At 64.1% G+C, this 47,446-nt stretch carries 39 protein-coding genes and 1 other RNA gene; 18 read left to right on the top strand and 22 right to left on the bottom strand.

Translation table 11 applies throughout. The annotated features are described in order from the left end of the window. Nucleotides 1-271 precede the first annotated feature (271 nt). Nucleotides 272-712, top strand: coding sequence for a type II 3-dehydroquinate dehydratase (gene aroQ / locus BVH03_RS20245; RefSeq protein WP_075962851.1), 441 nt, complete (start codon nucleotides 272-274; stop codon nucleotides 710-712). A 7-nt stretch (nucleotides 713-719) separates the two neighbouring features. Next, nucleotides 720-1,574 carry a shikimate dehydrogenase gene (locus BVH03_RS20240; RefSeq protein ID WP_075962850.1) on the top strand — a complete coding sequence of 285 codons (855 nt, stop codon included), beginning with the start codon at nucleotides 720-722 and terminating at the stop codon, nucleotides 1,572-1,574. 54 nt (nucleotides 1,575-1,628) lie between these two features. Here the strand turns inward: BVH03_RS20240 and BVH03_RS20235 are convergent, their stop codons facing one another. After that, complete coding sequence (locus tag BVH03_RS20235; protein ID WP_075962993.1) at nucleotides 1,629-2,300, bottom strand: TetR/AcrR family transcriptional regulator; 672 nt, start codon at nucleotides 2,298-2,300, stop codon at nucleotides 1,629-1,631. Nucleotides 2,301-2,383: 83 nt separating this feature from the next. Next, nucleotides 2,384-4,291, bottom strand: coding sequence for a 3-dehydroshikimate dehydratase QuiC (gene quiC / locus BVH03_RS20230; protein ID WP_075962849.1), 1,908 nt, complete (start codon nucleotides 4,289-4,291; stop codon nucleotides 2,384-2,386). A 578-nt stretch (nucleotides 4,292-4,869) separates the two neighbouring features. On the opposite strand from quiC, the gene BVH03_RS20225 reads away from it, so the two are divergent. Beyond that, a complete protein-coding gene (locus BVH03_RS20225; RefSeq protein ID WP_075962848.1) occupies nucleotides 4,870-6,246 on the top strand; it encodes an MFS transporter in 1,377 nt (458 codons plus the stop codon). A 207-nt stretch (nucleotides 6,247-6,453) separates the two neighbouring features. On the opposite strand, the gene BVH03_RS20220 is transcribed toward BVH03_RS20225, so the two are convergent. The 4 genes from BVH03_RS20220 to BVH03_RS20205 form a co-directional block, all read right to left on the bottom strand. After that, on the bottom strand, nucleotides 6,454-7,335 hold the full coding sequence (locus BVH03_RS20220) for a DMT family transporter (protein WP_075962847.1): 882 nt from the start codon (nucleotides 7,333-7,335) through the stop codon (nucleotides 6,454-6,456). A gap of 84 nt (nucleotides 7,336-7,419) precedes the next feature. Continuing rightward, complete coding sequence (locus tag BVH03_RS20215; protein ID WP_075962846.1) at nucleotides 7,420-8,241, bottom strand: sugar phosphate isomerase/epimerase; 822 nt, start codon at nucleotides 8,239-8,241, stop codon at nucleotides 7,420-7,422. A 41-nt stretch (nucleotides 8,242-8,282) separates the two neighbouring features. Beyond that, nucleotides 8,283-9,329 (bottom strand): Gfo/Idh/MocA family protein, encoded by a 1,047-nt coding sequence (locus BVH03_RS20210; protein WP_075962845.1) that lies wholly within the window; start codon nucleotides 9,327-9,329, stop codon nucleotides 8,283-8,285. A gap of 121 nt (nucleotides 9,330-9,450) precedes the next feature. Continuing rightward, nucleotides 9,451-10,224 carry an IclR family transcriptional regulator gene (locus BVH03_RS20205; protein WP_075962991.1) on the bottom strand — a complete coding sequence of 258 codons (774 nt, stop codon included), beginning with the start codon at nucleotides 10,222-10,224 and terminating at the stop codon, nucleotides 9,451-9,453. Between the two features lie 314 nt (nucleotides 10,225-10,538). On the opposite strand from BVH03_RS20205, the gene BVH03_RS20200 reads away from it, so the two are divergent. The 5 genes from BVH03_RS20200 (at nucleotide 10,539) to BVH03_RS20180 (ending at nucleotide 15,255) form a co-directional block, all read left to right on the top strand. After that, nucleotides 10,539-10,724 carry a hypothetical protein gene (locus tag BVH03_RS20200; RefSeq protein WP_075962844.1) on the top strand — a complete coding sequence of 62 codons (186 nt, stop codon included), beginning with the start codon at nucleotides 10,539-10,541 and terminating at the stop codon, nucleotides 10,722-10,724. 45 nt (nucleotides 10,725-10,769) lie between these two features. After that, a complete protein-coding gene (locus BVH03_RS20195) occupies nucleotides 10,770-11,237 on the top strand; it encodes a tripartite tricarboxylate transporter TctB family protein (RefSeq protein WP_075962843.1) in 468 nt (155 codons plus the stop codon). A gap of 12 nt (nucleotides 11,238-11,249) precedes the next feature. Beyond that, on the top strand, nucleotides 11,250-12,764 hold the full coding sequence (locus tag BVH03_RS20190; protein ID WP_075962842.1) for a tripartite tricarboxylate transporter permease: 1,515 nt from the start codon (nucleotides 11,250-11,252) through the stop codon (nucleotides 12,762-12,764). Between the two features lie 62 nt (nucleotides 12,765-12,826). Beyond that, the gene (locus BVH03_RS20185) at nucleotides 12,827-13,828 is read left to right on the top strand and encodes a tripartite tricarboxylate transporter substrate binding protein (RefSeq protein WP_075962841.1); all 1,002 of its coding nucleotides are present in this window, start codon (nucleotides 12,827-12,829) and stop codon (nucleotides 13,826-13,828) included. A 221-nt stretch (nucleotides 13,829-14,049) separates the two neighbouring features. Next, a complete protein-coding gene (locus BVH03_RS20180) occupies nucleotides 14,050-15,255 on the top strand; it encodes an OprD family porin (protein WP_371915378.1) in 1,206 nt (401 codons plus the stop codon). Between the two features lie 187 nt (nucleotides 15,256-15,442). Here the strand turns inward: BVH03_RS20180 and ffs are convergent. Next, an RNA gene (gene ffs / locus BVH03_RS20175) (signal recognition particle sRNA small type) lies at nucleotides 15,443-15,539 on the bottom strand. A gap of 187 nt (nucleotides 15,540-15,726) precedes the next feature. Between ffs and BVH03_RS20170 the strand changes: the two genes are divergently transcribed. The 3 genes from BVH03_RS20170 (at nucleotide 15,727) to BVH03_RS20160 (ending at nucleotide 18,165) form a co-directional block, all read left to right on the top strand. Then, the gene (locus tag BVH03_RS20170) at nucleotides 15,727-15,918 is read left to right on the top strand and encodes a hypothetical protein (protein WP_075962839.1); all 192 of its coding nucleotides are present in this window, start codon (nucleotides 15,727-15,729) and stop codon (nucleotides 15,916-15,918) included. Between the two features lie 136 nt (nucleotides 15,919-16,054). Next, nucleotides 16,055-16,333 carry an HU family DNA-binding protein gene (locus BVH03_RS20165; protein ID WP_013791713.1) on the top strand — a complete coding sequence of 93 codons (279 nt, stop codon included), beginning with the start codon at nucleotides 16,055-16,057 and terminating at the stop codon, nucleotides 16,331-16,333. Between the two features lie 119 nt (nucleotides 16,334-16,452). Beyond that, nucleotides 16,453-18,165, top strand: coding sequence for an OPT family oligopeptide transporter (locus BVH03_RS20160; protein WP_075962838.1), 1,713 nt, complete (start codon nucleotides 16,453-16,455; stop codon nucleotides 18,163-18,165). A 260-nt stretch (nucleotides 18,166-18,425) separates the two neighbouring features. On the opposite strand, the gene ligA is transcribed toward BVH03_RS20160, so the two are convergent. The 3 genes from ligA to smc all read right to left on the bottom strand — a co-directional run bounded on the left by ligA (nucleotide 18,426) and on the right by smc (nucleotide 25,434). Continuing rightward, nucleotides 18,426-20,792, bottom strand: a complete 2,367-nt coding sequence (gene ligA / locus BVH03_RS20155; RefSeq protein ID WP_075962837.1) for an NAD-dependent DNA ligase LigA — start codon at nucleotides 20,790-20,792, stop codon at nucleotides 18,426-18,428. A gap of 99 nt (nucleotides 20,793-20,891) precedes the next feature. Continuing rightward, complete coding sequence (gene zipA / locus BVH03_RS20150) at nucleotides 20,892-21,719, bottom strand: cell division protein ZipA (RefSeq protein WP_075962836.1); 828 nt, start codon at nucleotides 21,717-21,719, stop codon at nucleotides 20,892-20,894. Nucleotides 21,720-21,945: 226 nt separating this feature from the next. After that, nucleotides 21,946-25,434 (bottom strand): chromosome segregation protein SMC, encoded by a 3,489-nt coding sequence (gene smc, locus BVH03_RS20145; protein ID WP_075962835.1) that lies wholly within the window; start codon nucleotides 25,432-25,434, stop codon nucleotides 21,946-21,948. A gap of 250 nt (nucleotides 25,435-25,684) precedes the next feature. On the opposite strand from smc, the gene BVH03_RS20140 reads away from it, so the two are divergent. Both BVH03_RS20140 and guaD read left to right on the top strand, forming a co-directional pair. After that, complete coding sequence (locus BVH03_RS20140) at nucleotides 25,685-26,914, top strand: MFS transporter (protein ID WP_075962989.1); 1,230 nt, start codon at nucleotides 25,685-25,687, stop codon at nucleotides 26,912-26,914. A 160-nt stretch (nucleotides 26,915-27,074) separates the two neighbouring features. Then, a complete protein-coding gene (guaD, locus tag BVH03_RS20135; protein WP_075962834.1) occupies nucleotides 27,075-28,382 on the top strand; it encodes a guanine deaminase in 1,308 nt (435 codons plus the stop codon). A gap of 308 nt (nucleotides 28,383-28,690) precedes the next feature. On the opposite strand, the gene BVH03_RS20130 is transcribed toward guaD, so the two are convergent. The 5 genes from BVH03_RS20130 to moaA all read right to left on the bottom strand — a co-directional run bounded on the left by BVH03_RS20130 (nucleotide 28,691) and on the right by moaA (nucleotide 33,588). Continuing rightward, nucleotides 28,691-29,473, bottom strand: a complete 783-nt coding sequence (locus BVH03_RS20130) for an ABC transporter ATP-binding protein (protein ID WP_075962833.1) — start codon at nucleotides 29,471-29,473, stop codon at nucleotides 28,691-28,693. Next, nucleotides 29,470-30,555: an iron ABC transporter permease gene (locus BVH03_RS20125; protein WP_075962832.1), complete on the bottom strand. Its 1,086-nt coding sequence runs from the start codon at nucleotides 30,553-30,555 to the stop codon at nucleotides 29,470-29,472. Before BVH03_RS20125 ends, BVH03_RS20130 begins: the two co-directional genes overlap by 4 nt. Continuing rightward, nucleotides 30,548-31,693, bottom strand: coding sequence for an ABC transporter substrate-binding protein (locus BVH03_RS20120; RefSeq protein ID WP_083640128.1), 1,146 nt, complete (start codon nucleotides 31,691-31,693; stop codon nucleotides 30,548-30,550). Before BVH03_RS20120 ends, BVH03_RS20125 begins: the two co-directional genes overlap by 8 nt. Nucleotides 31,694-31,945: 252 nt before the next feature. Continuing rightward, nucleotides 31,946-32,395 carry a PA2169 family four-helix-bundle protein gene (locus BVH03_RS20115; protein ID WP_075962831.1) on the bottom strand — a complete coding sequence of 150 codons (450 nt, stop codon included), beginning with the start codon at nucleotides 32,393-32,395 and terminating at the stop codon, nucleotides 31,946-31,948. Nucleotides 32,396-32,592: 197 nt separating this feature from the next. Further along, nucleotides 32,593-33,588 carry a GTP 3',8-cyclase MoaA gene (moaA, locus tag BVH03_RS20110; protein WP_075962830.1) on the bottom strand — a complete coding sequence of 332 codons (996 nt, stop codon included), beginning with the start codon at nucleotides 33,586-33,588 and terminating at the stop codon, nucleotides 32,593-32,595. A 374-nt stretch (nucleotides 33,589-33,962) separates the two neighbouring features. On the opposite strand from moaA, the gene BVH03_RS20105 reads away from it, so the two are divergent. Next, entirely contained in the window at nucleotides 33,963-34,376 is a 414-nt protein-coding gene (locus BVH03_RS20105) for a CopD family protein (RefSeq protein WP_075962829.1), read from the top strand. 45 nt (nucleotides 34,377-34,421) lie between these two features. On the opposite strand, the gene BVH03_RS20100 is transcribed toward BVH03_RS20105, so the two are convergent. Next, nucleotides 34,422-34,880, bottom strand: coding sequence for a DUF2231 domain-containing protein (locus BVH03_RS20100; protein ID WP_075934809.1), 459 nt, complete (start codon nucleotides 34,878-34,880; stop codon nucleotides 34,422-34,424). An 81-nt stretch (nucleotides 34,881-34,961) separates the two neighbouring features. On the opposite strand from BVH03_RS20100, the gene coxB reads away from it, so the two are divergent. From coxB to BVH03_RS20085, 3 genes are read left to right on the top strand one after another with little or no spacing between them, the layout of a single operon-like run. After that, the gene (gene coxB / locus BVH03_RS20095) at nucleotides 34,962-35,903 is read left to right on the top strand and encodes a cytochrome c oxidase subunit II (protein ID WP_075962986.1); all 942 of its coding nucleotides are present in this window, start codon (nucleotides 34,962-34,964) and stop codon (nucleotides 35,901-35,903) included. Continuing rightward, nucleotides 35,900-38,434 (top strand): cytochrome c oxidase subunit I, encoded by a 2,535-nt coding sequence (gene ctaD / locus BVH03_RS20090; protein WP_075962828.1) that lies wholly within the window; start codon nucleotides 35,900-35,902, stop codon nucleotides 38,432-38,434. Before coxB ends, ctaD begins: the two co-directional genes overlap by 4 nt. Further along, nucleotides 38,434-38,787, top strand: coding sequence for a hypothetical protein (locus BVH03_RS20085; protein ID WP_075962827.1), 354 nt, complete (start codon nucleotides 38,434-38,436; stop codon nucleotides 38,785-38,787). Before ctaD ends, BVH03_RS20085 begins: the two co-directional genes overlap by 1 nt. 126 nt (nucleotides 38,788-38,913) lie before the next feature. Here the strand turns inward: BVH03_RS20085 and argR are convergent, their stop codons facing one another. The 6 genes from argR to acs all read right to left on the bottom strand — a co-directional run bounded on the left by argR (nucleotide 38,914) and on the right by acs (nucleotide 45,401). Beyond that, nucleotides 38,914-39,894, bottom strand: a complete 981-nt coding sequence (gene argR / locus BVH03_RS20080; RefSeq protein ID WP_075962826.1) for a transcriptional regulator ArgR — start codon at nucleotides 39,892-39,894, stop codon at nucleotides 38,914-38,916. A 53-nt stretch (nucleotides 39,895-39,947) separates the two neighbouring features. Beyond that, nucleotides 39,948-40,712 (bottom strand): ABC transporter ATP-binding protein, encoded by a 765-nt coding sequence (locus tag BVH03_RS20075; RefSeq protein ID WP_075962825.1) that lies wholly within the window; start codon nucleotides 40,710-40,712, stop codon nucleotides 39,948-39,950. A 29-nt stretch (nucleotides 40,713-40,741) separates the two neighbouring features. Continuing rightward, nucleotides 40,742-41,440: an ABC transporter permease gene (locus BVH03_RS20070; protein WP_075962824.1), complete on the bottom strand. Its 699-nt coding sequence runs from the start codon at nucleotides 41,438-41,440 to the stop codon at nucleotides 40,742-40,744. Nucleotides 41,441-41,450: 10 nt separating this feature from the next. After that, on the bottom strand, nucleotides 41,451-42,140 hold the full coding sequence (locus BVH03_RS20065) for an ABC transporter permease (RefSeq protein WP_075934812.1): 690 nt from the start codon (nucleotides 42,138-42,140) through the stop codon (nucleotides 41,451-41,453). A gap of 195 nt (nucleotides 42,141-42,335) precedes the next feature. After that, a complete protein-coding gene (locus BVH03_RS20060; protein ID WP_075962823.1) occupies nucleotides 42,336-43,115 on the bottom strand; it encodes an ABC transporter substrate-binding protein in 780 nt (259 codons plus the stop codon). A gap of 324 nt (nucleotides 43,116-43,439) precedes the next feature. Then, entirely contained in the window at nucleotides 43,440-45,401 is a 1,962-nt protein-coding gene (acs, locus tag BVH03_RS20055; RefSeq protein ID WP_075962822.1) for an acetate--CoA ligase, read from the bottom strand. Nucleotides 45,402-45,647: 246 nt separating this feature from the next. Between acs and BVH03_RS20050 the strand changes: the two genes are divergently transcribed. After that, complete coding sequence (locus BVH03_RS20050) at nucleotides 45,648-47,192, top strand: cyclic diguanylate phosphodiesterase (protein WP_075962821.1); 1,545 nt, start codon at nucleotides 45,648-45,650, stop codon at nucleotides 47,190-47,192. Nucleotides 47,193-47,446: the final 254 nt, after the last annotated feature.

The raw sequence follows: 47,446 nt of genomic DNA, 5'->3' as shown, positions 1-47,446 counted from the left end.
GAATTCGCCGTCCGTGCAACCTTTATTTTAATCTAACTCGTTGATCTACAAGGAGTTTTCAGATCAGGCCGCGCCGGAAGTGGTGCGCATTATAGGCCCCCACGAGATCAGGTCAACCGTTTATTTCACTTTCTTGCGAAATCGGCTGTAGCGCGATAATCGAACGCTTTGCTCTGCTTTATATAGATAGCTGGATTGACCTAATTAACCAGTTAGTACATTTTTACCCGAGCCAACCCAGGCTGATTCCACAATAACAACAGGAAGCACCATGGCTCCCATCATTCTGATCCTCAACGGCCCGAACCTGAATATGCTCGGCACCCGTGAGCCGGCCACCTACGGCCATGAAACCCTCGCCGATATCTCCAGGCTCTGCGCCAACACCGCTGATGCCCTTGGCCTGACCACCGAATTCCGCCAGACCAACCACGAAGCCGAGCTGATCGACTGGATTCACAAGGCCCGCGGTCGCTGCGCCGGCATCGTGATCAACCCCGCGGCCTGGACGCATACCTCTGTCGCCATCCGTGACGCGCTGGTTGCCAGCGAGCTACCGGTCATAGAAGTGCACCTCTCCAACGTTCACAAGCGAGAGACCTTCCGCCATCACTCCTTCGTTTCCCCTGTCGCGCTTGGCGTGATCTGTGGTTTGGGCAGCGGCGGCTATCGCGCGGCACTCCAGCACTTCAGCCATCTGGTCAAGGAATAAGGCAGCCATGACTTCCAGCAAAAGCATTCTGGCCGGTCTCATCGGTGCCGGTATCCAGGCGTCCCGCACCCCCGCCATGCACGAGCATGAGGGCGATGCCCAGGGGATTCGCTACTTATATAGGCTGATCGACCTGGACCAGTTGAAACTCGACATCAGCGCCCTCCCCGATCTGCTCAGCGCCGCCGAGCGCATGAGTTTTACCGGGCTCAACATCACCTTTCCCTGCAAACAGGCGATCATTCCGCTGCTCGATGAACTCTCCGACGAAGCCAGGGGCATCGGCGCAGTCAACACGGTCGTGTTCAAGGATGGCAAACGCATCGGCCACAACACCGACTGCCTCGGTTTTTCCGAAGGCTTCAAACGCGGCCTGGGTGACGTCGCCCGCCGGCGCGTGGTGCAGATGGGCGCTGGAGGCGCCGGCGCCGCGGTCGCTCACGCCTTGTTGAGCGAGGGTGTCGAACAGCTGAGCATCTTCGACGTCGAGCTCGAACGCGCCCACGCCCTGGCAACCCGCCTCAACCAGCACTTCGATTCGCCGCGCGCCCAGGCCGGCGGCGACCTGAGTTCGACGATGGCCGCCGCCGATGGTCTGGTCAACACCACACCGATGGGCATGGCCAAACTGCCCGGCATGCCGGTACCCAAGGCGCTGCTGCGCAAAGAACTATGGGTTGCGGAGATCGTCTACTTCCCGCTGGAAACCGAACTGCTGCGCGAAGCGCGTGCCATCGGTTGCCGAACCCTGGACGGCGGCAACATGGCAGTCTTCCAGGCGGTGAAGGCATTCGAACTGTTCAGCGATGCTCAGGCCGATGCCCAGCGGATGCTCGATCACTTCCATAGCATGAGCGGTTGATGCCACCGGGCCGACTCGGCGATGAGTCGGCCCAAGCCTGGCTGGGTGACACGCTCAGCGCGTGATATAGCGCAGTACCGCTTCGCAGATCATCGTCTTGTGGCGTTGTTTGACCTGTTCGTCCGGCAGGTCGATCTGGAAGATCTCCCCGAAGGTGTGCCGGTTCGAGACGCGGTAGAAGCAGAACGAACTGATCAGCATGTGTACGTCCAGGGTATCGAGCCCCTCGCGAAACAGTCCTGCCTTCTCGCCACGTTTGAGGGTTTCGCCCAGCGTCAGCAGCACCACGTTGCTCATCCGGCGGATTTCTGGTGACTGCTTGACGTACTCGCCGTAGTGGATGTTCTCGATACTGACGATGCGCACGAAATCCGAGTTGCGATCATGGTGGTCGAAGGTGAATTCCACCAGGCGGCGAATGGCGTCGGGTGCCGGTAGTTCGTCGAGGTGCAGCCGGCGCTCGGTACTGCGGATGTCACCGTACAGTTTCGAGAGCACTTCGAGGTAAAGCTGCTCCTTGCTGCCGAAGTAGTAATAGATCATGCGCTTGGACGTCGCCGTGCGCTCGGCGATGGCATCGACCCTGGCACCCGAAAGGCCCTGGCGGACGAATTCGGTGATGGCGGCCTGCAGGATGTTTTCCCGGGTTTTCTCCGGATTGTTCTTGCGTGGCTTGCGCGGCGCTGCGGCCTGCTCGTGGCTCGCAGGCTCGAGGGTAGCGGTCATGGAATCACTCATCATGGCGTTCTTGTTATCACTGCAAACGAAAAGCGGATGCGACCTCTGGCACGCATCCGCCTGAGTACAGCTTACAGCTTCGCCTGCCGCGTCACACCACTGCGCGCCTTGGCCATGGCAGCCAGCCGTACCGCGACGTTGGCGGCACCGTAGCCAACATAGCCATTCTTGCGCTGAATGATCTCGAAGAAGAAGCGCTCCTCGAACGCCTCGGTGTACACGTGAAACAGCTCACCGCCCTGGGCATCGCGGTCGTAAAGCACGTTGTAATAAGCCAGTTCGCTGAGAAACTCGTCGTCGAAATCGAAGCGCGCGGCGAGATCGTCATAGTAATTGAGCGGGATGTCCAAAAGCGGCACGCCCGCCTCCTTGGCCCGCTCGACTTCCTTGAAGATGTCCTCGCAGGAAAACGCGATGTGATGCACGCCGGACCCCCGGTAGCTGGACAACGCATGAGCGATGGCGGTATTGCGGTTCTCCGAAATGTTCAACGGCAGGCGCACCGAGCTGCAGCGGCTGCGCAGCGCTCGGCTCTTCACCAGACCGTAGGGATCGGGCAGCACCACTTCGTCGTCGGCCTCGAAGTCCAGCAGGCTCTTGTAGAACAGCACCCAGCTGTCGAGGCTGTCCGCCGGCAGCGCCAGCGCCATGTGGTCGATACGTTGCAGGCTGCCGGTCGGCAGCGCAGCGGGGTCCAGCTTGAAGTCGCTGTCGTAGATGGTCTGCCCGGCCTCGGCCTGGTCGACCAGGTAGATGAGGCTGCCATCGGGCGCGCGCATCGCCGGAATCTCGCGCTCGTTCGGCCCGACCAGGCCACGATATGGGTGGCCACGGTAATCGAGGGCGCGCTGCAACGCCGTCGTGCCGTCCTTGACCTTCAGTGCGGTGGCGCACAGTGACGGGCCGTGAGCCTCGAAGAAGCCGTGGGCGAACGAATAGGGTTCGGCATTGAGCACGATGTTGATGTCGCCCTGACGCAGCAGGCTGACATCCTTGGAGCGGTGCTCGCCTGCCTTGGCGAAACCCAGGCGCTGCAACCAGCCGGACAGCTTGGCGCCGGCAGCCTCGTCGACGGCGAACTCGAGGAACTCGACACCGTGATAGCGACTGGCTGGCGGGGTGTCGAACAGCAGATCGAGGTTCGGTGCCTGGGCATCGGCCGCCAGCAGCTGCCGGGTCTTTTCTTCCAGATACAGAAGCGAGCGCAGCCCGTCGACCGCATTGGCGCGTGGCGGCGCGGCGCGGAAGCCATCGTTGAAGATTTCCAGCGACAGCGGGCCGGTGTAGCCGGTGCGGATGATCGGCGCCAGAAAGCCTGGCAGGTCGAACTCACCCTGCCCCGGGAAGCAACGGAAGTGTCGGCTCCACTCCAGCACATCCATGGCCAGGATCGGCGCATCGGCCATCTGCACGAAAAAGATCTTGTCGCCGGGGATCTCGGCGATGGCTGCCGGATCGCCCTTGAGCGATAAGGTATGGAAGCTGTCGAGAATCACCCCGACCGCGGGATGATCGGCCTGGCGAACCAGGTTCCAGACCTGCTGGTAGGTATTGACGTGACGGCCCCAGGCCAACGCCTCGTAACCGATACGCAGGCCCCGTGCGCCGGCACGCTCGCCCAGCAGGCGCAGGTCGTCGACGAGAATCTCTTCGTCGCCAAGCGAATCGGCAGCCACATTGCTGCATACCAGCACCAGGTCGGTGCCTAGCTCCTGCATCAGGTCGAACTTGCGCTGCGCGCGGTCCAGGTTGCGTTGCAGGCGGTCGCGGCGGCAGCCCTCGAAATCACGGAAGGGCTGAAACAGGGTGATGGCAATGCCCAGATCGGCGCACATCTTGCGCACGTCGCGCGGGCTGCCCGCGTAGTGCAGCAGGTCGTTCTCGAAGATTTCCACGCCGTCGAAGCCGGCAGCGGCGATGGCTTCGAGTTTCTCGGGCAAGGTGCCGCTCAGCGAGACGGTGGCGATCGAGCGATGCATAACTTCAGCTCCTTGTAGATAACGATCTCTGCGGATCGTGTGATGACCTGGGTCCGGCATCAGCAAGCGTAGCCGACAAGGCGTTCGAGCCTGCTACTCGCCAGGCCGTTCAACCCCTGATGCCATTTGTTGGGGCCTGCAGCGATTATTCGTGCGCCCGCGCGAGGCGGCAATTCAAAGTGTACGAACCAGTTAGTATTTAGTGCGATTATCGAACACTAGGCCGTTTATCGAATTGACGCTATTTCACGGTTTGCAACACCATGTTTCCCACTGCAGTGACGGAAACCCTTCCGCCGCGACCAGCAAACAACCCGGCTCCATCCATAACAATTTCAATAAGAGTACGCCCATGCTCACTTCCCAGCCCCTGCATACCCGCATACCATTCGCACGCTTTTTGGCACCCACCCGGCCAACTGCGTCTGCGCACGTCCAACCCTGACTCGCGACACTCCGCTCGATAATCCTGAAAGCGGGTCGACCGGCGCCATCCACAAGGCCGGTCCCCACACGCTGTGGCCAAGCCGCACCCAGTTGCCGCTTCGCTCGGCGCTCTAATAACAACGGAGACCATGATGGCTAAGCCCTCAACTTCACAAGCCAAGAAAGCCACTGCCAGCGGCTGGGTCGGTTCAGCGCTGGAGTACTACGATTTCTTCATCTACGCCCAGGCCGCGGCGTTGATCTTCCCGCAGATATTCTTTCCCAACACCGATCCGAAGATGGCCATCGTCGCCTCGCTGGCGACCTACGGCGTCGGCTACCTGGCGCGCCCGGTAGGTGCATTCGTGCTCGGCCATTGGGGCGACACCCGTGGTCGCAAGAACGTGCTGCTGCTGTGCATGTTCCTGATGGGCATCTCCACCATGGCCGTCGGCCTGCTGCCGACCTACCACGATATCGGTCTGCTGGCTCCGGCCATGCTGGTCGTGCTGCGCCTGATCCAGGGCTTCGCCGTAGCCGGTGAGATCTCCGGCGCCAGCTCGATGATTCTCGAGCATGCGCCATTCGGACGACGAGGCTTCTACGCCAGCTTCACGCTACAAGGCGTACAGGCCGGCCAGGTGCTCGCCGCTGCGGTGTTCCTGCCGCTCGCCTACTTCATGCCGAGCGAGGCGTTCAACGACTGGGGCTGGCGGATCCCGTTCCTGCTCAGCGCCTTCGTACTGCTGGCGGGTTTCATCATTCGTCGCGAGGTTCACGAAACGCCAGCCTTCGTTAACGAAGAGAACAAGCAGAAGATCGCCAAGTCGCCGATCTCCGAAGCATTCAGCACCAGCTGGCGGACCATGTTTCTAGTCATGGTCATGGCGCTGATGAACGTGATTCCGGTAGTGGCGACCATCTTCGGTGGCGCTTATGCCGTGCAACCGGCCTACGGGATCGGCTTCGACAAGAGCGTCTATCTGTGGATTCCGGTGGTGGGCAACATCGTCGCGGTCCTGGTGATTCCGTTCGTGGGCAACCTCTCCGACAAGATCGGCCGCCGCCCGACCCTGATCACCGGCGCGCTGGGCTCTGGCCTGCTGGCGTTCGGTTATCTGTATGCGATCAGCATCAGCAACGTGCCGCTGGCGTTCATCATGTCGCTGCTGATGTGGGGCGTGGTCTACCAGGGTTACAACGCGGTATTCCCGAGCTTCTACCCGGAGCTGTTCCAGACCCGCTACCGCGTGTCCGCCATGGCCATCGCCCAGAACATCGGCACCATGCTCACCGCCATGCTGCCTGCGTTGTTCGCCCTGGTCGCACCGCCCGGCTCGGACAACATTCCATGGCTGATCGGCGGCCTGGCATTCGGCATCACCTGCCTGTGCGCCCTCGCCGCTTTCATCGCGCCGGAAACCTACCGGATTCCAATGAACGAACTGGGCAAACCTGGCGCCAAGCCAATGGACAAGGCCGAATATGACGCCGCTCGCCAGAACAGCGTGAACGAAGCCAGCCACTAACCAGGCAGACGTAAAAAGAGAAGGCCCTTAACCAGGCCGTGTGAAAACGTAGCGAGCGAAGGTCAGGCAAGGCAAAAACCGGCGAAAAAGCGCAGTTTACGAGCTGTAAATGAGCATTTTGAGCCGTTTTTTAACGCCGCATGACCGAGCGCAGTAGTTTTCACATGGCCTGCAACGGGCCTTCTTGTACTTCCGGGGGCTGAAACTTCAGCGTTTTCGGCGTTGCTGATAGGCGGCCGCCAATCCGCTGAGACAGATGATGGCAATACCCACCTTGGCGCTCGCCTCGGGGTCGTGACCGAAGATGATCAGCCCCAGGAGGCCGGCAAAGACGATCTGGCAGTAGCCGAACGGCGCCAGCAGTGCCGGCGCGGCGTGGCGGAAGGCCTTGGTCAACAGCAGGTGGGCGAACATGCCGCACGCGCCGAGGGCCAGCATCAGCGGCAAATGTTGCCACTGCGGCAGTTGCCAGAAGAACGGCACCAGGCAGCTCATCAGCAATGTATTGAGCAGCCCGGTAAAGAAGTTGCTGGTAGTCGGCGTGTCGTACTGGCTGAGCAGGCGCGTGAGTATCTGGTAGGCCGCGAAGCAGCTCGCCGAACAGAGCGGCAGCAGCACGGCCGGGGTGAACAGGTCGCCGCCCGGATGCACGATGATCAGCACGCCCACGAAGCCCACCAGCACCGCCGCCCATTGCCCCCGACTGACATGCTCCTTGAGCAGCGGCACCGACAACGCGGTAACCAGCAGCGGCGCCAGGAAGTTGACCGCCGTGGCCTCGGCCAGCGGGATGTACAGCAGGCCGGTGGTGAAGAACAGGCTGCAGCCCAGCAGGCAGATCGCCCGCAGCGCCTGCAACCCCGGCCGTTTGCTGCGCAGCACGCGCAACCCCGACTGCGGCAGGAAGATGCCGGCCATCAGCAGCGTGTGCACCACATAGCGCGCCCACACCACCATGATCACCGGATAGATGCCAGACAAGTACTTCGACAGCGCGTCGTGGCTGGCGAACAGAAAGGTCGCCAGCACCACCAGGGCGATGCCCTTCAACGGATGATTGACGCCTGACAGCGAACTCGGGGTGCTCATGGGAACTCTCGTGATCCAGACGTCATTATCGGTAGCAAACTAACTATATGTGCGGTCTGCCGCCATCGCGGATTTCAGTATGGGCTATGCCGACAGGTCGAGACGCTTCAACAGTGCCCGAGTCTTGTCGATGGCCATCTGCGCCCGCTGCGTCGGATCCTCCACCTGCCGGGTGGGGATTTCCAGACTCAACGGAACATTGGCCGGTAGACAGCGCAACAGCCCTGGCAAGTCACAATCACCGTCACCGGGAAAGCGCCGCTCGTTACGCGCCTGGCGCAGAATCTCCGCCATGTCGTGCGGCCGCGGCCCGGCCACGTCGCACAGTTGGGCATAACCCAGCCATGATGGTTCCACCTGCTGCAACTCGTCGAGGCGTGACCCCGAGCGATTGAAATGGAAGGCGTCGACCAGCACGCCGCCGTTGTCACGCCCGGCCTGGCGCACGATACGCACCGCCTGTGAGAAATCGGCGACGTTGGTCCAGGGCATGAATTCCAGATGCGGCCGCAAGCCGAACGCCAGAGCGCGGTCGCACAATTCGCCGAAATTATCGGTCAGCCGCGTCTCGTCCGGGTCGTTGCCGGCGACCAGTACCTCACGCGCACCGAACTCGGCGCCAACTTCCAACACCGCCTCGAAATCGCTGCAGCGTGTATGGGGTTTGAGCCGCAGGATCTCGACGTCGAGTACGCCAATGCCGGTGTCGCGCAGCCGCCTGAGCGTCTGCCGGCGCAGAGCCGAGTCGGCCACCAGCGCGAAGTGGTGTTCCTCCTCGGTGGCGGGAATCAGGCGCAGGCCGACATGGCTGTAGCCGGTGCGGGCCGCCACCTCGACCATCTGCGGGGGCGCGAGTTCGAGGACGGTCAGGCTGGCCAGGGACATCAGGCGTTCGTGGGTGTGCATCGATCTCTCTCCGGGCCATGGCCCAATGAATGGACGTTGGCTCAGACGGTTTCGGGTACGGTGGCGCAGCCCTGCTCGGCGGCGCGGCAGATGGCGTCATACAGCGCCAGGGTGCGTCCGGCATCGGTTGCGCTGACCAGCGGCGGCGTCTCGCCCCGCGCAACCTCGATGAAGTGCCTGAGCTGCAATAACAGCGCGGGAGCTGCCTCGTACGGTTGCTCCGCGCTCTGCAAGGGCTGGTGCCAGCCAGCGCCTGGCGAGGCGTACGACCAGTAACGCAGTTGCGGGATGCTCAACGAACCTGCGGTGCCGGCCAGCAGGTAACACGGCTGATCGGGCTGCCGTGGATACACCGGGTTTTCCCCGGCACTGAGCTCCCAGCTCCACGGAGCCGCCGCCGCGTCGGAGCCGGTCAGGCTACCCAGCGCGCCGTTGACGAAGCGCAGGATGATCGCTGCGCCGTCCTCGTTGGCGAAGCCGCGCACGGCGTTGCTGGTGAGGGCGTGAACCTGGGCTACCTCGCCGCACAGGTAGCGCAGCAGATCCAGATCATGAATCAGGTTGGTCAGCAGCATGCCCGCCCCGGGCTCGCGCCGCCAGGGCACGTCGTAATAACTGTCCGGCTTCTGCAGTTGCCAGAGCGCCGTCACCGTAGCGAGTCGCCCCAGGACGCCCTGCTGCACCAACTCCCGCGCCTTGCCGATCAGCGGATTGTGACGACGATGATGACCCACGAGCACCGGCACTCTGCTGCGCTGCACGGCAGCCACCAGTTCGCGCACTTCCGCCAGGCTGACGCCGACCGGCTTTTCGAGCAGCGCCGGCAGGCCGGCCTCGATACAGCGCAACGCAGTGGGCACGTGGGCCGCATTGGGATTGGCGATGATCACCGCCTGGGCCAAATGGCTGTCGAGCAGGCCTTGCAGTTGATCGAAACACGGCACCCCGTGCTCGGCAGCGAGCTGTCGGGCCTGCTCGGTGGGGTCGACGATCGCGCAAAGAGTGGCGTGCGGCAGCTCGCGCAGATAACTGAGGTGTTGCCGGCCCATGATGCCGGCGCCGATCAGGGCGATTCGCAAAGGGTTCAAGACATGAGTCCTTTTCTGATTGTTATGGGCGCAAGGCGCCTGAGAACAATCTAGAACCCAGTTCCATATTTAATCAATAGTGGATGAAGCGCTCGGTCGTTAATCGAACGCTATCGGCCACTCAGACGAAAAGGTCGGAAGCCTGGCTCGCTGACGACAGCTCGGCAGCCGCTTCCAGCAGCAAGGGTGCAAGCTGTTCCATGCGCTCGCCGGGCATGCGCGCGCTGGGGCCGGCGATGCTCAGCACGCCAATCACGCCACCTCGCTGCGGGTGGCTGACCACCGCCGCCAGCGCGCAGGTACCCAGGGAGGAAGTTTCCACCACGGTCGCATAGCCGCGCTCGCGGGCACGCTGCAGGTAACCGAGCAGCGCTTCATCGTCATGGGGCGCGTTGGGTCCGAACTCGCTGTCGTCGGGAATGTGCTGGCGTGCCACCAGCGCCAATGCGTCGGCGTCCGCCAGGTTGGCCAGCCAGGCATGGCCGGAGGCGGTGTAGCGCAGCGGCGCGTCACGGCCCATGTCGGGGTCATAGCGCAAGCCGGAACGCGCGCCCTGGGATTTGGCGATCCAGGTCTGTCGCTCGCCTTCGATCACCCCCAGGCGCACCAGTTCGCCACTTTGCCGGGCCAGGCGATCAAGGATCGGCTGCACGATGTCGGCGCCGCTAGCCGACAGGTAGCGAAAACCCAGGGCGACCAGCTTGGTCGAGAGCCGATAGCGGCTGGTATCGACGTCCTGTCGCACGTAACCCAGGCGCACCAGCTCGGTGAGCATGCGGTGGGTGGCACTCTTGGGAATCTGCAACTGTTCGGCCAGGGTCTGCATCGGCACGTCGCCAGCGCCCGCCAGGCTTTCCAGCAGGTTGAGCGCCCGTTCTATCTGGCTTCCGGCCATGGTCATGCCCTCGAATGATTTGCCGCGATTCTAAAGGCGCAGAGGTGCCGGCGGAACCGCCACATTCTGCAATCATCGCAGTTGTCGCCCGAATCGCCGTGGGTTGGCTGCGCCCGAACATGAGGCCATAATCCAGACCGGATGTTTGTACTAACTGGTTCGTTCTTGTTCGGTTATCGAACAAGAACCGATCTGGTGAATTGAAATAGCCTGCATCACCGCACAGTATTCCCAGCACTTGGGTGAGACATGCCGGTTTTGCCAGCGCCACTCAGGAAAATATGCTTCACCTATAAATATAAGAAGGTCATGCCATGCCACCGCTCGACACTGTGTTCACCCGCGCCCGGCAGATCAGCCTGAGCGCCATTCGCACCCTGGCCAATACGCACAGCGACGCCGCGTCGTCCTTCGCGCCTACGGCCCTCGACATGCTCACTTTCCAGACGCTCCCGCGCCCTATCCACGCGCCGATTCGCCAACCCGGCACACGCGCCTGAGCGGTTTTCCAACGCGGGCAGCACAGGCTGCATCTGGAGTGAGTCATGAGCACATCGAAAAAAGTACCGGTGGGTGAGCGCACATTCTGCATCCTGCTGGTGATCTTCAGCCTGTTCGTTCTGTATCAGGCCTATCTGATTTCCGGGTTTTCCTCGATCAGCTCGCCTGGCGCCTTCCCCCTGAGTGCCGGTGCCGTGCTGCTGATCGCCGCCGTGCGAGTGCTCTGGGAGTTGCGTGGCAAGCCGACTCAAGGCGAAAGCTGGGTGGCCTCGGCCAAGCGCTTCAGCCATGAGCACTTCCCACGCCACATCGTGGTCTTCACCCTGCTCTCGGTGGCCTACCTGGCCGTCATCCAGTGGGCGAGCTTCTACGTCAGTACCTTCGCCTTCCTGATGCTCTCGATCATCTACCTGCGACGCGGCAAGGTGCTCTCGGCCCTGGTGGCCAGCGGCATCTCGGTGCTGGCCATCTACCTGCTGTTCACCCTGGCGTTCAGCGTCTACCTGCCCTGAGACGAGACTTCCATGAGCGATACCTTTTCCTACCTGCTGATGGCCTGGATGGACCCCAACCTGCTGATGCTGACGGCGCTCGGCACTTTCGCCGGCATCTACATCGGCGCCATTCCGGGTTTGTCGGTGACCATGGCGGTGTCCATCCTCGTCTCGTTCACCTTCTCCTGGGACGTCAACGACGCCCTGGCGCTGATCGTCGGTATCTTCATCGGGGGCGTGTACGGCGGCGCCCGCAGCGCCATCCTGCTGAACATTCCCGGCGGCCCCTCTTCGGTGGCTACCTCGTTCGACGGTTACCCGCTGGCCAAGCGTGGCGAGGCCGGGCGGGCCATCGGCCTGAGCACGGTGATGTCGGTGATTGGCGGGCTGGTGGGCACCCTGGTACTGGCAATGGCAGCACCGATACTTGGTGATCTGGCGCTGAAATTCGCGCCCCGCGATTACTTCCTGATCGCCGCCATCGGCCTGATGCTGGTCGGCAGCCTCGCCGAGGGCAGCCTGGCCAAGGGCATCTTCGCCGTCGCCCTGGGGGCGATCATCGGCATGGTCGGCATGGACCCGGTCACCGCCGAAGGGCGCTTCACCATGGGCCAGATGGAGCTGATGGGCGGTATTCACTACGTGGTGGTGATGATCGGCCTGTTCGGCGTCGCCGAAGCGCTCTTCCAGCTGCACAACCTCAGCACCCAGGCGGTCAAGCAGAAGGTCGACAAGATCATCCCGTCGGTGGCGATGGTGCTCAAGTTTCTGCCGCTGTCGCTGCGTACCTCGATCATCGGCGTGCTGGTCGGCGTGCTGCCTGGCGTCGGCGGCGAGATCGCCGCTCTGCTCGCCTACGACCATGCCAAGCGCACGGTCAAGAACCCGACCAGCCCGTTCGGTGAAGGCGCCTACGAAGGCCTGGTGGCACCGGAAACCGCCAACAGCGCCGCCGTCGGTAGCGCTTACGTCCCCATGCTGACGCTCGGCATGCCGGGTGACGCGGTCACCGCGGTGATCATCGGCGCGCTGGTGATCCACGGCCTCAACCCTGGCCCGATGCTGATGGTCGAGAACCCGCACATCTTCTGGTTCACCGTCGGCAACCTGGCGCTGGCCAACATCTTCCTGCTGATCTTCGGGCTGATGGGCATCAAGCTGTTCGCCAAGGTCGTCGAGCTGCCCAAGGCCGTGCTGATTCCGCTGATCTTGGTGCTCTGCACCGTCGGTTCCTACTCGCTGAACAGCAGCATGACCGAGGTGTACTGGATGCTTGGTTTCGGCCTGCTCGGCTATTTCCTGAAAGCGTTCGGCTTCCAGATGGGGCCGATCATCCTTGGCGTGATCCTCGGCCCGCTGATGGACAGCTCCTACCGCCAGGCCATGGCCTCGGTCGGCGACAACCCGGTCGAGCTGCTCGGCGAGCTGGTCAGCAGCCCGCTATCGCTGATCCTTACCAGCGCTCTGGTGCTGGTGCTCCTGAGCAATACGCCGCTATTCGGCTGGCTCAAACGCAAGCGCAAGGCCGCCTCGGTTCAACCTTGATACACCGCGTCACGCATGCCCGGAAACGGATATATAAAAACAACCAATGGAGAGTCTCCAACATGCTCAAGCAACTACTTACCGGCGTCGCATTTTCCCTTAGTGCACTGACGCTCGCCCTGCCCGCCCATGCCGACTACCCGGAGCGCAGCATCCAGGCGGTGATTCCCTGGGGCGCTGGCGGTGCCACCGACAACGTGATGCGCAGCCTGGTGCCCTATGTCGAGAAGGAGCTGGGCACCAAACTGATCCTCAACAACCGCCCCGGCGGCACCGCCGTGATCGGCAGCAGCTACGTGATGCAGCAGAAACCCAACGGCTATACCCTGCTGCTCGGCGCCGAGAACCCGCAGCTGTATCCGGTGCTCGGTCTGGCCAAGTTCGACTACAGCGACTTCTACCCGGTCAACATCATTGGCCAGAACGTGGTGGTGATCGCCACCAACGCCGACAGCCCGTTCAACTCCATGGCCGAGCTGCTGGCTGCCGCCAAGGAGAAACCCGACACCCTGCGCATGGGCTCCACCGGCGCTGGCGGTTTGCCGAGCACCGTACATGCCATGGTCAATGCCGTCGGCGAGCTGAAGGTACGCGAAGTGACTTTCGGCGGCGACGGTCCGGGCATCACCGCGCTGATGGGCAAGCACATCGACTTCATGCCGCTGAGCCTGGCTGCCGCCCAGGAACTGGTGCGCTCCGGCAAGCTCAAGGCACTGGCCGTAATGGCCGCCGAGGAAGTGCCGGAGCTGCCGGGCGTCGAGCCGATCACCAAGGCCCTGCCGGACATCGGTGAATACCTGCCATGGGGCCCGTTCTGGGGCGCTTTCGTGCACAAGGACACCCCGGACGACATCAAGCAGAAGCTGGTCGAGGCCTACTCCAAGGCCGTGGCCAATGAAGAGTTCCAGGGCTTCCTGAAGAACTACGGCGCGCAGAGCCTGAACCTCGATGGCGGCGAAGCCGAGCAATTCCTCAAGCGCTGGCAGTCGGTCACCGCCTGGTCGATGTACAAGGCCAAGGCCATCGAGATTTCGCCGGACAGCGTCGGTATCGAGCAACCCTGATAACCCGGCTGGGCAGGCAAACTGCCCAGCCTGTGCTGTAACGGAGCGCCCAGTCGGGCCAACTCCACCAATCGATGACAGAAAACGCTTCCGCCCAGGCGGCAGGACTCGTGCGTCCTGAGAAAAGGAAAATCGTCATGAAACCGATCGAAATCGCAGTTCGCAGCCGCTGCTTGCTCACTCCTTCGCTGCTCGCGCTCGGCGTTGCTCTCGCCCTGCCGATGGGCGCCCACGCCGAGGGCTTCGTCGACGACGCCAAGGTGTCGCTGAACCTGCGCAACTTCTACATCAACCGCAACTTCACCAACCCCGAAGGCCCAAGCGCGGCGGCGCCGCAGAGCAAGGCCGAGGAATGGACCCAGAGCTTCATTCTCGATACCCGCTCCGGTTACACGCCGGGCGTGGTCGGCTTCGGTGTCGATGCGCTGGGCATGCTTTCGCTCAAGCTCGACGGTGGTCGCGGCACCTACGGCACCGGTCTACTGCCGCGCCATGACGACGGCCGCCCGGCTGACGACTACGGTCGCCTGGCACTGGCTGTCAAGGCCAGGATCTCCAAGACCGAACTGAAGATTGGTGAGTGGATGCCGGTGCTGCCGATCCTGCGTGCCGACGATGGCCGCTCGCTGCCACAAACGTTCGAAGGTGCCCAGGTCACCTCCAACGAAATCGCCGGTCTGACGCTGTACGGCGGCCAGTTCCGCCAGAACAGCGAACGCAACAACGCCAGCATGGAAAACATGTTCCTGGGCGGCAACAGTGCAGCCAATGACTCCAACCGTTTCAACTTCGTCGGCGGCGAGTACAAGTTCAACGGCGACCGCACCATGATCGGCCTGTGGGGCGCCGAGCTGAGGGACGTCTACGAGCAGCAGTACCTACAACTGACCCACAGCCAGCCCATCGGCGACTGGACCCTGGGCGCCAACCTCGGCTATTTCCAGGGTGAAGACGACGGCTCCGCGCGCGCCGGCAAGCTGGACAACAAGACCTACTCGGGCCTGTTCTCCGCCAAGTACGGCAGCAATACCTTCTATGTCGGCCTGCAGAAGGTTACCGGCGACACCGGCTGGATGCGCGTCAACGGTACCAGTGGCGGCACCCTGGCCAACGACAGCTACAACTCGTCCTACGACAACGCCAAGGAGAAATCCTGGCAGGTACGCCACGACTTCAACTTCGCCGGCATCGGTATCCCGGGCCTGACCCTGATGAACCGCTACATCAGCGGCAGCAACGTGCACACCGCTGCAACCGACGATGGCAAGGAGTGGGGCCGCGAGACCGAGTTGGCCTACGTCATCCAGGACGGCGCCTTCAAGAACCTGAGCGTGCGCTGGCGTAACGCGAGCATCCGCCGCGACTACAGCAACAACGAGTTCGACGAGAACCGCCTGATCTTCAACTACCCGCTGTCGATTCTCTGAGTCAGCGCCACCTCTCCAGTGTCACCCTTTGCCCGTCCCTGCGACGGGCTTTTTCATGGCCAAAACGACAGATCGCTTACCCGGAGCAGAAACGACGGACAGCAGAAGACGCCGCTGCGGTAGACACCGAGCGCCGAGGCTGTATTTGCGAAATGATTGACCCGAACGGGTCTGGAGATGGAGGCGATCCTGCCAGCCACACCCCGGCACACAATGTTCCCGCTGTGGCTGCTTCCTTCCGGATCTGACCAGGTTCACGGGTAATCGTTGCGGGGGGACCGGCAGGACCACCATAACGCGGCTCACCATGCAGTGAGCCGGCGCCATTGTACCGGCTTGTGCCGAACTTACAACTGCTTCAAGCACTTAGCGTGCAGATGCGAGTCCAACTGCACCTTCGCATCAGGTCACGAGACGGCGCGGTTTGCCGCCATCCCCGCGTGACCTGGGCCGGGCTGCTGGAGATCGCTGATGATTGCACCGAACTCCGCTAGTGCCATCTCGTTTCGCGCAGGCATGGTGATCGACAAGCAACGCTTTTCCATGCCCGAAGCGAAGCAGCGGTTCCAAGATCGCAGTGACAGCCCGACCAACCGCCCGCAGGTTTGGCATCCCGAACGCCGTGACCGCCCGCACCAAACGGCTGTAAATGCCCGCAATTGAGCACCGTGACGGGAATTAACCGGCTACAGGTAGGTCACAATGAAGCCTGACCGATCGGGCAGAACCGCCTGGATCGATCATCTCTGAGTAGCGGCGTCATTTGGCGCCAGACTTTTCATCCCCAAGGAGCAAGCACATGGCCATTACCAAAGACCAATTGATCGGTGACATCGCAGAAGCCATCGACACGCCGAAGACCACCGTCCGTGCGGCACTCGACCAGCTGAGCGAGATCGTCAGCGACGCATTGGAAAATGGTGGTGAAATCACCCTGCCGGGTATCGGCAAACTCAAGGTCAGCGAGCGCCCAGCTCGCACCGGTCGTAACCCGCAGACCGGCAAGGCCATCGAAATCGCTGCCAAGAAGGTCGTGAAGTTCGTACCGGCCAAGGCCCTGACCGACGCGGTCAACTGATCCAACGGCGGGGCGCTGAAGCGCCCCGCTGCTCCAACCGCAGCACCTCCCCCGCTTAAGACTGAACCCCCGCCCACTGGCCGCCTCAAACGACGACATTCGTCAGATGCAGGCTCACCATGCTCGCCGACCGCGAACTCACCTTCCGCGCGCTGTTTTCCGGTGTGCTGCTCGGCGCCCTGCTGACGCCGTCGAACATCTATTCGGGCCTGAAGATCGGCTGGTCGTTCAACATGTCGATCATCGCCTTGCTGGTCAGTTACGGCATCTGGCAAAGCCTGCTGCGCTGGCGCCTGGGTACCGCCTGGAGCATGCGCGAAAGCAACATCAACCAGACCACTGCGTCGGCTGCCGCCTCGATCATTTCCGGCGGCCTGGTGGCGCCCATACCGGCCTACACCCTGCTGACCGGGCACCAGCTGCCCACCCTGCCGTTGGTGGCCTGGGTATTCTCGGTGAGCTTTCTGGGGATCTGGGTGGCCTGGTACCTGCGCCGCAGCATGGTCGAGGACACTCGCCTGCGCTTCCCCGAGGCGGTCGCCACCCTGGAAACCATGCAGCAGGTCTACAACCATGGCCGCGATGCGCTGCAGCGCCTTTGCGTGCTCGGCGCGGCCGCGTTGCTCGGCGGGCTGGTGAAATGGGCCGATACCTTCCTCTACAGCCTGCCGCGCTGGTCGCCCAGTGCGCAGCTGGAACGGCTGACCTTCAACCTCGACCCGTCGCCGCTGTTGATCGGCTTTGGCGGCATCATCGGCATCCGCGTCGGCCTGTCGCTGCTGCTCGGTGCCCTGATCGCCTGGGGCGGCCTGGCGCCGTGGTTGCTGAGCAGTGGCTTGGTCGCGCTTGCCGACGGTGCCGGCGGCCCGCAGTTCGCCCTGCTGGTGGAATGGCTGCTGTGGCCCGGCGTGACCCTGCTGGTCTGCGCCACCCTGACCTCACTGGCGATACGCTTCGCGGCGAGCCGGCGCATCGCCCGTGCTACTGGCGAAACGCACCGGCAGAGGCCTGCCAAATTGCCGCTGCTGATGCTGGTTCTGGCTTCCTTGCTGGTACTGACCCTGCAGGTGCTGCTGTTCGACATCGACCCACTGATGGCGCTGCTCAGCGTGCCGCTGGCGGTGGCCCTCGCCTGCATGGCCGCGCGGGTGGTCGGGGCGACCGGTATTCCGCCGATTGGCGCCACCGGGCAGCTGTCGCAGCTGACGTTCGGGGTGATCGCGCCAGGGCAGGTCAGCGTCAACCTGATGGCCGCCAACACCGCCGGCGGCGCCGCCGGCCAGTGCACCGACCTGCTCAACGACTTCCGAGTAGGCCACGCCATCGGCGCCAAGCCCTACAACCAATTGATCGCCCAATGCCTGGGCATTCTCGTCGGCAGCATCGTCGGCGTGCTGGTCTATCAAATCCTGATTCCAGACCCACAGGGGATGCTGATCACCCAACAATGGCCGGCGCCCGCCGTCGCCACCTGGAAAGCGGTCGCCGAAGTGCTGGGTTATGGCCTCGATTCTCTCGACGTGAGCATTCGCTGGGCCATGCTGGCGGGCGCCTTGTGCGGCATGGTGTTCGGCGTGCTGGAAGCAAGCCTGCCCGTGCAGTCGACCTTTGCCCGACTGCTGCCGAGCTCGGCGGCCTTTGGCCTGGCGTTCATCATCCCGGCGTCGATCTCGTTGATGATGGCGATCGGCGCCCTGCTCGCCTGGGTGTTTCAGTCAGGCTGGCGTAGCCTCGGCGAGCGCTTCACCATTGCCGCCGCGGCTGGGCTGGTAGCCGGGGAAAGCATCGTCGGGGTCGGGACCTCGTTCTGGATGATGGTGGCGGGCGGTTGAGAACGGATTATTGATGAGCCATGGCTGATGGGTTGTAGCCACGCTGACCTCGTAGCCTGGCGCTGAGCGCAGCGAAACCCAGGAAATCCCGGGTGTCGCGGCGCTCGACCCGGGCTACGCGCTGGACTATCCGTGGGAACGGGCCATGCCCGTGATTTCGCGCACATGCGCACTCCCACAGGCCGGGCATGACGGATCAGTTCGCATAGCGCCGTATCTGCGGTGCTTCGATCACTAAAGATACCGCGCCGGCTATGCCGTTACTCGGCAGCGATACCGTAATCGCCCAGCTTGGCGATGAACGTCTGCTCATCAAGCACCGGAATGTTCAGCTCGGTGGCTTTGGCCAGCTTCGAGCCGGCGCCGGGGCCGGCGACTACGCAGGTGGTTTTCGCCGATACCGAGCCGGCCACCTTGGCGCCCAGGCTTTCCAGCTTGTCTTTGGCGACATCACGGCTCATCACCTCCAGGCTGCCGGTCAGCACCCAGGTCTGGCCGGCCAGTGGCAGGCCTTCGACGACCTTCTTCTCACTCTCCCAGTGCATGCCGAAATCACGCAGTTGCGCCTCGATGGCTCGCGCGCGACTGGCGTTCTCAGCGCTGGCGAAGAACTCGCGCACCGACTGCCTGGCTTTCTCGTTGAGCCCTTTCATGGCGCTGAGGTCGAGCCAGTCGGCGGTGATCACCGATTCCAGCGTCTTGAAGCGCTCGGCCAGGTTCTTCGCACCAGTGACCGCCACGAACGGAATGTTCAACTTGTCGAGCAACCCACCGAGCGTGGTGCTGGCGGCGAATTCGGCCGCCAGCTCGCCCTGGTCCTGCAGCTCCAGGCCGCGTTCGAGCAGGTGCTTGATCACCGCCTGGTTGTGCGCATCCTCGAAGAAGCTGTGGATCTCGTGGGCCACTTCCAGGCCGATGTCCGGCAGGTAGGTCAGCACTTCGGGCAATGCCCGGGTCACACGCTCCAGCGAACCGAGGGAGCGCGCCAGCACCTTGGCGGTCTCTTCACCCACATCGGGAATGCCAAGGGCGTAGATGAAGCGCGCCAGGCTCGGACGCTTGCTGTCGGCGATGGCGTCGAGCAGCTTGCGGCTGGATACCTCGGCGAAGCCTTCGAGGCCGACGATCTGTTCGAACTCGAGGGTGTAGAGGTCGGCTGGCGAGCCGACCAGGCCCTCGTCCACCAACTGCTCGACGCTCTTCTCGCCGAGGCCTTCGATGTCCATGGCGCGTCGCGACACGAAATGAATGATCGCCTGCTTGAGCTGGGCGGCGCAGGCCAGGCGGCCGACGCAACGATACACGGCGCCTTCGCTGACCGTTTCGCGGCCCTTGCTGCGTTTGATCAGCTGGGTGCGCTCCACCGCCGAGCCGCACACCGGGCAATGCTCCGGCACCGCGACCGGGCGCGCGTTCTCGGGACGGCGCTCGGTGACCACCTGCATCACCTGGGGAATCACGTCACCGGCGCGGCGGATGATCACCGTGTCGCCGATCATCACCCCGAGGCGCGCCACCTCGTCCATGTTGTGCAGCGTGGCGTTGGACACCGTCACGCCTGCCACCTTCACGGGTTTGAGCCGCGCGACTGGCGTGACCGCGCCGGTGCGGCCAACCTGAAATTCTACGTCGAGCAGCTCGGTGAGCTCTTCCATGGCGGGGAACTTGTGGGCGATGGCCCAGTGCGGCGTACGGGCGCGAAAGCCAAGCTGCTGCTGGTCTTCGATGTTGTTGACCTTGAACACCACGCCATCGATGTCATAGGGCAGGCTCATGCGCCGCTCGCCGATGTCGCGGTAGTAGGCCAGGCAGTCTTCCACGCCCTTGGCCAGCTTCAGTTCGGGGCTGATGGGAATGCCCCAGGTCTTCAGGCGCTGCAGCATGCCGACCTGGGTCGGCGCTGGCTCGGCGCTGTGCTGGCCAAGGCCGTAGCAGCAGAATTCCAGCGGGCGGCTGGCGGTGATCTTCGAATCCAGCTGGCGCAGGCTGCCGGCCGCGGCATTGCGCGGGTTGGCAAAGGTCTTGCCGCCGATCTCGGCCTGGGCAGCGTTGAGACGCTCGAATCCGGCGCGGGACATGAACACCTCACCGCGCACTTCCAGCACGTCCGGCCAGCCACTGCCCTGCAGCTTGAGCGGCACGTTGCGAATGGTGCGCACATTGACACTGATGTCTTCGCCGGTGGTACCGTCGCCCCGGGTGGCGCCGCGTACCAGCTTGCCATCACGGTACAGCAGGCTAACCGCCAGGCCGTCGAGCTTGGGCTCGCAGCTGTATTCGACCTCGGCACCGCCGCCAAACAGGTCGCCGCCCTGCACGCCGAGGCCATTCTGCACGCTACGGTCGAAGGCCCGCAGGTCGTCCTCTTCGAAGGCGTTGCCAAGGCTGAGCATGGGCACTTCGTGGCGCACTTCGCCAAAGGCGCTGAGCGCCTCACCGCCAACGCGCTGGGTCGGCGAATCGGGCGTTACCAGTTCAGGGTGCTCGGCTTCGAGGGCCTGCAGTTCGCGGAACAGGCGATCGTACTCGACGTCGGGCACGCTCGGCTCGTCGAGCACGTAGTAGCGGTAGTTGTGCGCGTCCAGTTCGTTACGCAGTTCGAGGATACGTTGGGCGAAATCTTTCATGCGGGTCATTCTCGGCGGGCCACGGCCAGGGCACAGAAACGAAAAACCTCAAGCCAAGCGCTGGGCTTGTAGCTTGAGGCTCGTCGGTGCCGCTTTCTTTCAGCGTTTTTGCGTCAACAGGCGGCGTTCGTATTCGACGATGCGCTGACGGTAATGTTCGATGGTTTGCGCGGTCAGCACGCTGCGCTGATCGTCCTTGAGCTCACCATTGAGTTCGTGGGCCAGCTTGCGCGCTGCAGCGACCATCACGTCGAAGGCCTGCTTGGGGTGACGCGGGCCTGGCAGGCCGAGGAAGAAGCTTACCGCACGGGTGCTGAAGCCTTCGATGTCGTCCAGGTCGAAGGTGCCGGGTTTCAGCGCGTTGGCCATGGAAAACAGTACCTCGCCGTTGCCAGCCATGCTCTCATGACGATGGAAGATGTCCATCTCGCCGAACCGCAGGCCGCTTTCCAGGATGTTCTGCAGCAGCGCGGGGCCCTTGAAGCCTTGTTCGTCGCGGGCGATGACGTTGATCACCAGCACTTCCTCGACCGGCGGCAAATCCTTGTCGCTCTGCTTGGCGGAAACGCTGGTGCGCGCGTCGTCTTCGTCGTCCACCGGGCTGAGCAGCGTCGGCACCGGCTCGTCGGCGGTCAGGTCCAGGTCGCCCTGGCGCGGCTCGCCACGACGACGGTTGTTGACGTCACGGGCGCTCATCGACGGCAGGTCGTCTTCGTCCAGCGAGGGTTCCTGGTTGCGCTCGATCACCCTGGGCGGGCTGAGCACGTCGGGATCGCTATCGTCGTCGGGAAGATTGGGCAGGTTGCGGTCGAGCCGGAACTTGAGCTTGCCTTTGCCACCGCGCATGCGCCGCCAGCCATCGAAGAGGATGCCGGCGATGACGATGATACCGATGATGATCAGCCACTCGCGTAGACCGAATTCCATGAAATGTCCTGACCCCTAAAGCAAAAATTGATGAAAAAAAGGCGTCCTGGCCCGTCATGATGACCTTGAAACGTGGCGCCAACTCCATGTTCTGACTGGCGTTTTCCCACGTGCAACAAAAGTGGCCATTAAGCTAGCACGACGAAAGGCAACTTTACACCGGCAAAACACTGTAAAACCGCCACTGCGGCCGGTTTTTACGCGACAAAAAACGTGTTCGGCCCTCTCAGCTGTCCACCATCGCCAAAGCTTCCTCCACATCCACCGCAACCAGACGCGAACAACCGGGCTCGTGCATCGTCACGCCCATCAACTGGTCGGCCATTTCCATGGCGATCTTGTTGTGGGTGATGTAGATGAACTGCACGGTTTCCGACATCTCCTTGACCAGCCGCGCGTAACGCCCGACGTTGGCATCGTCCAGCGGAGCGTCCACTTCGTCGAGCATGCAGAACGGCGCCGGATTGAGCTGGAAGATCGAAAATACCAGCGCCAGCGCCGTCAATGCCTTCTCCCCGCCGGACAGCAAATGGATGGTGCTGTTCTTCTTGCCCGGTGGACGCGCCATGATGGTCACCCCGGTATCGAGTAGATCTTCGCCGGTGAGTTCCAAATAAGCGCTGCCACCGCCGAAAACTTTCGGGAAAAGCGCCTGCAGGCCGGCGTTGATCTGGTCGAAGGTTTCCTTGAAACGGTTGCGGGTTTCCCGGTCGATCTTGCGGATGACGTTTTCCAGGGTTTCCAGTGCTTCGACCAGGTCGGCGTTCTGGGCATCCAGGTAGCGCTTGCGCTCGGATTGCTGCTGATACTCCTCGATAGCCGCCAGGTTGATCGCACCAAGCCGCTGGATACGCCCGGCCATCTGTTCCAGGGCCTGCTCCCAGGCTGTCTCGCCGGCGTCCTCGGGCAAGGTGGCAAGCACGCCGTGCAGATCAAAACCCTCTTCCAGCAACTGGTCCTGCAGGGCCTTGCGGCGGACGTTCAGCGATTGCCATTCCAGGCGCTGCTGCTCCAGCTGGCCACGCAGCAATTGCGATTGCTGCTCGGCCTGGGTGCGGCGTTTCTCGGCGTCACGCAGCTCGCGGTCGGCATCTTCCAGCGCGAGGCGCGCCAGGCGCAACTCCTCTTCGACGCCCATGCGCCGTTCGAGCAGCTCCTCGAGTTTCAGGCGCAACTCTTCCAGCGGCGCAGCGCCCTCCTCCAGATTCAGGTCGAGCTGCTCGCGCTTTTCCGTGAGTCGCTCGGATTGCAGCTCGAGGCGTTCCAGGGCCTGGCGGGTGGAATCGTGCTGGGCGCGCAGCGAACCCAGGCGCACGGCCAACTGATGGGCGTGATCCTTGTGCTGGCGCGCCTCCTGACGGACGCGATCGAGCTGCTCGCGCAGGGCATCGCGGCTGGCCAGCAGGCTTTCGCGTTGCTCGGTATCCAGGGCCATGCTGTCGAGGGCGTCCTGCAGATACAGACGCCCCTCACCCAATTGTTCGGTTTCCATGGCCCGCTGCTCGGCCAGTTCCTGCTGCTCGGCCTCGATGCGCCGACGCCGCAGCACCAACTGCTCAGCCTTGGCCTGCCCGGCCGACAGCCGCGCCTTCAGCTCGCCCAGGCGGCGCGCCTGATCCTGCAACTGACGGCGCTGCTGCTCGCGCAATTCTTCTTCCTGGCGCTGACGCTGGCGCAGGGCCTGCAGGCTTTCCTCCAGCAGCGCCAGCGCGGCCTCGCGCTCGTCCCGCTCCAGAGCCAGGCTCTCCAGCTCCTGCGCCCGGGCCAGTACGCCGCTCTGCGCCTCGCTGGCACGCCGCACACGCAGAAAGTGCCGGCCCACCCAATAGCCATCGCGGCTGACCAGGCTTTCCCCGGATGCCAGCGTGGCGCGTTCGGCCAGGGCCTGATCGAGGTTTTCGACCGGGCGCACGCGGCCCAGCCACGGCGCCAGGTCCACGGGTGACTCGACCTTGTCCAGCAGGCTGCCGGGGATGCGCTGACCATTACCGGCCGCCGACACCAGGCGCAATTCGCCCTGTTCGAGGGCGGCGAAATCCAGCCCGCCGAAATCGTCCTGCAGCACGGCCTGCAGGTCGGCGCCGAGCACGGTTTCCACCGCCAGCTCCCAGCCGGCCTCCACCCGCAGGCCTTCGGCCAGGCGCGGGCGCTGCTCGAGGCCGTTGTCGCGCAACCATTGCGCCGTGCCCTTGTCGGGGTCCAGCGCGGCCTGCTGCAAGGCTTCCAGAGACGCGAGGCGACCATCGAGGCGTTGCAGCTCGCCCTGGGCCTGCTGTTGGGCCTGGCCGGTGTGCTGCAGTTCGTCACGCAATTGCTGCAGGCGCTCGGCCTGCTCGGTTTCCTGTTCCTGCACTTGCTCCAGGTCCAGCTCGCCGACGGCGATCTCCTCGCCCAGCTCGATGATCGCCGCATCTTCCGGGTCGGCCGCCAGCTGCTGCAGCTCATCGCCCAGGCGCCGTTGGCGTTCACCGAGGCGCTCCAGGCTCTGTTCCAGCTGCTGGATACGCGACTGCTGTACCTCGGCCTGGCGGCGCGGCTCGGCGCTGCGCTGATTGAAGGCCTCCCATTGTTCCTGCCAGCCGTGCATACCGGTCTCGGCTTCTTCCAGCGCGGCGGCGGACTCCTCGGCAGCCGCCGCGGTGACTTCCTGCTCCGGTTCGAGCATGGCCAGTTCTTCACCGAGGGTAGCCAGCAGGGTGCGGTCGTGGCCCAGGTGCGATTCGGTTTCCAGGCGCGCGCGCTCGGCTTCACGCAGGTCGTCCTGCAACTGGCGCAGGCGCTGCTGGCCGTGCTGGATGCTCTGCTCGACCCGGGCGATATCGCCGCCCACCGAATAGAAGCGGCCCTGCACCAGGTTGAACCGCTCGGACAGCTCATGGTGGCCGTCGCGCAGCCGCTCGATACTGGCGTCGGCGTTGCGCTGTTCGGCCACCAGCGCCTCGAAGGAAACCTCCTGGTTGCCGATCACCGCCTCACGCTGGCCGACCTGCTCGTTCAGCGTCTGCCAACGCAACGCGGTCAGCTGCGCCTTGAGCTGGCGCTCCTCGGCCTTGTACTCCTGATACTTCTCGGCCGCCTGGGCCTGACGGTGCAGGCGCTCGAGCTGGCGTTCCAGTTCTTCACGCAGGTCGGTCAGGCGCGCCAGGTTCTCCTGGGTGCGGCGGATACGGCTCTCGGTCTCGCGGCGGCGCTCCTTGTACTTGGAGATGCCCGCCGCCTCTTCGATGAAGTTGCGCAGCTCCTCGGGCTTGGCCTCGATCAGCTTGCTGATCATGCCCTGCTCGATGATCGAGTAACTGCGCGGGCCCAGGCCGGTGCCGAGGAAGATGTCGGTGATGTCGCGCCGTCGGCATTTCACGCCGTTGAGGAAATAGGTGTTCTGGCTGTCGCGGGTCACTCGGCGGCGAATGGAGATTTCCGCGAAAGCCGCGTACTCGCCGGTCAGGGTGTTGTCGCTGTTGTCGAAGATCAGCTCGATGCTGGCCTGGGTCACCGGTTTACGGGTGTTGGAGCCGTTGAAGATGACGTCGGTCATCGACTCGCCGCGCAGGTTCTTCGCCGAGCTCTCGCCCATCACCCAGCGCACGGCATCGATGATGTTGGACTTGCCGCAGCCGTTAGGGCCGACCACCGCCGCCATGTTGCTGGGGAAGTTAACCGTGGTGGGGTCGACGAAGGACTTGAAGCCCGCCAGCTTGATGGATTTCAGACGCATGCGCAGGCACTCGCCGAGACGGCAACCAGGATGGCAGGGAGGTCAGCGGCGCACAGCGTCATAAATGTCCTTGAGGCGCGATGCTTGGGGAGCGTGAGGCCTGGCCAATGGCCAGAAGGGCCGGGAGTTTAGCACAGCCAAGATGCCAGCAAGCCTCGCGCATGCGTACAGGGAACGCCGCCGCTTCGCCGGCATCCAATCGCCAGGCCAGCGCAATCGCCTGGCGCGTTTTCTTCGCCTGAGGTTCTCCATGCAGACGTACGCATGCGCAGCGAAACTGGATCGCCTGAATTTCTTTCTGGCTGACGTTCGCGACGGCCTCGGGCCTTATCTGGCGATCTACCTGCTCTCGGTACACAAGTGGCAGGCCGGCGACATCGGCCTGGTCATGGCCCTCGGTGGGCTGGCCGGCCTGGCCGCGCAGATTCCCGCGGGCGCGCTGGTGGACTGGGTGCGCGACAAGCGCCTGCTGGTTGCAGCTGCCTCCATTCTGGTCACCCTCGCCTGCCTGGTCACCCTGTGGCAGGCGCAATTCGCCTGGGTAGCGGTCAGCCAGATCGCCGCTGGCATGGCCTCCTCGGTGTTCGCCCCGGCGCTGGCCGGCATCACCCTGGGCATCGTCGGGCCGAAGGCGTTTACCCGCCGTATTGCCCGCAACGAATCCTTCAACCACGCCGGTAACGCCACAGCCGCGCTGCTCGCCGGTCTGCTCGCCTACCTGTGGGGGCCGGTCGCGGTGTTCTATCTGATGACCGCCATGGCCGTGCTCAGCCTGCTGTCGGCATTGAGCATTCCCGCCCGCGCCATCGACGCCGACCAGGCCCGGGGCCGTGAAAGCGGCTCGGCGATGACGCCACTGCGCCAATTGCTCACCCAACCGCCGCTGGTGCTGCTGGCGCTGTGCTGCGCGCTGTTTCACCTGGCCAATGCCGCCATGTTGCCGCTGGTGGGGCAGAAACTCGCGCTGGCCAATCCGGAGCTGGCGACCACGCTGATCTCGGCCTGTATCGTCGCCGCCCAACTGGTGATGATTCCAGCGGCCATGCTGGTCGGTGCCCGCGCCGATCGCTGGGGGCGCAAGCCGCTGCTGCTGGCCGGCTTTCTGATCCTGCCGATCCGTGGCGTGTTGTACACGCTGAGCGACGATCCGGTTTGGCTGGTATCCGTGCAATTGCTCGACGGCATCGGCGCCGGCCTGTTCGGTGCCTTGATTCCACTGATGGTGCGCGACCTGACCCACGGCAGCGGCCATTTCAACGTCAGCCTGGCCAGCGTGAGCCTGGTGTTCGGCATCGGCGCGGCGCTGAGCAACGGTCTGGCCGGTTATGTCGCCGAGGCGAACGGCTACGACAGCGCCTTCCTGGTGCTGGCAGCGGTGGCTGGCTGCGCCGTGCTCCTGCTGATGGGCATGCCGGAAACCCTCAAGGCCGACACCATGGGACCCGAACTCGACAACGCAGCGCCGCGCCCCACCACCTGACCATCAGGTCAACATTCGCGTCGGACGAGGTTGTCGCCACCGCCCTTGTCCCGCAAAATCTACGCTCAACGCAGTGCGCGTCACATCGATACGCACACGCCTGCGGCGTCGCAACCCGCGACCGCCCTGGACCGCTCTATCGGATCTGTATCGAGGCCCCATGTCCACTACGCTCCACGCCTACCGCGGCGCCATCCTGCACAGCCTGGCCGATCCGGCCGAGGTCGGTATCGAGGCGTCCTACGCCTATTTCGAGGACGGCATCCTGCTGGTCGAGGATGGCAAGGTTCGCGACGTGGGCCCGGCCGACGACCTGCTGCCGCGCCTGGCCGGCGTCGCCCTGAGCCATTACGAGAACGCGCTGATCACCCCGGGCTTCATCGACACCCATATCCATTTCCCGCAGACCGGCATGATCGGCGCCTACGGCGAGCAACTGCTCGACTGGCTGAATACCTACACCTTTCCGACCGAGATGCGTTTCGCCGACCAGGCCCATGCCCGCGAAGTGGCCGAGGTGTTCGTCAAGGAGCTGCTGCGCAACGGCACCACCACCGCGCTGGTGTTCGGCAGCGTGCACAAGCAGTCGGTGGATGCCTTCTTCGAGGTCGCCAGCGCACTGGACCTGCGCATGATCGCCGGCAAGGTGCTGATGGACCGTAACGCCCCCGAGGCGCTGACCGATACGGTGGAATCCGGCTACGCCGACAGCTGTGAACTGATCGAGCGCTGGCACGGCAAGGGCCGCCTGCATTACGCGGTGACGCCGCGCTTCGCACCGACCAGCACGCCGGAGCAGCTGGCCATGGCTGGACGCCTGCTGGGCGAGTACCCGGACCTTTATCTGCACACGCACCTGTCGGAAAACCGCCAGGAAATCGAGTGGGTCAAGGAGCTGTTCCCGGACAACGGCGGCTACCTGGACGTCTACGACAAGCACCAGCTCACCGGCCCACGCTCGGTGTTCGCCCACGCCGTACACCTGTGCGACGCCGAATGCCAGCGCCTGGCCGAGACCGGCTCGGCGGTGGCCTTCTGCCCGACCTCCAACCTGTTTCTCGGCAGTGGCCTGTTCGACCTCAAGCGCATGGAGCAGCACAAGGTACGCGTCGGCCTGGGTACCGACATCGGCGCCGGCACCAGCTTCTCGCAACTGCGCTCGCTCAGCGAGGCTTACAAGATCATGCAGTTGCAGGGCCAGAAGCTCGACCCGTTCAAGTCGCTGTACCTGGCCACCCTGGGCAGCGCCCGGGCGCTGTATCTGGACGAGCGCATCGGCAACTTCGCAGCCGGCAAGGACGCGGACTTCGTGGTACTCGACTACCAGGCCACGCCGCTGATCGACTACCGTCTCAAGCAGAGCGGCAATCTGGCCGAGCGACTGTTTGCGCTGATCACCCTGGGCGATGACCGGGTGATCAAAGAGACCTTTGCGGCGGGGAACAGCGTGCACCGCCGCGATGGCTGACGCGCAGATTGCGATAACGCTGCAGCCTTACATCGAGAGCGCGCCTTAGAGCCTGTTCATAATCTTCAAGCCCAGGTTCGTCGACTTTGGCGGCTAAGTGGCGGGAGCGGACATCGCGCAGTATTTGTGGGAACGGGCCATGCCCGCGCAGCGTTCGCGGGCATGGCCCAGGCGTCCCCACCCGCTCCCACAGGCGGGTGAAGCATCTACTGTTGCTCTTCTGCCAGCACTCTGAAACCAACCTGGGTGTCGCTGCGCTCGACTCAGGCTACGGCCTGTAGCTCGGGTTGAGCGCAGCGATACCCGGGTTAGGTGCCGATCACCGCCACCGGATAGATCGCGGTATAGGCACCACCGTCCACGCTCAGGGTGCGGCAATCGACGCCGTACACGGCGGCCAGGTGCTCGGGGGTGAGCATCTGGTCGGTGGTGCCGCAGCCGTGCACGCGGCCCCGGTCGATCATCAGCGCGTCGTCGGCATAGCGGCTGGCCAGGTTCATGTCATGGAAGATCGCCAGGGTGACGATGTTCTCGCGGCGCGTGTAGGCGCTGACCGCCTCGAGCATGTGCAACTGGTTGGCCAGGTCCAGCGCCGAGGTCGGCTCATCGAGCAGCAGCAGGCGTGGGCTGCGCACCAGCGCCAGGGCGAGGGAAATCATCTGCCGCTCACCACCGGACAGTTGCCCCGGCTGCTTTTCAGCGAAGCGTTGCAGGCCCAGCAGGTCGAGCACTTCACTGGCGCGCCGCTGGCTGTCGCGCTGGGTCGACCAGCCTCGCGCGCCACCATGCTGCGCGAGCAGGAGCAATTCGTAGGTCGACAGGCGCACGTCGAGGTGGGCCATGTCCTGAGCCACATAGCCGATCAGCCTCGCGCGCAGCGCCGGCTCCAGGCCGAGTAATTGGGTGCCGTCGATGGTCGCCGAGCCTTCGGCACGCAGCAGCCCACATAGCCCCTTCATGAACGTCGACTTACCCGCGCCATTGGCGCCGAGCAGCGCCAGGGTACGGCCCGCTTCGGCACGCACGGCGAAGTCGCGGATGATCGGCTGGCCGCCGATGGACACGCGATAATCCTCGGTGACGAAACTCATCGGGACGTCAGCCTCCGGTCGCGCAGGATCAAGATGATGAAGAACGGCAGCCCGATCAGCGAGGTGACCATGCCGATGGGCAGCACGGCGCCCGGCACGATCAGCTTGCTGGCCAGCGACGCCAGGGTGACGAAGATGACCCCGCAGGCCAGGGTCACGCCGATGGTGAAACGCTGATCCTCGCCGACCAGCAGGCGCGCCACGTGGGGCGCCACCAGGCCGACGAAACCGATGATGCCGACCACCGAAGTCACCGCCCCGGCGAGCAGCGCGGCCAGCACCAGCATGCTGGTGCGCACGCGCTTGACGCGAATACCGAACACCACCGCCTGCTCGCCGAAACTGCGCAGCGCAGTCAGCGACCAGGCCTGCATCAGCACCAGCGGCACCGCGACCAGGGCGATGGCGGCGCACAGCGCGACCTTGCTCCAGGTCACGTGCAGCAGCGAGCCCATCAGCCAGAACACGATGCTCTGCAGCTGGTCGACGCTGGACACGTACTGCACGAGGCCCAGTAGCGAGCTGAACACGAAATGCACGGCGATACCCAGCAGGGTGATGGCCTGCAGGCCGATCTGCCCACGGGTCAGCAGCAGGATGACGCCGACGGTGAGCAGCGAGAACAGGAAGGCATTGGCCGTCACCACCATCTCGGCGCCGAAACCCGGCAGCCATTGCGCCAGGGACAGGTTGAAGGTCAGCGCCAGCGCCGCGCCGAAGCCCGCCGCCGAGGAAATGCCGAGGGTGAAGGGCTCGGCCAGCGGATTGTCGAGCACCGTCTGCATGATCAGCCCGGCCAGCGCCAGGCAGGTGCCGGCCAGCACCGCCATGAGCGTCATCGGCATGCGCAGTTCCCAGAGGATGACCCGCGTCGAGTCATCCACTTGGTCCGGCATGAACAGGCCTTGCAGCGCATCGGCGAAGCTCAGGGTGCCAGAACCGACGACGAGATCCGCGACGAAGGCAAGCAGTGCCACCAGCAACAGGCCGATCAGCAGCAGGCTGCGCTGCCAGACCGCGCGGGCGTAGCGCTGTTGATAGCCGGCATCGACCGGCGCCGCAGCGGCCGCCAGGTCACTCACCGGCCGGCGCCTGGCCGAACAGAATCGCGGGCACCTCGCCAAGGCCGGTCATGCTCAGCAGTGCTCGGGTGCTGGCGGCGTGATCCAGGCCGGCAGCGGCTTGCGGGTAGAAGGCCTGGGCCAGGTACTCGACCGCCAGGATGTTCCAGGCGCTGGCATAGAACTGGTGGTACACGCCATACACGCGACCGTGCTGTACCGCGCTCAACTGCTGCATGCCGGGGCGCTGCAACAGTTGCTTCATGGCCTTGTCGATCGCCGCCTGCTGCACCGTCGGGCCAAAGCCGAAGGGTGGCGAGATCGAGGCACTGCCCGAGAACTGGGTGCCGCTCATCACGTAGACGTCGGGCTTCTTGCTGATCACCGTTTCCAGGGTGACGTCGCCGGTCACGCCGGGCAGCAGTTGGCTGCCGAGGTTATCGCCGCCGGCCGCCTGTACCAGCTTGCCCCAGTACACGTCACCATGAGTGAAGCAGCAACTGCTGGCGCCGCCCTGCCCGGCCTTGGCCTCGACGAATACCAGCGGGCGCTTGCCCTGCTCGGCGATCAGCTTGTCGACCTTCGCCAGGCGCGCCTTGTAGAAATCCAGGTACTCGCTGGCGCGGGCCTCGCGGTTGAGCACCTTGCCGAGCAGGGCCACGCTCTGCTGGCCGTTGGGCACCGGATCCAGATCGCTGTCGACGTAGATCGCCGGAATCTTCAGCGCCGCCAGCTTGCGCTCGACGCCAGCGCCTTCCAGGGATTTACGCGCGCGCAACTGAAACACCAGCAGGTCGGGCTTGCCGGCGACCACGGCTTCGAGGTTCATGTCGCCCTCGTCACCGAACTGCATGTCGGTGGCCCGCCCGGCGCTCTGCGGCCAGCGTTTCTGAAAGACCTGCCAGGTGTTCGGATCGGAGCGCTTGATGATGTTGTTCCATACCGTGATGCGCGCGAACGGGTCTTCGCGGTCGAGCAGTGCCAGGCCGAACAGATCGCGTCCATCCTGCAGGACGATGCGTTTGGGCTCGTGTTCAATAGTCACCTGGCGGCCCGCCAGGTCGGTGACGGTGAGCGGGTAGTCGGTGGCCTGGGCAGCAGCGCTGCACAGCAGGCACAGAGCGACCGTGGTACGGACGAGAAGCGCGGGGATGGTCATGGAGGATCGAGCCTTTTACTGCGCGGATGAACGGACGGCGGGCGTCGGCGGCAAAAACAGAAACATAGGGTAACAAAGACACCACGGAACGTCATTAAGAACCATTATCGACGGCTGCTTCGAATCCCTTTGCAACGTCGGCTGCGCCGGTAAAACTGGGCTTGAAGAGACCTGCCGAGGCAGGGCCTGCTCATGAATTGCGGGCATAAAAAAAGGATGCCCGCAGGCATCCTCGTTTCAACTCTGCGCCGATCAGCTGGCACGCGCGGAGTCGCGCAGTGCCTTGACCTGATCATGGTTGCGCTGCACGCCTTGCAGTTGCTTCTCGAGCACGACGCGAACGTTGCTCGGCAGGTCTTTCTGCAGGGCTTCACGATAGGCCTTCAGGGCGACGTCTTCACCACGCTCGCACTCGTTGAGAATGGCCTCTTCGCTCTTGCCGGTCAGCAGCGACTTGAGGTCCACCCAGCCGCGGTGCAGTGCCCCGGAAACGCTGGAGCTGGTTTCCGGGTCGCCGCCCAGGCCACGTACCAGTTGCTGCAGCTCGGCGGCTGCGCCGGCGCAGTCCTGCGAACGCTGCACGAAGAAGGTTTTGAGGCGCGGCTCCTTCACGTCTTCGGCACACTCGCTGAAGCCTTTCTCGCCGTCTTTGCTGGTTTCGATCAGGTCATTCAGTACCGAAATAACGTCTTTGTTATCCACTTTGAATCTCCTCGTCGCTTCAGAAAAAAGCCCGTATGGGCCGCTCCCTTAAGTGGAGTGAGCGCCGGTTGCGGAGGTTCAGGGCAAATTCTGGCGGGTCGGTCAGGTGGCGCTCAATCGGCCATGGGCAAAGGCCCGCGCCGCCTGGGCGCGAACCGCTCGTCTGGATGACGAAAAGGCGAAGAAAGTGAAACGGCTCAGCCGCCGGTCATGCTCATGAAGCGTATGACCTGCACCTGCTCATCGGTCTCGAAGTGGTGGCGTTCGGGCTTGAGCTGCAACGCACCGATCAGGGCCTCGCGCAGGCGCTCGCTGTCGCCGGGATGGGCGCGCATCAAGCCGCGCAGATCCAGGGCGTTGTCGTGGCCCAGGCAGAGCACCAGCTTGCCCTCGGCGGTGACGCGCACGCGGTTGCAGTCGCCGCAGAAGTTGTTGCTGTGCGGCGAGATGAAGCCTACGCGGGTGTCGCTGCCGCCGACCTGCCAATAACGTGACGGCCCACCGGTGACATGGCTGCTGCGCACCAGCGCATGACGCGTTTCGATGCGTTCGCGTACCACTTCGCTGGAGCAGAAGGTCTGCTCGCGCTGATGGCTGACCACGCTGCCCAGCGGCATCTCTTCGATGAAGCTGATGTCCAGGCCACGGGCCATGGCGTATTCGACCAGGCCCAGTACTTCGTCGTCGTTGCGCCCGGTCTGTACCACGCTGTTGAGCTTGATGCGTTTGAAGCCCGCTGCGGCTGCCGCGTCGATGCCAGCCAGCACCTGGTCGAGCATGTCGCGACGGGTGAAGGCGGCAAAGCGCTCGCGCTGCAGCGAATCGAGGCTGACGTTCAAGCGGGTGACGCCCGCAGCGCGCAGGTCGCTAGCCATGTGCGCAAGCTGCGAGCCGTTGGTGGTGATCGACAGATCCTCGAGTTCGGGGCGCTGGCCCAGGCGGTGCAATAGGCTCAGCAGGTTCTTGCGCACCAACGGCTCGCCGCCAGTGATGCGGATACGTTTGACGCCCAGCCCGATGAACGCATCGGCGACGTTGTACAGCTCTTCGAGGCTGAGGATCTGCGAGCGCGGCGCGAACACCATGTCTTCGCTCATGCAGTAGGTGCAGCGGAAGTCGCAGCGATCGGTCACAGAGAGTCGCAGATAGGTAATGCGTCGGCCAAAGGGATCGACCAACTGCGTCGTGTGCATCGTTCCGATCTCCCGGCCTGGTGGCCAGCTGGAAGTGGCTGCCGCCAGCGCGACAGTAAGCAGCTGCGAGGGCTGCGAGGTGAAGCCAAGTTTACCACGCCTGCCTCGGCGCCGCGCCGGTCAACGGGTCACACCCTGTCGGGTCGGACAACATTGCCCACACATTCAGTGACACAACTGCACTTACCTGCGTCGCTGCAACGGCGTCCCGCAACGCTGGCCAGGCTGCCAGCAAGCCCCAGCCGACGGGCCTCGCAGCAATTCGCCGGCAGCCCCGATACCCGCCGCGCACGCCCGGCGAAAAGGTCGAACCGGGTTTCCCGCGCCAGAGTCACACAGGCAGACCTCAGGACGACTGGCAATGGAGGGCGCCGATGCCACTGCTGAAACTGCTGCATTTCACCGCGCTGATCGCCTGGTGCGGCACCCTGCTGTACCTGCCCGCACTGGTCGCCGCGAGCTGTCGTGGCGCCGAGAGCACCGAGCGCCTGGGCCATCCTGAGCTCAACCGCACGACCTTCACCCTGGTCGCCACACCGGCTGCATTGATTGCCATCGGCAGTGGCACCGCGCTGTTCCTGCGCGACGGCACCTTTGGCGTCTGGCTGGTGGCCAAGCTCACTGCCGTGGCGGTGATGGTCATCTGCCATGCACTGTGCGGCCTGCTGATCCTGCAATGCGAGCGCCAGCCCCGCCCTGCCCTGACCGTCGCCTGCGCGGCATTGGGCGGCATCACCTTCGGCATGATTGCCGCCACCCTGTGGCTGGTGCTCGCCAAACCTTTCTGAACCAGGAGCTACCCACCCATGAATGCAGGCGGGCCTCAGCCGGACCTACTCGACGTCGACACCCACGGCATGCTCATAGACCAGACGCCCGCCCAGATACGCGGCGATGGCGATCAGCCCGGCAGTGAACAACGACAGGTAGAACGCCCAGATTTCGAAACCGTCCTCGCCGTGGCGATAGCGCAGCATCCAGTTCAGCGACGCCAGGGACAACATCATCACGGCGATGATGGCGTGGCACCAGGCGCTGATCTTCTGGCGGATGCGCCGCACGGTCAGCAGGTCGATCATCCCGGCGATGCTGGCGATCCAGCCGCCCGCCGCGCCAACGCCGGCCAGCCACAAGCTGGCGCGCGCCCAGAACGGGTCGGTCGTCCAGAAGTAGGCGAAATCGGTGGCCACCAGGCCCAGCAGCGCGGCCACCGGAAAGTGGATCATCATCGGGTGCAACGGGTGCCCGGCGATGGCGGCGCGACTGATGATGGATTCTTGTTGCTCAGCCATGGCGGCCTCCCTGTCGGTTGGAAAGAAGGTCGCGGATACCCGGCCCTAATCAAGTTGACCGCACTCGCCTCAGCAGTTCCGATTATCTCCGCGTGCAGTGGTGACCAATCGATTCTGGCTCCTGCCGGCCCGGTAGCGCGCGATATCGCCCTGCTGTGGTGGGCGATGTGCGGCTTCTTCACGCTGGTGCTGGTGGTGGTCAGCGCCTTGTGGATCTACGCCCTGTGGCGCAAGCCGCGCGACTACTCGGCGGACGAAGCCCGGCGTATCCAGCGGCGCTGGTTGATCGGCGGCGGCATCCTGCTGCCCTCTGTCACCATCGTTATGTTGCTGGCGTTCGGCATCCCGGTGGGCCAGCGCATGATGCAGCTGCCGCTTCTTGGCGAGCGACCGCTGCAGATCGAGGTGATCGGCCATCAGTGGTGGTGGGAGGTGCGCTACCCGGACAGCGGCGTGGTGACCGCCAACCAATTGCATCTGCCGGCCGGCCGGCCGGTCGACATCACCGTCAGCAGTGCCGACGTGATCCACGCCTTCTGGGTGCCGCGCCTGGGCGGCAAGATCGACATGATCCCCGGTCGCGAGAACCACATCCGCCTGCAGGCCGACAGGCCGGGCACCTTCCGCGGCCAGTGCACGGAGTTCTGCGGCACGCAGCACAGCCATATGGTGCTCGACGTGCAGGCTCATAGCGAAAAGGACTTCGCGGCCTGGATCGAGGCGCGCCGAGAGCCGCAGGTCGACGCCATACGAGGCCCGGCCGCCGACACCTTTCTCGCCCACTGCGGGATGTGCCACCGGGTGGCCGGCGTCAGTGCCGGTAACCGTGGCCCGGATCTCACCGATCTGCCCAGCCGCCGCCAACTCGGCGCTGGCGTGCTGGCCAACGAGCCCGGCGCCACGCTGACCTGGATACGTGAGCATGGCCGTCTGAAACCGGGCACCGGCATGCCGCTCACCGACGACCTCGATGCCGAGCACCTGCAGGCCATCGCCACCTGGCTGGAGGGCCTCGAACCATGAACGACAGCCGCGAAACCCAGTGCCGCGAGACGGCCGACGCCGATGCCCTGCACGACCAGTTCAACGAGGTATGGGGCAACCCGCGCGGCTGGCGGGCGCTGACCATCGTCAACCACACCACCCTGGGCCTGCGCTTCATGGTCACCGGCCTCGGATTCTTCATCTTTGGCCTGCTGCTGGCGATGCTGATCCGCACCCAGCTGGCGCTGCCGGGCAACGCGTTCATGGGCCCGGAGATGTACAACCAGGTATTCACCATGCACGGCACGGTGATGATGTTCCTGTTCGCCGTGCCGATGATGGAAGGCCTGGCGGTATACCTGCTGCCCAAGATGCTCGGCGCCCGGGACCTGGTGTTCCCGCGCCTGTCGGCGCTGGGCTACTGGTGCTACCTGTTCGGCGGGCTGATCATCTGTTCCAGCCTGCTGTTCGGCGTGGCGCCCAATGCCGGCTGGTTCATGTACACGCCACTGTCCAGCGCCGCCCACTCGCCGGGCATCAACGCCGACTTCTGGCTGTTGGGCATCACCTTCGTGGAAATTTCCGCGGTATCGGCCGGGGTCGAGTTGGTGGTGTCGATCCTGCGCACCCGTGCCGAGGGCATGGCGCTGAACAGGATGCCGATCTACGCCTGGTACATCCTGACCATGGCGATGATGATCGTCATCGGCTTTCCGCCGCTGATCCTGGGCAGCATCCTGCTGGAACTGGAGCGCGCCGCCGGCCTGCCATTCTTCGAAGTGGCACGCGGCGGCGATCCGTTGCTGTGGCAGCACCTGTTCTGGCTGTTCGGCCATCCCGAGGTGTACATCATCTTCCTGCCAGCGGCCGGTATCGTCTCCACCCTGCTGCCGGTGTTCTGCGGCCGCCCGCTGGTGGGCTACCGCGCCGTGGTGCTGGGCGTGCTGAGCACCGGCTTCATCAGCTTCGGCCTGTGGGTGCACCACATGTTCACCGTGGGCATTCCGCAACTGGCCCAGGCGTTCTTCTCGGCGGCGAGCATGCTGGTGGCGATTCCCACGGCGATTCAGGTGTTCTCGTGGATCGCCACGCTGTGGCTCGGCAAACCGCGCTACAACGTGCCGATGCTGTGGCTGGTGGGCTTTCTGATCATTTTCGTGTGCGGCGGGCTGACCGGGGTGATGCTGGCACTGGTGCCATTCGACTGGCAGGTGCACGACACCCACTTCGTGGTCGCCCATTTCCACTACGTGCTGATCGGCGGCATGCTGTTCCCGCTGATCGCCGGGCTGTACTACTGGCTGCCGCACTTTTCCGGGCGCATGGCCTCCGAGCGTCTGGGCAAATGGGGTTTCTGGCTGGTGTTCATCGGCTTCAACATGACCTTCCTGATCATGCACTGGACCGGCCTCCTGGGCATGCCACGGCGGGTGTACACCTACGAGAGCGGCCTGGGCTGGGACATGCCCAACCTGATCTCGTCGATCGGCAGCTTCATCATGGTGATCGGCATCGCCACCCTGCTGCTGGATCTGCTGCTGCATTACCGTTATGGCAAACCCGCTGGCAACAATCCCTGGCAGGCCGACACCCTGGAATGGGCCACTGCCCTGCCACCCAACCCGTACAACTTCGTCAGCCTGGCCAAGGTCACCGACCGCCACCCGCTGTGGCGCGACCCGAACCTGGGCGAAAGCATGGCCCGCGGCGAACACGCGCTGACGGTGATCGACCACGGCCGCCGCGAGACCTGGGGCGTCGACCCGCTGACCGGCAAGGTGCGGGAGATCATCCATCTGCCCGGCAACAGCTGGCTGCCATTCATCGCCGCCTGCTTCATCGCCGTGTTGTGCCTGAGCCTGCTGGCCAAGACCTACCTGCTGGCGCTGCTCGCCTGCTTCGCCTCGATCGTGGTGCTGCTGCGCTGGAGCTGGGAAAACGGCGCCCACCCCAAGGCCGCGCCGGATGCCCAGACCCAGCCCGGCGAGCCACCGCTGCATTCGCGCACCTGCGATGGGCCGGGCCTGTGGGGCATGGGCGTGACGCTGCTATCCAACGGCGCGTTGTACCTGTCGCTGCTGTTCGGCTGGTTCTACCTGTGGACGGTGGCGCCGAACTGGCTGGTGCCAGATGTACCCGTGTTCAATCACTGGCTGCTGTTGGCCGCCGCGCTGCTGCTGAGCCTGGCCACGCCCTGGCACCGGCGGGTACTTTCCCGATTGCGCCAGGGCGATGCCCGCGGGTTGTTCGCTTGCCAGGTCGGCCTGGCCGTGGTCGGCCTGATTCAGGGCGCCCTGCTGCTGGTCGCACTGCTCAGTGATTCACTGGAGCCAACCGTGCGCGCCCATGATGCGGTGATCTTCGTGATGCTCGCCTACAGCCTCGGCCACGCGCTGCTCGCCAGCACCCTGAGTGCCCTGCAGGCACTACGCGTACGCATCGGCTACGTCAGCGGCGAGTCGCCCTACGAGCCTCTGGTGGTCGCCCAACTGTGGGGCTACAACCTCGGCGTGCTGTGGGTCAGCTACTTTGCCATCGCCCTGTTCCCACCTGCTTTCGGAGGTGCCTGATGCAAAGCCTGCGTTCGCTCTACAACCCGGTCCATATCGCCGGCGGGCTGAGCATCTGGAGCCTGTGGTTCGTGGCCCTGTATGGCGGCCAGGGCGTCGGCTGCTCGGTAGCGCCGCCGCCTCTGGAAGACGGCCCGTGGACCTGGCTGAACCTGGCCCTGGCGCTACTCTCGTTGCTGACCGCAGGCCTGCTGCTGGTCCTGGCACGGCTGTTCCACCGGGCTGCAAAACGCCCCGGTTGCAACGAGCGCGAGCGCTTCGTGGCCAGTGTCTCGGCGGGCGGGCACCTGATCGCGGCCATTGCGGTGGCGTTCATCGCCCTGCCGATCATGGTACTGCCGCCGTGCGCTTGAAGGCGCGGCGACAACCATGCTGCGCGCGGGAAGCCTTGGCCACGTGCGCCGTGGTAACGGACGGGAGATCCCGTCAATGGTAGATGCCTCGTCTCACCGTGGTGAGGTGACCATCAAGGCACTCGCCTAGCCGCGCTCGGCAGGCGCTGAGGTCAGCTCGAAGGGGCTGTTGCTGCGCCGCTGATTACGGTCTTCACGCGGCGTGGCACCGAAGAAGTTGCGGTAGGCGCTGGAGAAATGCGGCCCCGAGGAGAAACCGCAGGACAGGCCGATCTGGATGATCGACTTGCTGGTCTGCATCAGCAACTGGCGCGCCTTGTTCAGGCGCAGCTCCAGGTAATACTGGCTGGGCACGCGGTTCAGGTATTGCTTGAAGATGCGTTCCAGCTGGCGGCGCGAGACGCACACGTGCTGAGCGATCTCGTCGGTGGTCAGCGGCTCCTCGATGTTGGCCTCCATCAGCAGCACCGCCTGGGTCAGCTTGGGGTGGCTGGAGCCGAGGCGGTTCTGCAGCGGAATGCGCTGGCGCTCGCCACCTTCGCGGATGCGCTCGACCACCAGTTCCTCGGACACCGCACCGGCCAGTTCGGCACCGTGGTCACGGGCCAGCAGGGCCAGCAGCATGTCCATCACCGCCATGCCGCCACAGGCGGTGAGGCGATCACGGTCCCAGTCGAACAGGTGGCTGGTGGCGATCACCTTGGGGAAACGCTCGGCGAAGTCGTCCTGCCAGCGCCAGTGGACGGATGCCCGATAACCATCGAGCAGCCCCAGTTGCGCCAGCGGGTAGACGCCCGCCGCCACCGCGCCGAGGCAACAGCCATTGCGCGCTACCTGCTTGAGCGCAGTGGCCAGCGCCGGCGCCACGGCGGCCGGCGGCTCGTCAGCAAGCAGGAACAGCTTGCGGTAGCCTTCCAGGCCTGCCGTCCATGAACTGCCCGGCAGGCGCCAGGCGCCTTCGCTGGGCGCCTCGGCCTGCAGGAACGACACCTCGTAGACCACCTCCGGATGGACGCGCTGGGCGACGCTCAAGGCCTCTTCCGCCAGCGCCAGGGTCAGGGGCTTGGTGGAGGGCCAAAGCAGGAAGCCGATTCGGGGGGCAGTCATGATGGGCAGGTTGGGCTCTGAAGGCAGTGATAGGTCGGGAATGATAACGCCAACTACTTGAGGCTGCCGCTGAGGAACTGTTGCAGCCGTTGAGACTGCGGATTGGCCAGCACCTCGCGCGGGTCGCCACGTTCCTCCACCAGCCCCTGATGCAGGAACAGCAGTTGATTGGACACTTCGCGGGCAAAGCCCATCTCGTGGGTGACCACCACCATGGTACGCCCTTCGTCGGCCAGGCCGCGCATTACCTTGAGCACGTCGCCGACCATTTCGGGGTCCAGTGCCGAGGTCGGTTCGTCGAACAGCATCACCTCCGGCTCCATGGCCAGGGCCCGGGCGATCGCCACGCGCTGCTGCTCGCCGCCACTCATGTGGGCGGGATACGCGCTCTTGCGATGGGCCACGCCGACCTTCTGCAAATAGTGCTCGGCCTTGTCGCGGGCCTCGGCCTTGGCCATGCCCAGCACGTGCACCGGCGCTTCCATGACGTTTTCCAGCACGCTCATGTGCGACCACAGGTTGAAGTGCTGAAACACCATGGACAGCCGCGAGCGCAGGCGCTGCAGCTGTTTGTCGTCGGCGGCGCGCAGGGCGCCGTCCTTGCCGGGCACCAGCTTGAGCGCCTCGCCGTTGAGCAGGATCTGCCCGGCGTGGGGCTGCTCGAGCAGGTTGATGCAGCGCAGGAAGGTGCTCTTGCCCGAACCACTGGAGCCGATGATGCTGATCACGTCACCGGCCTTGGCCGCCAGCGACACGCCCTTGAGCACCTCGTGGCTGCCGTAGCGCTTGTGCAGGTCCGTTACTTCGAGCTTGTACATGCTTTTCACTCTTTCAGAAGTCCGAGGGCTCAGGAGCGCCGCGGCGCCAGGTAGGCTAGCCAGCGACGCTCGGCCAGTTTGAACAGGCGCACCAGGATGAAGGTCAGGCATAGGTAGAACAGGCCAGCGGTGATGAACGCCTCGAACGGCAGGTAGTACTGGGAGCTGACGGTGCGCGCCGCGCCGGTGATGTCGATCAGGGTGACGATCGACGCCAGGCTGGTGGTGTGCAGCATCATGATCACTTCGTTGCTGTATTGCGGCAGCGCGCGGCGCAAGGCCGACGGCAGGAGGATGCGGCGGTACAGCTTGGCCCTCGACATGCCCATGGCCTTGGCCGCCTCGATCTCGCCGTAAGGCGTGGCTTTCAGGCTGCCGGCGAGAATCTCGGCGCTGTAGGCGCTGGTATTGATGGCGAACGCCACGCAGGCGCAGAAGGTGGCGTTGGACAGATACGGCCACAGCACGCTCGCGCGCACCGCCTCGAACTGGGCCAGGCCGTAATAGACCAGAAACAGCTGCACCAGCATCGGCGTGCCACGAATCACGTAAGTGTACAGCCATGCCGGCCCGTTTACCCACGGCGAGCGTGAGGTGCGCATCAGCGCCAGGGGAATGGCCAGCAACAGGCCGAAGAACAGCGCGATGGCCAGCAGCTCCAGGGTCACCAGCACGCCGCCGAAATACAGCGGCAGGCTGTCCCAGATGACGGTGTAATCGAAGATCATCGTGCGGCCCTCACAGTTCGGCAACCTTGGTGCCGACCGAGTAGCGTTTTTCCAGATAACGCAGGGCCAGCAGCGAGACGCTGGTGATCAGCAGGTACAGACCGGCCACCGCCAGGTAGAAGGTGAACGGCTCGCGAGTGGCGTCGGCGGCGCTCTTGGCCTTGAACATCATGTCCTGCAGGCCGACCACTGAAATCAGCGCGGTGGCCTTGGTGAGCACCAGCCAGTTGTTGGTGAAGCCCGGAATGGCAAAGCGGATCATCTGCGGTACCAGAATGCGCATGAACACCTGAAAGCCGCTCATGCCATAAGCTGCACCCGCCTCCGCCTGGCCCTTGGGGATGGCCATGAAGGCGCCGCGGAAGGTCTCGGACAGATAGGCCCCGAAGATGAAGCCCATGGTGAACACGCCGGCGACGAAGGGGTTGATGTCGATGTAGTCGTCATAGCCGAGCATCGGTGCGATCCGGTTCACCATGTCCTGGCCGCCGTAGAAGATCAGCAGGATCAATACCAGGTCGGGAATGCCGCGGATCACCGTCGAATAGGTTTCCCCCAGCACCGCCAGCCAGCGCACCGGCGACAGCCGAAACGCGGCGCCGATCAGGCCGAGCACGATCGCCACCGCCATCGAGGTCAAGGCCAGAATCAGGGTGAGCCAGGCGCCCTCGATAATGGACGAGCCGTAGCCGTTGAGCATCCGCTTACCTCATGCGTGCGCCCGCAGGCGCCGGAAATGCAACGCAAAAGTGGCACACGCCGAAATCAGCGTGTGCCACCTCCAACAAGAAATCACGCTATCGCCAGCTGGAGACATGCCAGGCAAACGTCAGGCGAGGACAATCTCGTACCTGACGTTCAACGCCGCATGGCCGACGCGCAGCAGATCGTGGTCTTACTTGCCGTAGACGTCGAAGCTGAAGTACTTGTCCTGAATGGCCTTGTACTTGCCGTTGGCGCGGATCGCCAGGATCGCGGCGCTGATCTTCTCGGCCAGCGCCTTGTCGCCCTTGCGCACGGCGATGCCCTGGCCTTCGCCAAAGTACTTCTCCTCGGTGAAGTCCGGGCCCACGAAGGCGAAGCCCTTGCCGGCGTCGGTTTTCAGGAAGCCGTCTTCGATGTTCACCGAGTCGGCGATGGTGCCATCCAGACGACCGGCGCTCAGGTCCAGGAACACTTCGTTCTGCGAGCTGTAGCGCACGATCTCGGCGCCGGCCGGCGCGAAGACGTCGGTGGCGTAGCGGTCATACACGGAGGAGCGCTGTACGCCGATCTTCTTGCCCTTGAGGTCGGTGGTCACGTCGTTCATCACCGCGCCGCTCTTCATCGCCAGCTTGGCAGGCGTGGCGTAGTACTTGCCGGTGAAATCCACGGCGCGCTTGCGCTCTTCGGTGATCGACATCGACGACAGCACGGCGTCGAACTTGCGCACTTTCAGCGCCGGGATCAGGCCGTCGAACTCCTGCTCGATCCACTTGCACTCGACCTTCATTTCTTCACACAGGGCCACGCCGATGTCGTAGTCGAAGCCGGTGATGTTGCCGTCGGGAGTCTTGTAGGCGAATGGCGGGTAAGCCGCTTCGATACCGATGCGCAGCGCCTTGGCCTCCTGGGCCATGGTCAGCGGCGACAGCAGGGATAGTGCCAGCGCGCCGAGCAGTGCGATCTTCTTCATGGGGAAACTCCTGACAGGGATGGGGTTTCACTGGCCGCAAGGCGGGTAAGCCGGGCCATGGAAGGGTGACGTCGCCAGCGTAGCGCAGGGCTGCGGGCGGCGCACGGAAGTGCGGCATTCTAGCGATAGCGCTGCAGGCGATATTTCCCAGATGCGACAACTAATTACAGAACCCAGAGACCAATTGCGCGCGCATCTTGACAGAACAGAAAACAGCCAATTCTGACCAATCGGTTCAGTCGCCCGAGTCATCCACGCGACTCAAAAACAAACGCCCCACACCGGTCAATCGGCGTGGGGCGTCGTATCAAAGCACGATCCGGATCAGGCGCAGGCGGCCTGCATCGACTTGTGGGTGTCGATCAGGTGCTGCACCACGCCTGGGTCGGCCAGCGTGGAGATGTCGCCGAGGCTGTCGTACTCGGCGGTGGCGATCTTGCGCAGGATGCGGCGCATGATCTTGCCCGAACGGGTCTTCGGCAGCCCTGGCGCCCACTGGACCACGTCCGGTGTGGCGATCGGGCCGATTTCCTTGCGCACCCAGGCCTTGAGCTCCTGGCGCAGCTGCTCGGACGGCTCCTGGCCCTGGTTCAGGGTCACGTAGACGTAGATGCCCTGCCCCTTGATGTCGTGCGGCACGCCGACCACCGCTGCCTCGGCGACCTTCGGGTGGGCGACCATGGCGCTTTCCACTTCGGCGGTGCCCATGCGGTGGCCCGACACGTTGAGCACGTCATCGACGCGACCGGTGATCCACCAGTAGCCGTCTTCGTCTCGGCGAGCACCGTCGCCAGTGAAGTACATGCCCTTGAAGGTCTTGAAGTAGGTGTCGACGAAACGGTCATGGTCACCGTACAGGCTACGCGACTGGCCCGGCCAGGAGTCGAGGATCACCAGGTTGCCCTCGGCGGCGCCTTCGATCAGGTTGCCCAGGTTGTCGACCAGTGCCGGCACCACACCGAAGAACGGGCGGGTCGCCGAGCCCGGCTTGAGTGCGGTGGCGCCCGGCAGCGGCGTGATCATGAAACCGCCGGTTTCGGTCTGCCACCAGGTATCGACGATCGGGCAGCGCGACTGGCCGACCTTCTCGTAATACCAGCTCCAGGCTTCCGGGTTGATCGGCTCGCCGACCGAACCCAACAGGCGCAGGCTGGAGCCGTCGGCACCGGCCACGGCGGCCTCGCCCTGGGCCATCATGGCGCGAATGGCGGTCGGGGCGGTGTAGAGGACGTTGACCTTGTGCTTGTCGATGATCTTCGACACGCGGGTCACGTCCGGGTAGTTGGGAATGCCTTCGAACAGCAGCGTGGTCGCGCCGTTGGCCAGCGGGCCGTAGACGATGTAGCTGTGGCCGGTGACCCAGCCGACGTCGGCGGTGCACCAGTAGATTTCGCCCGGTTTGTAGTCGAACACCCGCTCATGGGTCAGCGCGGCGTACAGCAGGTAGCCGCCAGTGGTGTGCAGCACGCCTTTGGGTTTACCGGTGGAGCCGGAGGTGTAGAGGATGAACAGCGCCTCCTCGGCGCCCATTTCCTTCGGCGCGCAGACGCTGCCGGCGACCTTCATCAGGTCCTCGAACCAGATGTCGCGGTGCTGGTTCCACTTGATCTCGGAACCGGTGCGCTGCACCACGATGACCTTCTGGATGCTGCGCGTCTCGGGGTTGGTCAGGGCGTCGTCGACGTTGGCCTTGAGCGGGATCTTCTTGCCGCCGCGCAGACCTTCGTCCGCGGTGATCACCACCTTCGACTTGCAGTCGATGATGCGCCCGGCCAGGGCTTCGGGCGAGAAGCCGCCGAACACCACGGAGTGGATGGCGCCGATGCGGGCGCAAGCCAGCATGGCCACCACGGCCTCGGGAATCATCGGCATGTAGATGGTCACCACGTCGCCGCGGTGCACGTCCTGGCCACGCAGGGCGTTGGCGAACCTGCACACCTGCTCGTGCAGTTGGCGGTAGGTGATTTCCTTGTGCTCGGACGGGTCGTCGCCTTCCCAGATGATCGCGATCTGATCGCCGCGCTCTTCCAGATGGCGGTCCAGGCAGTTGTAGGAAACGTTGAGGGTGCCGTCGGCGAACCATTTGATGTCGACGTGGTGGTCGTCGAAGGACGTCTGCTTGACCTTGGTGAACGGCTTGATCCAGTCGAGGCGCTGAGCCTGTTCGCGCCAGAAGCCATCGGGGTTGATCACCGATTGCTGGTACATGGCCTTGTAGGTGGCCTCGTCGGTCATCGTATTGGCCGCCACCTCAGGGCGCACGGGATACAGGGACGCAGCACTCATTGAATCACCTCGGTTTTATTAATGTTGTTCTTCTATGGCCACATTTGTAACCATCGCTCCCCTGCTCAACCATTCGACCATGGTCTTAACGTCGCCAGACCTTGGTCGCAGCCCCTTCATCAGGCAACGGCTCATCGGCCAATGGGTAGCACACGCCCTCCTGGCGCCAATTGCGAGACGCAGCGAGCATTCTTGGCAAACGACTTTCGCTAAGCTCTGCACAGCCACCCTGGACCCCGTAACGCCATGCCCTTCTCCACCCTGCGCACCCGCGGACGCGCCCGGCGCCTGAGCACTTCGCTGGCGGTCGCGGCGTTGCCGCTGCTGCTCGGCATGCCGCTGATGTACTGGCAGGCCGCGACGCTGCTGCAAAGCCGCGCGGCAAAAAGCGCAGCCGATGCCCGCACGCAGCTCGACGCCATGCTCGGCGATGCGGCCCGCGCCGCCGGCGTGGTGCTGCCACTGGCCGGGCAAGCCTGTGAAAACGTCGCGCAGACGCTGCGCAGCCAGGTGGCCGTCAGCCCGTTCTCGCGCTCGGTCAACCTGGTAGCGGATGGGCTGATCTACTGTACGTCGCTGATGGGCGCCTATGAACGCGACGAAGACACCGCCAGCTACGTTCGCGGCCAGCTGCGCCTGATGGCCGGCAACGCGGTCACGCCCGACCGCGCCGTGCTGGTCTACCGGCAGGCCGAAGGCAACCACGGTGTGTTGATCGGCATCGATGGCCAGCACCTGATCAACCTGCTACAGATCAACGGCCAGGAAGTGTCGCTGCAGATCACCGTCGGCCAGAGCTGGATCTACGCCGATGGCCGGGTCACCGCCACGCCACCCAGCGGTGAGCTCGAATACGCCACCCAGGCTGCCTCCTCGCGCTATCCCTTCAGGGTCGCCGCCGGCTACGCGCCCGGCGTCACGCTGCAGTACATGCAGGATCACTATCAGCCGCAATGGCTGCTGTTCGTGATCCTCGGCTGCCTGGCCGGCGCCGGCAGCTATCGGCTCGGCCTGCGCGCCACGTCTCCCGGCACGGCGCTGAAACGCGCCCTGGAAGCCGACGAATTCATTCCCTATTACCAGCCCGTGGTGGATGCCCGGACCGGCAGCTGGCATGGCATCGAAACCCTGATGCGCTGGCAGCACCCCAGCGAAGGGCTGGTGCCACCCGATCAGTTCATTCCCCTGGCCGAGCGCCTGGGGCTGATCGTGCCGATGACCCGCGCGCTGATGCGCCAAATTCGCGAAGATTTCGCCGAGCGCGCCGATCAGTTGCCCAGGGGCTTTCATATCGGCATCAACATCACCGCTGCGCAATGTCACGATCTACACCTGGTCGACGAATGCCGGGACTTTCTGGCCGCGTTCGCACCGGGGCAGATCACCCTGATCCTCGAACTCACCGAGCGGCAGATGATCACCCCTACCGAGATCACCGAACGGCTGTTCGCCGAGCTGCGCCAACTGGGCGTGCGCATCGCCATCGACGACTTCGGTACCGGGCATTCGAGCCTGGCCTATCTGCGCGAATTTCGCATCGACGTCCTGAAGATCGACCGCAGCTTCATCTCGATGATCGACTCGCACTCGCTATCCCGGCACCTGCTCGACAACATTCTCGACCTGGCCACCCGCCTGCAGCTGGACCTGGTCGCCGAAGGCGTGGAAAGCGCCGAACAGGTTCAGTACCTGACCCAGCGTGGGGTGCGCTACCTGCAAGGCTTTCACTTCGCCAGACCGATGCCCGCCGCCCCGCTGTTCGATACGCTGCGCACCCCACCGACGGCATAGAACGAAGAAGCCCGGCGCTAAGAACCTGTTCATAATCTTTAAGCCCAGGCTCGTCGACTTTGGCGGCTAAGTGGCGGGAGCGGCCATTGGTGGAGTATTTGTGGGAGCGGGCCATGCCGGCGATTTTTCGCGCGCATGGCCCGCTCCCACAGTGGATCAGCGAACGGCTGCTTCTGCCTTGTAGTTGCCTCTTCATGCGGATACAAGACGTTGAACAGGCACTAAGGCCGGGCTCTTGTTTTTACGCGTTCAGC

The sequence above is a fragment of the Pseudomonas sp. PA15(2017) genome (assembly GCF_001945395.1).
Taxonomy (GTDB): Bacteria; Pseudomonadota; Gammaproteobacteria; order Pseudomonadales; family Pseudomonadaceae; genus Aquipseudomonas.
The sequence above is the reverse complement of the archived record's forward strand: the minus strand, read 5'-3'. Positions and strand labels throughout refer to the sequence as shown.

Excerpts from the sequence above, each read along its gene's own strand:
- BVH03_RS20160 (WP_075962838.1), top strand. The coding sequence starts at position 16,453 with ATGCTCGCCGACCGCGAACTCACCTTCCGCGCGCTGTTTTCCGGTGTG.
- BVH03_RS20170 (WP_075962839.1), top strand. The coding sequence starts at position 15,727 with ATGATTGCACCGAACTCCGCTAGTGCCATCTCGTTTCGCGCAGGCATG.
- ctaD (WP_075962828.1), top strand. The coding sequence starts at position 35,900 with ATGAACGACAGCCGCGAAACCCAGTGCCGCGAGACGGCCGACGCCGAT.
- aroQ (WP_075962851.1), top strand. The coding sequence starts at position 272 with ATGGCTCCCATCATTCTGATCCTCAACGGCCCGAACCTGAATATGCTC.
- acs (WP_075962822.1), bottom strand. The coding sequence starts at position 45,401 with ATGAGTGCTGCGTCCCTGTATCCCGTGCGCCCTGAGGTGGCGGCCAAT.
- ligA (WP_075962837.1), bottom strand. The coding sequence starts at position 20,792 with ATGAAAGATTTCGCCCAACGTATCCTCGAACTGCGTAACGAACTGGAC.
- BVH03_RS20200 (WP_075962844.1), top strand. The coding sequence starts at position 10,539 with ATGCCACCGCTCGACACTGTGTTCACCCGCGCCCGGCAGATCAGCCTG.
- BVH03_RS20190 (WP_075962842.1), top strand. The coding sequence starts at position 11,250 with ATGAGCGATACCTTTTCCTACCTGCTGATGGCCTGGATGGACCCCAAC.
- BVH03_RS20140 (WP_075962989.1), top strand. The coding sequence starts at position 25,685 with ATGCAGACGTACGCATGCGCAGCGAAACTGGATCGCCTGAATTTCTTT.
- BVH03_RS20220 (WP_075962847.1), bottom strand. The coding sequence starts at position 7,335 with ATGAGCACCCCGAGTTCGCTGTCAGGCGTCAATCATCCGTTGAAGGGC.
- quiC (WP_075962849.1), bottom strand. The coding sequence starts at position 4,291 with ATGCATCGCTCGATCGCCACCGTCTCGCTGAGCGGCACCTTGCCCGAG.
- BVH03_RS20205 (WP_075962991.1), bottom strand. The coding sequence starts at position 10,224 with ATGGCCGGAAGCCAGATAGAACGGGCGCTCAACCTGCTGGAAAGCCTG.
- BVH03_RS20235 (WP_075962993.1), bottom strand. The coding sequence starts at position 2,300 with ATGACCGCTACCCTCGAGCCTGCGAGCCACGAGCAGGCCGCAGCGCCG.
- BVH03_RS20130 (WP_075962833.1), bottom strand. The coding sequence starts at position 29,473 with ATGAGTTTCGTCACCGAGGATTATCGCGTGTCCATCGGCGGCCAGCCG.
- moaA (WP_075962830.1), bottom strand. The coding sequence starts at position 33,588 with ATGCACACGACGCAGTTGGTCGATCCCTTTGGCCGACGCATTACCTAT.
- BVH03_RS20215 (WP_075962846.1), bottom strand. The coding sequence starts at position 8,241 with ATGCACACCCACGAACGCCTGATGTCCCTGGCCAGCCTGACCGTCCTC.
- BVH03_RS20060 (WP_075962823.1), bottom strand. The coding sequence starts at position 43,115 with ATGAAGAAGATCGCACTGCTCGGCGCGCTGGCACTATCCCTGCTGTCG.
- BVH03_RS20185 (WP_075962841.1), top strand. The coding sequence starts at position 12,827 with ATGCTCAAGCAACTACTTACCGGCGTCGCATTTTCCCTTAGTGCACTG.
- BVH03_RS20195 (WP_075962843.1), top strand. The coding sequence starts at position 10,770 with ATGAGCACATCGAAAAAAGTACCGGTGGGTGAGCGCACATTCTGCATC.
- argR (WP_075962826.1), bottom strand. The coding sequence starts at position 39,894 with ATGACTGCCCCCCGAATCGGCTTCCTGCTTTGGCCCTCCACCAAGCCC.
- BVH03_RS20105 (WP_075962829.1), top strand. The coding sequence starts at position 33,963 with ATGCCACTGCTGAAACTGCTGCATTTCACCGCGCTGATCGCCTGGTGC.
- BVH03_RS20225 (WP_075962848.1), top strand. The coding sequence starts at position 4,870 with ATGGCTAAGCCCTCAACTTCACAAGCCAAGAAAGCCACTGCCAGCGGC.
- BVH03_RS20070 (WP_075962824.1), bottom strand. The coding sequence starts at position 41,440 with ATGATCTTCGATTACACCGTCATCTGGGACAGCCTGCCGCTGTATTTC.
- BVH03_RS20085 (WP_075962827.1), top strand. The coding sequence starts at position 38,434 with ATGCAAAGCCTGCGTTCGCTCTACAACCCGGTCCATATCGCCGGCGGG.
- BVH03_RS20165 (WP_013791713.1), top strand. The coding sequence starts at position 16,055 with ATGGCCATTACCAAAGACCAATTGATCGGTGACATCGCAGAAGCCATC.
- BVH03_RS20065 (WP_075934812.1), bottom strand. The coding sequence starts at position 42,140 with ATGCTCAACGGCTACGGCTCGTCCATTATCGAGGGCGCCTGGCTCACC.
- BVH03_RS20050 (WP_075962821.1), top strand. The coding sequence starts at position 45,648 with ATGCCCTTCTCCACCCTGCGCACCCGCGGACGCGCCCGGCGCCTGAGC.
- guaD (WP_075962834.1), top strand. The coding sequence starts at position 27,075 with ATGTCCACTACGCTCCACGCCTACCGCGGCGCCATCCTGCACAGCCTG.
- BVH03_RS20240 (WP_075962850.1), top strand. The coding sequence starts at position 720 with ATGACTTCCAGCAAAAGCATTCTGGCCGGTCTCATCGGTGCCGGTATC.
- BVH03_RS20075 (WP_075962825.1), bottom strand. The coding sequence starts at position 40,712 with ATGTACAAGCTCGAAGTAACGGACCTGCACAAGCGCTACGGCAGCCAC.
- BVH03_RS20120 (WP_083640128.1), bottom strand. The coding sequence starts at position 31,693 with ATGACCATCCCCGCGCTTCTCGTCCGTACCACGGTCGCTCTGTGCCTG.
- zipA (WP_075962836.1), bottom strand. The coding sequence starts at position 21,719 with ATGGAATTCGGTCTACGCGAGTGGCTGATCATCATCGGTATCATCGTC.
- BVH03_RS20100 (WP_075934809.1), bottom strand. The coding sequence starts at position 34,880 with ATGGCTGAGCAACAAGAATCCATCATCAGTCGCGCCGCCATCGCCGGG.
- smc (WP_075962835.1), bottom strand. The coding sequence starts at position 25,434 with ATGCGTCTGAAATCCATCAAGCTGGCGGGCTTCAAGTCCTTCGTCGAC.
- BVH03_RS20180 (WP_371915378.1), top strand. The coding sequence starts at position 14,050 with ATGGGCGCCCACGCCGAGGGCTTCGTCGACGACGCCAAGGTGTCGCTG.